46 protein-coding genes, 1 pseudogene and 1 other annotated feature are annotated in these 49,022 nt (G+C 36.4%); of the genes and pseudogenes, 15 read left to right on the plus strand and 32 right to left on the minus strand.

Annotation, left to right across the window (positions count from 1 at the left end; translation table 11 throughout):
* The 7 genes from ACU68Y_RS07880 to ACU68Y_RS07910 all read right to left on the minus strand — a co-directional run.
* On the minus strand, positions 1-3,955 hold a 3,955-nt coding region (locus tag ACU68Y_RS07880), incomplete at its 3' end, for a Rib/alpha-like domain-containing protein (RefSeq protein WP_446755752.1).
* Positions 3,956-4,155: 200 nt separating this feature from the next.
* Positions 4,156-4,365, minus strand: coding sequence for an AbrB/MazE/SpoVT family DNA-binding domain-containing protein (locus tag ACU68Y_RS07885; RefSeq protein WP_002841311.1), 210 nt, complete (start codon positions 4,363-4,365; stop codon positions 4,156-4,158).
* Positions 4,366-4,393: 28 nt separating this feature from the next.
* Positions 4,394-5,233, minus strand: coding sequence for a metal ABC transporter permease (locus ACU68Y_RS07890; protein WP_304141121.1), 840 nt, complete (start codon positions 5,231-5,233; stop codon positions 4,394-4,396).
* Positions 5,227-5,898, minus strand: coding sequence for a metal ABC transporter ATP-binding protein (locus ACU68Y_RS07895; protein WP_002841220.1), 672 nt, complete (start codon positions 5,896-5,898; stop codon positions 5,227-5,229). Before ACU68Y_RS07895 ends, ACU68Y_RS07890 begins: the two co-directional genes overlap by 7 nt.
* Positions 5,899-7,215, minus strand: a complete 1,317-nt coding sequence (locus ACU68Y_RS07900; RefSeq protein WP_002839781.1) for a metal ABC transporter substrate-binding protein — start codon at positions 7,213-7,215, stop codon at positions 5,899-5,901.
* Positions 7,216-7,281: 66 nt separating this feature from the next.
* Positions 7,282-7,953 (minus strand): ZinT/AdcA family metal-binding protein, encoded by a 672-nt coding sequence (locus tag ACU68Y_RS07905; protein ID WP_316450783.1) that lies wholly within the window; start codon positions 7,951-7,953, stop codon positions 7,282-7,284.
* A gap of 362 nt (positions 7,954-8,315) precedes the next feature.
* On the minus strand, positions 8,316-8,441 hold the full coding sequence (locus tag ACU68Y_RS07910) for an LDCC motif putative metal-binding protein (RefSeq protein WP_002841281.1): 126 nt from the start codon (positions 8,439-8,441) through the stop codon (positions 8,316-8,318).
* Positions 8,442-8,623: 182 nt separating this feature from the next.
* On the opposite strand from ACU68Y_RS07910, the gene ACU68Y_RS07915 reads away from it, so the two are divergent.
* The 11 genes from ACU68Y_RS07915 (at position 8,624) to ACU68Y_RS07965 (ending at position 17,355) form a co-directional block, all read left to right on the plus strand.
* Entirely contained in the window at positions 8,624-9,028 is a 405-nt protein-coding gene (locus ACU68Y_RS07915; protein WP_002839810.1) for a helix-turn-helix domain-containing protein, read from the plus strand.
* Between the two features lie 3 nt (positions 9,029-9,031).
* On the plus strand, positions 9,032-9,574 hold the full coding sequence (locus tag ACU68Y_RS07920; RefSeq protein ID WP_012290248.1) for an ImmA/IrrE family metallo-endopeptidase: 543 nt from the start codon (positions 9,032-9,034) through the stop codon (positions 9,572-9,574).
* Between the two features lie 10 nt (positions 9,575-9,584).
* Entirely contained in the window at positions 9,585-11,003 is a 1,419-nt protein-coding gene (locus ACU68Y_RS07925) for a Y-family DNA polymerase (RefSeq protein WP_446755753.1), read from the plus strand.
* Complete coding sequence (locus ACU68Y_RS07930; protein ID WP_002839767.1) at positions 10,993-11,328, plus strand: hypothetical protein; 336 nt, start codon at positions 10,993-10,995, stop codon at positions 11,326-11,328. Before ACU68Y_RS07925 ends, ACU68Y_RS07930 begins: the two co-directional genes overlap by 11 nt.
* A 2-nt stretch (positions 11,329-11,330) precedes the next feature.
* The gene (locus tag ACU68Y_RS07935) at positions 11,331-11,630 is read left to right on the plus strand and encodes a DUF5960 family protein (protein WP_002841241.1); all 300 of its coding nucleotides are present in this window, start codon (positions 11,331-11,333) and stop codon (positions 11,628-11,630) included.
* 95 nt (positions 11,631-11,725) lie between these two features.
* Positions 11,726-11,952 (plus strand) — a binding site (T-box leader).
* 51 nt (positions 11,953-12,003) lie between these two features.
* Positions 12,004-12,540 (plus strand): 2-oxoacid:acceptor oxidoreductase family protein, encoded by a 537-nt coding sequence (locus tag ACU68Y_RS07940; protein WP_446755754.1) that lies wholly within the window; start codon positions 12,004-12,006, stop codon positions 12,538-12,540.
* The gene (locus ACU68Y_RS07945) at positions 12,521-12,814 is read left to right on the plus strand and encodes a 4Fe-4S binding protein (protein WP_035111237.1); all 294 of its coding nucleotides are present in this window, start codon (positions 12,521-12,523) and stop codon (positions 12,812-12,814) included. The genes ACU68Y_RS07940 and ACU68Y_RS07945 overlap by 20 nt, the downstream gene beginning before the upstream one ends.
* Positions 12,811-13,956, plus strand: coding sequence for a pyruvate ferredoxin oxidoreductase (gene porA, locus ACU68Y_RS07950; protein WP_446755755.1), 1,146 nt, complete (start codon positions 12,811-12,813; stop codon positions 13,954-13,956). Before ACU68Y_RS07945 ends, porA begins: the two co-directional genes overlap by 4 nt.
* Entirely contained in the window at positions 13,949-14,842 is an 894-nt protein-coding gene (locus tag ACU68Y_RS07955; RefSeq protein ID WP_446755756.1) for a thiamine pyrophosphate-dependent enzyme, read from the plus strand. The genes porA and ACU68Y_RS07955 overlap by 8 nt, the downstream gene beginning before the upstream one ends.
* Positions 14,835-16,190: a phenylacetate--CoA ligase family protein gene (locus ACU68Y_RS07960; RefSeq protein ID WP_446755757.1), complete on the plus strand. Its 1,356-nt coding sequence runs from the start codon at positions 14,835-14,837 to the stop codon at positions 16,188-16,190. The genes ACU68Y_RS07955 and ACU68Y_RS07960 overlap by 8 nt, the downstream gene beginning before the upstream one ends.
* 1 nt (position 16,191) lies before the next feature.
* Positions 16,192-17,355, plus strand: a complete 1,164-nt coding sequence (locus ACU68Y_RS07965; protein ID WP_446755758.1) for a pyridoxal phosphate-dependent aminotransferase — start codon at positions 16,192-16,194, stop codon at positions 17,353-17,355.
* Positions 17,356-17,789: 434 nt separating this feature from the next.
* On the opposite strand, the gene pepD is transcribed toward ACU68Y_RS07965, so the two are convergent.
* The 15 genes from pepD to ACU68Y_RS08040 form a co-directional block, all read right to left on the minus strand.
* Positions 17,790-19,205: a beta-Ala-His dipeptidase gene (gene pepD / locus ACU68Y_RS07970; RefSeq protein ID WP_446755759.1), complete on the minus strand. Its 1,416-nt coding sequence runs from the start codon at positions 19,203-19,205 to the stop codon at positions 17,790-17,792.
* An 84-nt stretch (positions 19,206-19,289) separates the two neighbouring features.
* Entirely contained in the window at positions 19,290-20,501 is a 1,212-nt protein-coding gene (locus ACU68Y_RS07975) for a DUF819 family protein (RefSeq protein WP_002837491.1), read from the minus strand.
* Positions 20,502-20,732: 231 nt separating this feature from the next.
* A complete protein-coding gene (locus tag ACU68Y_RS07980; RefSeq protein WP_446755760.1) occupies positions 20,733-21,986 on the minus strand; it encodes an L-cysteine desulfidase family protein in 1,254 nt (417 codons plus the stop codon).
* A gap of 96 nt (positions 21,987-22,082) precedes the next feature.
* Positions 22,083-22,583, minus strand: a complete 501-nt coding sequence (locus ACU68Y_RS07985) for a DNA-deoxyinosine glycosylase (RefSeq protein ID WP_446755761.1) — start codon at positions 22,581-22,583, stop codon at positions 22,083-22,085.
* 21 nt (positions 22,584-22,604) lie between these two features.
* A complete protein-coding gene (locus ACU68Y_RS07990) occupies positions 22,605-23,915 on the minus strand; it encodes an MATE family efflux transporter (RefSeq protein ID WP_446755762.1) in 1,311 nt (436 codons plus the stop codon).
* Between the two features lie 1,030 nt (positions 23,916-24,945).
* Positions 24,946-25,518, minus strand: coding sequence for a nitroreductase family protein (locus ACU68Y_RS07995; protein WP_446755763.1), 573 nt, complete (start codon positions 25,516-25,518; stop codon positions 24,946-24,948).
* Between the two features lie 13 nt (positions 25,519-25,531).
* Positions 25,532-26,377, minus strand: a complete 846-nt coding sequence (locus ACU68Y_RS08000) for a pirin family protein (RefSeq protein WP_446755764.1) — start codon at positions 26,375-26,377, stop codon at positions 25,532-25,534.
* The gene (locus ACU68Y_RS08005; RefSeq protein WP_446755765.1) at positions 26,355-26,795 is read right to left on the minus strand and encodes a MarR family winged helix-turn-helix transcriptional regulator; all 441 of its coding nucleotides are present in this window, start codon (positions 26,793-26,795) and stop codon (positions 26,355-26,357) included. The genes ACU68Y_RS08000 and ACU68Y_RS08005 overlap by 23 nt, the downstream gene beginning before the upstream one ends.
* Positions 26,796-27,467: 672 nt before the next feature.
* Positions 27,468-28,106 carry a thiamine phosphate synthase gene (gene thiE / locus ACU68Y_RS08010; protein ID WP_002837471.1) on the minus strand — a complete coding sequence of 213 codons (639 nt, stop codon included), beginning with the start codon at positions 28,104-28,106 and terminating at the stop codon, positions 27,468-27,470.
* Positions 28,099-28,902 carry a bifunctional hydroxymethylpyrimidine kinase/phosphomethylpyrimidine kinase gene (gene thiD / locus ACU68Y_RS08015; protein WP_446755766.1) on the minus strand — a complete coding sequence of 268 codons (804 nt, stop codon included), beginning with the start codon at positions 28,900-28,902 and terminating at the stop codon, positions 28,099-28,101. The genes thiE and thiD overlap by 8 nt, the downstream gene beginning before the upstream one ends.
* 59 nt (positions 28,903-28,961) lie before the next feature.
* The gene (gene malQ, locus ACU68Y_RS08020) at positions 28,962-30,476 is read right to left on the minus strand and encodes a 4-alpha-glucanotransferase (protein ID WP_446755767.1); all 1,515 of its coding nucleotides are present in this window, start codon (positions 30,474-30,476) and stop codon (positions 28,962-28,964) included.
* Complete coding sequence (locus ACU68Y_RS08025; protein ID WP_446755768.1) at positions 30,427-32,163, minus strand: ABC transporter ATP-binding protein; 1,737 nt, start codon at positions 32,161-32,163, stop codon at positions 30,427-30,429. The genes malQ and ACU68Y_RS08025 overlap by 50 nt, the downstream gene beginning before the upstream one ends.
* Positions 32,141-33,889: an ABC transporter ATP-binding protein gene (locus ACU68Y_RS08030; protein WP_446755769.1), complete on the minus strand. Its 1,749-nt coding sequence runs from the start codon at positions 33,887-33,889 to the stop codon at positions 32,141-32,143. The genes ACU68Y_RS08025 and ACU68Y_RS08030 overlap by 23 nt, the downstream gene beginning before the upstream one ends.
* A 59-nt stretch (positions 33,890-33,948) precedes the next feature.
* Positions 33,949-34,443, minus strand: coding sequence for a TDE2712 family protein (locus ACU68Y_RS08035; RefSeq protein WP_002837489.1), 495 nt, complete (start codon positions 34,441-34,443; stop codon positions 33,949-33,951).
* Between the two features lie 106 nt (positions 34,444-34,549).
* Positions 34,550-35,335, minus strand: coding sequence for a patatin-like phospholipase family protein (locus ACU68Y_RS08040; RefSeq protein ID WP_446755770.1), 786 nt, complete (start codon positions 35,333-35,335; stop codon positions 34,550-34,552).
* Between the two features lie 76 nt (positions 35,336-35,411).
* Here ACU68Y_RS08040 and ACU68Y_RS08045 point away from each other — a divergent pair, with 76 nt between their 5' ends.
* From ACU68Y_RS08045 to ACU68Y_RS08055, 3 genes are all read left to right on the plus strand, one after another.
* The gene (locus ACU68Y_RS08045; RefSeq protein ID WP_446755771.1) at positions 35,412-36,338 is read left to right on the plus strand and encodes a YdcF family protein; all 927 of its coding nucleotides are present in this window, start codon (positions 35,412-35,414) and stop codon (positions 36,336-36,338) included.
* 82 nt (positions 36,339-36,420) lie between these two features.
* Entirely contained in the window at positions 36,421-36,999 is a 579-nt protein-coding gene (locus tag ACU68Y_RS08050; protein WP_002840350.1) for a hypothetical protein, read from the plus strand.
* A gap of 162 nt (positions 37,000-37,161) precedes the next feature.
* A complete protein-coding gene (locus ACU68Y_RS08055) occupies positions 37,162-37,404 on the plus strand; it encodes a type II toxin-antitoxin system Phd/YefM family antitoxin (RefSeq protein ID WP_446755772.1) in 243 nt (80 codons plus the stop codon).
* A gap of 859 nt (positions 37,405-38,263) precedes the next feature.
* Here ACU68Y_RS08055 and fic (ACU68Y_RS08060) read toward each other — a convergent pair.
* The 4 genes from fic (ACU68Y_RS08060) to ACU68Y_RS08075 all read right to left on the minus strand — a co-directional run bounded on the left by fic (ACU68Y_RS08060) (position 38,264) and on the right by ACU68Y_RS08075 (position 41,990).
* Entirely contained in the window at positions 38,264-38,839 is a 576-nt protein-coding gene (gene fic / locus ACU68Y_RS08060; RefSeq protein ID WP_446755773.1) for a protein adenylyltransferase Fic, read from the minus strand.
* Between the two features lie 369 nt (positions 38,840-39,208).
* Complete coding sequence (gene fic, locus ACU68Y_RS08065; RefSeq protein WP_446755774.1) at positions 39,209-39,784, minus strand: protein adenylyltransferase Fic; 576 nt, start codon at positions 39,782-39,784, stop codon at positions 39,209-39,211.
* A gap of 968 nt (positions 39,785-40,752) precedes the next feature.
* Positions 40,753-41,487 (minus strand): carbon-nitrogen hydrolase family protein, encoded by a 735-nt coding sequence (locus ACU68Y_RS08070; RefSeq protein WP_446755775.1) that lies wholly within the window; start codon positions 41,485-41,487, stop codon positions 40,753-40,755.
* Positions 41,487-41,990, minus strand: coding sequence for a GNAT family N-acetyltransferase (locus tag ACU68Y_RS08075; RefSeq protein WP_446755776.1), 504 nt, complete (start codon positions 41,988-41,990; stop codon positions 41,487-41,489). The genes ACU68Y_RS08070 and ACU68Y_RS08075 overlap by 1 nt, the downstream gene beginning before the upstream one ends.
* A 153-nt stretch (positions 41,991-42,143) precedes the next feature.
* On the opposite strand from ACU68Y_RS08075, the gene trhA reads away from it, so the two are divergent.
* Positions 42,144-42,785 (plus strand): PAQR family membrane homeostasis protein TrhA, encoded by a 642-nt coding sequence (gene trhA / locus ACU68Y_RS08080; protein WP_035111183.1) that lies wholly within the window; start codon positions 42,144-42,146, stop codon positions 42,783-42,785.
* 60 nt (positions 42,786-42,845) lie between these two features.
* On the opposite strand, the gene ACU68Y_RS08085 is transcribed toward trhA, so the two are convergent.
* The 6 genes and pseudogenes from ACU68Y_RS08085 to ACU68Y_RS08110 all read right to left on the minus strand — a co-directional run.
* Positions 42,846-43,697, minus strand: a complete 852-nt coding sequence (locus ACU68Y_RS08085; protein WP_446755777.1) for a class C sortase — start codon at positions 43,695-43,697, stop codon at positions 42,846-42,848.
* Entirely contained in the window at positions 43,684-44,523 is an 840-nt protein-coding gene (locus ACU68Y_RS08090; RefSeq protein ID WP_094225372.1) for a class C sortase, read from the minus strand. Before ACU68Y_RS08090 ends, ACU68Y_RS08085 begins: the two co-directional genes overlap by 14 nt.
* Positions 44,510-45,376: a class C sortase gene (locus ACU68Y_RS08095; protein WP_446755779.1), complete on the minus strand. Its 867-nt coding sequence runs from the start codon at positions 45,374-45,376 to the stop codon at positions 44,510-44,512. Before ACU68Y_RS08095 ends, ACU68Y_RS08090 begins: the two co-directional genes overlap by 14 nt.
* A gap of 174 nt (positions 45,377-45,550) precedes the next feature.
* The gene (locus ACU68Y_RS08100) at positions 45,551-46,906 is read right to left on the minus strand and encodes an MSCRAMM family protein (RefSeq protein WP_446755780.1); all 1,356 of its coding nucleotides are present in this window, start codon (positions 46,904-46,906) and stop codon (positions 45,551-45,553) included.
* Positions 46,907-47,029: 123 nt separating this feature from the next.
* Positions 47,030-48,532: an isopeptide-forming domain-containing fimbrial protein gene (locus ACU68Y_RS08105; protein WP_446765333.1), complete on the minus strand. Its 1,503-nt coding sequence runs from the start codon at positions 48,530-48,532 to the stop codon at positions 47,030-47,032.
* A pseudogene (locus ACU68Y_RS08110) lies at positions 48,518-48,892 on the minus strand (pilin N-terminal domain-containing protein); the annotation flags it as partial. The gene ACU68Y_RS08105 and the pseudogene ACU68Y_RS08110, both read right to left, overlap by 15 nt.
* Positions 48,893-49,022: the final 130 nt, after the last annotated feature.

A 49,022-nucleotide genomic window follows, 5' to 3' on the forward strand; every position in this document is an offset into this window, starting at 1 on the left:
AATTTTTGATGTTGTCTGTCAAGTCGTATGTTTTGCCGAATTCCACAATTTCATCAATTGCTTCAACTGTTGGTATTGGTGTGATTACCGCTGCTTGTTTTTGTATGATAATTTTTGATTGTACTTCATCAACAGATCGGTCGGAATATTTTACGATTATCGTTGTGTCTATATTTCCAGAAGTTTTTGTGTCTGGTTTTTCTTTGAATTCAAATGTTGTATCAGCAGGCATTGCTTCTGAGTTTTCAACCAAATCTTTTGCTTCAATACTTTCTCCTTCTAGGATTTTTATTTCTTTACCAGTTGGCTCGTTTGTTTCTGCAAGTGATTTATTCACAACGACTTTTACATTGACAATTCTCGCCTCGCCATTTTCGAATGTCACTTTGATTTTTCCGATGTAGTTTCCAGATTTGTTTGTGTTTATCGCATCTTTTTCTGTGATGTCTGTAACTTTCGCTCCAGTTGGCAAGTTTTTGATATTATCTGTCAAGTCATAAGTTTTTCCGAATTCCACAATTTCATCAATTGCTTCTACTGTTGGTATTGGTGTAATTACCGCTGCTTGTTTTTGTACGATAATTTTTAATTGTACTTCATCAATTGAGCCGTCACTGTATTTTACTATTATTGTTGCATCAAACTTTCCGGCAGTTTTTGTGTCTGGTTTTTCTTTGAATTCAAATGTTGTATTGTCTGGCAAATCATCTGAGTTTACAACCAAATCTTTTGCTTCAATACTTTTTCCTTCAAGGATTTTTATTTCTTTACCGGTTGGCTCGTTTGTTTCTGCAAGTGATTTATTCACAACGACTTTTACATTGACAATTCTAGTTGCACCATTTTCAAATGTGACTTTGATTTTTCCGATGTAGTTTCCAGATTTCCTTGTATTTATCGCATCTTTTTCTGTTATGTCTTCTACTTTCGCTCCACTTGGCAAATTTTTGATGTTGTCTGTCAAGTCGTAAGTTTTTCCGAATTCCACAATTTCATCTGCTGCTTCTACTGTTGGTATTGGTGTAATTACCGCTGCTTGTTTTTGTATGATAATTTTTGATTGTACTTTATCAATTGAGCCGTCTGAATATTTTACGATTATTGTTGTGTTCAACTTTTTAGCATTTATTGTGTCTGGTTTTTCTTTGAATTCAAATGTTGTATCAGCAGGCAAATCATCTGAGTTTGCAACCAAATCTTTTGCTTCTATCGTTTCTCCTTCGAGAATTTTTATTTCTTTACCTGTTGGTTCATTGACAGATGCTTGTGTTTTTGTTGCATTTGCGATTATTTCGACAGAATTTTCTATTTTTTCTCCTGGATTGACTGTCCAATTTATCGGATTTTTGTAGTTGTTTTTGTTTTCAGGATTTATTTCCACTTCTGGATAGTAATCTGCAGCCAAGCTCAACCCTTTTTTAATATCGTAGATTGTTTCTTGCTTTAATTGCACCCCTTCTCCTGCTTTCATTGTAACTCTGACATATCCTTCAGGAGTTTGTGCGCTAGGATTTTCTTTGCGATTTATAATTTCAGGAAGTGAATTGATTTTTATAGTTGTGCTTACATTTTCAGTTGTATCATCCATGTAAGTGACCTTAATATTCAAATCAATCGTCTTGTCCGCATCGGATTCTTTCGAGTTGTAAGTTATTTCGCCAGTCTTTTCATCGATGACAATTTCTTCTGTTGCTAAATCTACGAGTTCAAATTTTTTGACAATAGGTTGATCTAAATTTTCCGATTTATTCAAATCATTAATAAATTTTGGCGCATTAATCACAGCCGTATTACCAGGATTTACAACAGCACCCTCATATACAGGGGTGAATTTGACATTATCTTTTGCTTTTTTCACAATAAATGTGGCACTTGCTGGCAGTGTTCTGTTATCTGGCGCAAATTCAATTCTAACCTCATTACCTGCTTTGATTTTGATTTTGTTTTTTACTTCAAATTTCCATCTACCCCAACTATCGGATCTAGTTTCTGTTATATATTCTCCATTTATATGAATCCAAACTTTTCCTTTTCCTTCTGCTGTTCCTTCGATATATTTTGCCGATTCATCAATTTCATCAATTTTATGAATTACAGGTATTTTAGTTGCCCTTGCGGTGAAAAATTTGTTTTGATAAATTACTACTTTTGATAAATCTACATCATCATAGTAGTAACTCTTTTGATCTTTGGTATTGTCGTACCAATGTGGATTTGCATAGTCATTTTTGAATTCTTCTTTTAGTGTTGGTAAAACCAAATCAGGATTTTTAGGTGGATGTTTTTTTAAAATAAAATCCGCTTTAAATTCTCTGAAAACAACATAAGTTCTGTCAAAATAAGACTTACCATCTTCTCTTAATATATCATTTATCTTTTCTTCTTTTCGTAAAGTTACAAGTCCAAATCTAACGAATTTTTCTCTAGATCCTTTTGTAGGCATTTCTGGTGGAGCCGCATTGACGCATAAGTCTGTAACATCTTGACCATTTGTAACAAAAAGAGGAACGAAACAAACTTCATCCGGATCTTTAATTCCATTTAAAGAAGGCGGAATAATGTAATCCCAGTAATCTTCTCTTGTTGAAGGACCAACTTCCCCTCTATACCAATACCAGTATTGATGATTTTTGTCGATAGAATCAGTTTCTACTTTAATATCTTTATAAATTGTAGATTTTGCTTTTTTTCTTTCAACAAATACAGTAATTTCTTTATCTCCAATTGTTGCATCTTCAAGCTTAATTGATCCGTCATCTTTTGTCGCGACATCTTTTCCTATTAATTTTTTTTGTTTTTCTTTCAGATAAACTTTTCCTATTTTTTCATCCTTAATTTTGAACGTCACTTTTTTATAATCTTTTTTCAAATTAAGCTTGTATCCATCTGAATCGTATGCAGGCTTTGAATTGTCAGTTTTTCCGTAATAAACATAGTCATTGGCCTTATACTTTGCGTAAAAATTCAATCCATCTTTCGTGCTTTCTCCAATTACAGATTTGTCTTCAAATTTAGAGGTAAGATCCACAATATTATCCAAACTAGAATTGTCCGACCAACCTAAAAATGGGTGCTTTTCATCTCCACTATTAGCCGTCAAATTTTGATAAACACTTTTACCATCTATATCAGTAAAATTCTTAACGTCCTTCCAAGTGGCAGATTTAAGCACCCAATAAGTCCTTGTTTTTATTCCTTCTATTTCATTGTTGTTTTCAACTTCGTTATTATCTTTATCTAAAATTTTTCCATAATGCAAAGTTCCATCATTTTCCATAAAAGATGCCGCATTAAAATTGAGGCTCAAATAATCAGAAACATCCTCAGGTTTTGTTGCTGTCACGATAGGTTTGTCTTGTGTTTTCGAAATTTCCTTATCGTCAACCTTCCACACAGCATACACTGTTTTGTTTGCAGTTATGTTTTGTAAAATATCTTCTTGTGCTTCAGTTGCATCAGGACTATTAGCCCAACCTACAAATATTTTTCCAGCAAGAGTTGGAGTTTCAGAAAATGTCACATTTTCTCCTGCATTTACAGTCGACGTATTATTTTCTGTGTCGAATTTCCCACCATTAGCATCAAAAACAACCGTAAATTGTTCTTTATGTACAGGATTTTCTTCCATTTCTTTCACATTTTCAGTAGCCATTAATTCCTTTTTATTAACTGATTCTACTTTTTTTGTGTCTATTTTTTCGTCAGAAATATCCTCAGAATTTTTTGGAGTTTTTTCTTTTGTAGAAATTTCTACTTTTTCTATAAATTCTACAAATTGAGCAGAAGAATTCGTATCAGTTTCTGCGAACGAAACGTTTCCTCCAATCAAAAAAGCATATCCTATCAAACAAGATACAACACCAATGCTAAGTTTTCTAAGAGCATACCTAGGTTTTTTGTTGGAACATTTGGCTCTTTTTTCAGCAATAACTTTACCAAAAATCTTGTTATTCATCGTTTTACATCTCCTTTTGAATATTTTTTGATAGCAAAATTTAAACGATAAGTAGCGTTTAGTTAGTTTGATATATTTATATTGTTTATAACACGCACTACTATTTATATAGTAGCATATTTAACTTCAAATTCAATAGATTTTATTAATTTTTTGCATGAAAAAAGAACTATCGTAAATTTTACAATAGTTCTTGTGGTTTATTTGTCCTCGTGCAAAGCATCGATTGTATCGTCAGTCAATCCCTTCAATTTTTCGACGTAGTTTGCATCGTGATTTTTCTTCGGAATCAAAATTATCCTGTCGTTTTCAAGTTCCAATTCAAATACATCCTTTTCTCTGAGGTCGTATTTGCGCATCAAAATATCTGGTATTGTAATTTTGTTTCCTTTTTCTATTTCAAAATTCATATTTTCCTGCCTTCTTGTAATCTTATGTTTACTTTATTTTAGCATTATTTTGTGAATTTGAAAAGTTTCTCCTATTTGGTTGTTTGATTTTTGAATATGCTACGAAAACTATCATTCCTATAACTGCATTTACTACAATTGCTCCTCCCGGTTTGATGTCAAATTGATATGACTGAACTATTCCCAACATCATATACAAAACTCCTAAAATTATTGTAATGATGTATGTTTTCTTGTAGCTTTTTGCGATAATAAGAGCTGTTGCTACTGGAAGCACTATCAAAGATGTCACCATCAACGCGCCAACTATTTTCACTGCAAGTGCAATAGTAATCGCAGATAACAAAGTAAATATTGCATTAATTCGATTTACTTTTACACCTGCAAGACGAGCGATGTTTTTGTCGATTGAAATCGCCAATAATCCTGCGTATTGCGATATGGATACCGCTAAGATTAATACGAAAATCACCGAAATATTAATCACATCCATATTTGTCACAGAAGATATACTTCCGAAAAGATAAGATTCAAATGAATTTCCGCCTGGAGCAAAATCGGATAATATCGCTGCAATTCCAAGTCCTGTACTCATTATAACAGCCGTTGCCATGTCTCCATATTGTGGGAATTTTTTTCTGATTAATTCTATTAAAAATGCCGCTACAACACAAACTATTGCAGAGCCTAATAATGGATCAAATCCCAAAATAAGTCCAAGCCCAACTCCACTAAGAGCTGTGTGAGAAAGCGCATCTCCTATCATGGATGTTTTACGATTAACCATGATAATTCCAATCATCGGAATCATTATTGCAAGCATCAATCCAGCTATCAATGCTTTTCTCATAAACGCAAATTCTAGCATTTTACAAGCCTCCCTTCAATCATTTCGTATTGAGTTCTTTCAATATCCAAAGCCTCAATTTCTTTTATTTCGTGAGTTACCATTATTACAGTTATGTTGTACTCCTTATTTAATTTCGCAATTGTTTTTATAAATTTTTCTTTGTTTTCCTTGTCAACACCTGCTGTAGGCTCATCGAGTATCAAAAGTTTCGGCTCGTTAATCATTGCCCTGCAAATCATTGCTCTTTGTTGAAGTCCTCCCGACAATTCATTTACAGGACGATTTATATATTCTTTCATTCCCATTTCTTCCATAATTTTTCTAGCTTTGTCGTAATGTTTTTTTCTTGCAATTTTAATTAGCCCAAAATCTTCATACAAATTCAATGTCACAAGCTCCAAACAAGTAATTGGAAACGCAATTTTATTTACAATATTTATTTGCGGAACATACCCTATATCTCGGTAGCTCTTGTAATCTTTAATATTTTTATCCAAAACCTTGATTTCACCGTCATCAGCCTTCAACTCTCCCAACATTAATTTCAATAAAGTTGATTTGCCGCTTCCATTTCCTCCCAAAATTAGAGCCATCTCTCCTTGACTTATCTCTAAATTCAAATCTTTAAGCACCAAATCTTCATTATAACCAAAGTTTAAATTATTTATAGTTACTGCATTCATTTATACACCTGCCTTTTTCATAGATTCGTATAAGTTTTTCAAATTCATCTCAATTAACTCGATATATCCTTGATTATTGTCTTGTTGTTCTTTCGTTATAAATTCCATAGAAGCCAAAGGCTTTATATCTCCTCCCAATTCTTCCGCTAAAGTCTTGGCTTCTTTTGGTGGTTTACCGTATTCATAAAAAACCGTAGTAATGTTTTTTGTTTTTGCAAAATCCACAGCCTTTTTTATTGTTTTAAGACTAGGACTTTCCATACTTGTAAGCCCTTCTAATGGATACTGAGTAAGTCCAAAATCCCTCGCTATATATGCATAAGCGTAATGTGTTACCAAAAAGCTTTTGTTGTCTAATTTACTAAATTTTTCTTTGTATTCTGCATCAATATCTGTCAATTTATCAACGTATTTCAATTTGTTTTTGTGATAAATTTTCTTATTGTCTGGATACTTTTGTATCAATTTATCTTGAATACTATTCAAATATTTCTTTGCATTTACGACAGATAACCATGAATGTGGATCGTAAGTTATCTTGTCAAACCCTGATGAAGAACCTTCCATTACAGGCTTTAATTTGCCCTCATCTTGAAGCAATTTACCGTTAGTATCTTGTAAATAATACGGAAGCAAATCTTCGCTTATTCTGTCCGATACGAAAATCCATTTGCCATCATCTTTTATGTTGTAAAATATTTCTCCCGATTCATGACCCATTTCAAGGCCATATACTTTTCCTTCTTCTACATCAAAAGTATTTTTTTGGTGAACAATCTCACCTTTTTGATTCATAATTTCCTTTGCTTTTTTGACTAATTCTTTCTTGTCTTCTCCATTGTCCTTGAAGAACGCAACTCTCATAATATCTTCATGAGTGTGCCCAAAATCTATTTTGCGTTTTCCTTTTGTTAAATCCAATCTTGCCATATATTGAAAATCGCCTCTAGCAGCAGCTCCTTTGTATGTGATTAACTCTACAGAATCCGACAACTTCAAAATATCCAAATTAGGCAAATTCTCGTGTACCTTGTCTACCCAATGTTCCATATTCGCTCCGTTTACTACCAGCAAATCTGCCTCGGCAAGTTTTTTCATATCCTTGGCAGATGGCTCCCACAAATGAGGCTCCTTATCCACCGGCATGAAAGTTCTCACCTCTACAGTATCTCCCGCAATCATCTTCACCAATTCATGCACCGGAAAAAAAGATGTGTAGATAACAGGCTTTCCTGAAGATTTCTTCATATGATTGGAACATCCTGCAAACAAAATCATGCACAAGACTAATAGAAAACTCAACAGTCTTTTTTTCATTTAATTCTCCTTTTCAAAATAAAAGGACAGGTTGTCCCTGTCCTTTGTCAATTTCATATTCAAACCTTATTCTTCGATTTCTCCGATAATTTGTTTATCAGTTGTGTTTGGTTTTACGAAAGTTGGGAACCATCCTTCTTTTGCAAATAATTCATCCTTGTCATTGCCATATCTCATGTGGAAATGTGTCAATTCTTCTTCGCCGTGAATTGGCATCATTAATAAAACTTTATATTTCGCATTAGAATCCACAGCTTCGAAAACATCCCATTCTAGCATATGTGATCCGTGTTTTACAGCCTTTTTTTCTACAAATTTGTACTCAGTCTCTGCGATTTTTTCTCCATTTTCTGAAGGAATTTTGCTTGTGAAAGTAATTTTATTTCCTTCGATTTTCAATCCATTGAATTCACATTTTCTTTTTTCAAGATAATCTGCTTTTGCTTTTTTCTCATCAATATTTTCTTTTTTTGCTAAAGTTTTGAAAGCACCTTGAACTTCTGGCTTTTCCAAATAGCTTCCCATATTGTTCCATTCTCCAGCCCAATCAGACAAGCTTACTTCTTCTTTTTTGTCCTCAGTTTTTTCAGTAGCGTTGTTGTCTTCTTTTTTGTCTTCTTGTTTTTGTTCAGCTTGTTTTGTGTTTTCTTTCGGTGCATCTTTTTGTGCTCCACAACCATTCAGCAATAACGCCGCTGACATCACTCCAACTATAGCCATCAATTTTAATTTATTCATATCAATACTCCTTATTTATATTTGTTAGTAGAACAATACATACAGTTATTAATATCCCAAAACAAATTCGAATGCATCCTAATTTTATTAATTAATTAACTTATTACAATAAAATCTTATTTTTAGTCTAATCATTCTATTCAATTTTAAATATGTAATAAGTTTTTTGAGAATTAAAAACTTATTTAGTTGCAAATTACGTCTAATCCGCAAAACCTTTTGTAAAAATTTATCATACTAACTTTATTCAAACAAATCATACCATTATTTTTTTGTTCTGTCAATAATGATAATCATTTGAATTTAAAATTTTTTAAAATTAAAAAATCGGACTTGAATTACCAAATCCGATCTGTGATATTCTATTTATCTTGTTTATTCATTGTGCAACAGTCCAATCTTTCTTCTCCGAAAGTATTTTTATTTTCGTTGCCCAATTTTTTTAAAAATTCTTCAAAATTTTTCTTTATTTTATTAAAAATTTTCATTTAATCACTACCTTTTTAGTTTCAATGTCAACTTGTTTACATCTTTATTATACATCTATTGAGTTTTATTTTCAAATTCTACAAAAAATTTGACGTGATTAGAAGTTTAAATTATAATATTAGTAGTTACAGTTCATATATTTTGTATTTGAACTTCTAATTTTATTTATGGAGGAAATCAAATGAGCTTTGGTTCAAAATTAAAACAACTTAGAGAAGACAGAGGTCTCACTCAGACAGAACTTGCGGACAAGCTTGGTGTTACTTTGAAGACTATAAGCAACTACGAAACAAAAGGCACTCGCCCACGTACGCAAGATATGTACAAGAAAATCGCCGAGTTTTTCAATGTTGACATCAATTTTTTGTTGACTGTTGAGGATAATTTCGTGCTAGATTCTGCTAAAAAATTCGGATATTCTGGTAAGAAAGATGCGGAGAATTTGGTGGATAATTTGTCGGGGCTTTTCGCTGGAGGTTCTCTTCCTGAAGAAGACAAGGACAAACTTTTCAACGCGATTGCTGAAGCCTATTACGAAGCCAAGTTGGAGAATAAAAAATACGGAAAAAACAAGAATAAAAGGTAGTTTATGTACAATAGATGGATATATGATAAGGTAAATAATTTGGTTGAAAAATACCACACCAGAAATCCCGATGAGCTTTTGGATTTATTGGGGATTAAGCTTCATTATATCGATAGTCCGTCCAAACTTTTGGGAGTGTATCAGGTAATCCTTCGAAACAGGGTTATTTTGATTGCTAACAACATTGGAAGTTTGAAAAAAATCGTATTGGCTCACGAGATTGGCCACGACCAACTCCACAGGCAATACTGCATTGATGGTCACGCTTTTCACGAGAACAAGGTGTTCAATCCTACTGATGTTTTTGAAAATGAAGCGAATATTTTCGCGGCTCATCTTTTGATTTCGGATGAGGATTTGATCAAGACGATGCGCGAGTACACTGACGACAAGACTATGGCATACAAGCTAGGTGTGGATATTAATTTGTTGAATTTGAAAATATCTGAGATGGTGAAGCTGAACAAGTTTCCCACAGATATTTGCTATATTGAAAATCCAAAATCGACTTTTTTGGAAGATTACAGTCCGTTGGATGACGAGTAAGGAGGTTGTTATGGGACTTATAGATTACTCTTTGGAGCCAAAATCTGATATTGCTTTTGTGGATATCAAAAGTTTTTATGCAAGTGTAGAATGCGTCAAGAGAAATCTGAATCCCTTGACAACTTCTCTTTGCGTTATGAGTAATTCCGACAATGCGAGCGGATTAATTCTCGCAAGCTCTCCCACTTTCAAGAAAGTTTTCGGGAAGAAAAACGTCGGTAGGGCTTTTGATTTGCCTTTTCACGTCCACAATAGGAAGTTTAACTTCCAATCGGCTCTCAGACAGAATTTACCCATCACCGATTCATATGTAAATTATATCGAAACTTGGGCGAAAAACACCGTCATCGTTCCTCCAAGAATGGCTTTGTACATTGAAGAAAATTTGAAAATCCAGAAAATCTTCATGAATTACGCAGCGAAAGACGAGATTCTTCCCTACTCTATCGACGAGGGATTTATCGATTTGACAACCAGCTTGAATTATTTCGTTCCTGATACAAAAATATCTCGCAAGGACAAATTGGATTTGATATCTTCTAGAATTCAAAACGAAATCAGAAACAAAACTGGATTATATTCTACTGTTGGAATGAGTAATTCCAATCCTCTGTTGGCTAAGCTTGCGCTGGACAATGAAGCGAAGAAAACTGTGAATATGAGGGCAAATTGGTCGTATGAAGATGTTGAAGAAAAAGTGTGGAATATTCCAGATTTGACAGATTTTTGGGGAATCGGCGAAAGAACGAAACGAAGGCTGAATAAATTGTGTATTTTTTCGGTGAGAGACCTAGCAAACTCCAACCCCGATATTTTGAAAAGAGAATTTGGAATAATGGGCGTACAGTTGTGGTTTCACGCAAATGGAGTTGATGAATCCAAGGTCACCCAACCTTATAAGGGGAAATCAAAAGGACTTGGCAATTCGCAAGTTCTTCCCAAAGATTACTCCAAGAAAAGTGAAATCGAAATAGTTCTCAAAGAAATCGCAGAACAAGTTGCAATTAGAATTCGACGAATCAAAAAGAAAGCGACTGTGGTGTCGATTTACGTTGGATATTCCTTAAAAGAAAACAAAAAATCCATCTACGCCCAAAAAACCATCTCACCTTCCCAATCAACTGCGCAGCTCACGAAACACGTCATGGAGTTGTTCCACCAAAAATATCAGGGAGGATCTGTAAGAAGACTTGGTGTTAGCTACGAAAATTTGGTGGACGAAGCATGCATATCTTTTTCACTTTTTGAAGATATTGAAAAAATAGAAAAACAGAAGAATTTGGAATCTGCAATCGATGAAATCAGAGACAAATACGGGTTCACTTCCATTCAAAAAGCGACATCTCTCATGGAAGGATCGCGTGTAATCGAACGAAGCAAGCTAATTGGTGGTCACTGCGGCGGAATGGACGGTACTTATGATTATTAGAAATTATCTTCCCTACAAATCAGCAAGGGAATATTGCGACAGAAAAATGGCGAAATGGATGGGATTTTTCCTATCAGAACACACAACAGCACTACATTCGATGACTGAAAATGTAAACGTTCAATCGTTGGGTGCGAGTAGTTTACTTTTACTGATAAGCCAAGCTTATCTGAATGATTTCACAGTTGAAATCTTCGTTCACAGCAACAAATCATACGTCGGGACAATATACGATTTTTTCGAAGACAAGATATATTTTGAAATAGACAATCAAATGATAGAAATAAAATTCGATGAGATTTTGAACATTAATTTGATGGAGTAGTTATGAATACATTACACAAAAACACATTTCAATTCGATTATTTTTCGGACAATTTCATAGCTTTTGAGAAAGATTTTTACAAATACGCAAACATCAATATTCCTCTGGCTTTTTTGACAGACGACATTTTGGAAAACATGATCTCCACTAAAAATAATTATTTCAGGGTAAATGCAAAAAATTGCAAAGACAACCTGGACCACTATTTTATTTTCAGGAAAAATTTCGTAAAAGAAAACAAATCCATAATTCTCTTTCAATATGTCGGCCACAAATCACAAACGGAACTTAAAAATTTATGAGATAATCGTTAAATTTACTTGTAATGTTTTATTTTTTTATAAATTTTTCAAAAAATGCTTGACAATATTTTTTTCGGATTGTATAATGATTAAAAATCAAACCTTCGGAAAAGAAGAGTAGTCATAAATAGATTTTACAGAGAAGCTCTATTTGGTGAGAGGAGCAAATTGATGTTATGGTGAACATGGTCTTTGAGGGGACAGTTCGATATTAGGACTGTACGGCAACTTCCGTTATCATGAGTTAGAGCTTGATGGAGCTTGAAGTGGTGTATTTTTACATACACAAAAAAGGTGGTACCGCGGATATTTCGCCCTTTCTATTAGAAATAATAGAAAGGGCTTTTTTTATTACAAAAATTAGGAGGAGATTATGATTGAAATAACTTTTAGAGGAAGAGGAGGACAAGGAGCATTCACTGCATCTAAAATAATTGGAAATGCATGTGTGAAACAAGACAACTTGTACTCGTTGGCTTTCCCAACGTTTGGTCCAGAAAGAAGAGGCGCTCCTGTTAGTGCTTTTACAAAAATAGATACGAAAAAAATCGAAGACAGAACTCAAGTGCAAAACCCAGATTATTTGGTTATACTAGATGAATCGCTGTTCGATGTAAATGAATTAAAAAATCTTAAAGATTGCACAGTATTCATCAATTCTTCAAAAAAATTTGAAGAAAAAAATGTGATTTCTGTCGATGCAACCAAAATCGCTTTGGATATTTTACATAAGCCGATTACAAATACTGCAATGATCGCAGCACTGTTTTCCAAATTCGATGTCATCGATAAAAAGAGCATTGTAGAAAGTTTCAAAGATAATTTGTCGCCATCAGTCGTGGATAAAAACGTAGAATTATTCGAAGAAGTTTTGAAAGAGGTGAACGAAAATGAAAAGACCAGAGCTTAAACAATTCAACGGTTTTGAAAAAATCGAAGATTATCCTTTGGGAACATATTACGAAGCGGGTTTCCTTACAGTTACCAACGATTCGTACCGAAGTTTTGATTATTTCATTGACAAAGACAAATGTAAAAACTGCTTGGAATGTTACTTGTATTGTCCAGATGGAACGATTGAAAAACAAGACTCATACGTTAGTATAAATCAAGATTTTTGCAAGGGTTGTGGAATTTGCCAGAAGATTTGCAGTTTCGATGCGATAGAAAGGAGGAGCAAATGAGAAGATTTTTATCGGGAAACGAAGCTGTAGCACAAGGCGTTAGATTATCGAAACCAAACGTAATTTCGGCGTATCCTATCACTCCACAAACTACAGTGGTTGAAAAACTATCGGAAATAGTAGAACAAAAACAGCTCGATGCAAGATTTGTTCATGTTGAAAGTGAACACTCTGCTCTATCTTGTGCGATTGGTGCAAGTGCCATCGGAGCAAGAACTTTCACAGCAACAAGTTCACAAGGACTGTTGTACATGGCAGAATGTCTTCCCTACGCAGCTGGCGGCAAATTCCCTATCGTGATGGTGAATGCGAATCGTTCAACTGCACTTCCTTGGAATATTTTCGGAGACCAACGTGATTCGTTGTCGCAACTTGATAGCGGTTGGATTCAAGTGTACGTTGAAGATGCACAAGAAGCTTTGGATACGGTGATTGAAGCTTATTACATAGCTGAGCACAAGAAAGTCTCCACTCCAGTGATGATTAACTTGGACGGATTTGACCTTACACACACTTATGAACCTGTAGATGTTCCAGAAAACTGTGATGTGGATAAGTTCTTACCGAAATTTGAAACTGAAAACAAATTCGATGTCAATCATCCGAGAAATTTGGGGTTTTCAGTGGGGCCAAGTGATAATTTGGAATGGAAAATCAGAGAAAACAAAGCTGTTATAGATTCGTTGGAAATAATCGAAGAATCCAGAGTAAAATTCAAACAGATTTTCAACAGAGATCATGGTGGTGTGATTGATTCCTACAAAGTTGAAGATGCAGATTATGTTTTGATTTCTATAGGATCAATTTCTGGATTAATCAGAAGTGTAGTCGATGAATTAAGAGAACAAGGTGAAAAAGTCGGATACTTGAAGCTAAGATACATCAGACCTTTTCCAACAGAAAAATTGAGAAACGAACTTCAAGGTGCTAAAAGAATCGGTGTTTTGGAAAAAGATATTTCGTTCGGACATTTCGGAACTGTCTACACTAACGTGAAATCAGTCACAGACATCGATTCACAAAACTTCGTAGGAGGACTTGGAGGACGCAACATCACAAGAGATAACATCAAGGAGATTTTCGAAAAACTGAAACAAACAGGCGAAGAACTTAATTTTATAGGAGCGAAGTGCAATGAGTAACATAAATAAACGAACAATTACACAAGACGAATATTTTTACGGACACAAAGCATGTTCTGGTTGTGGAGCAGCACTTGCAGTTAGAATCGCTTTGAAAGTTCTCGGAGAAAGAGCAATCTCGGTTCTTCCAGCAGGTTGCATGTCGGCAGTTGGATTTAATTTCCCACAATTAGCTTTCAAGAACAACTCGATTATTTCGACGTTCGCTGGAACAGGCTCAATGCTTTCTGGAATTTACGAAGGAGCGAAATCTTTGGGGATTGAAGATTTGCAAATTGTTGGATTTGCAGGAGACGGTGCTACGGCAGATATTGGATTTCAAACATTATCTGCTGCAATAGACCGCGGTGACGATGTAATCTACATTTGCTACGACAACGAAGCCTACATGAACACAGGAATTCAAAAATCGTCCTTGACACCATTTGGCTCATCGACAACTACAACACCTGCAGGAAAAAACATCCACGGAAACACTCGAAACAAGAAAAATATTTTCGATATAATCGCAGCCCACGACATATCTTACGCAGCCACTGCATCTATCGGCTACATCCAAGATTACATCGACAAGATTGAAAAAGCATCCAAAATCCGTGGAACGAAATACATTCACGTATTGTCCCCTTGTCCAGTCGGTTGGGGTACAAATACAGACGATACCATTGATTTGGCGAAAGAAATCGTGGACAATTGCATGTTTCCATTAGAAGAATACGAAAATGGAAAATATTCCATCAAAGAAATCAAAAATAGAAAATCAGTTCACGATTACATCAGAAAACAAAGAAGATACAAACATTTGACAGATGAAGAAATAGATTTAATTGAAGAAAACACAATCAAAAATTACGAAAACAAACTTAGGAGGGTTTATCATGATTAGAAACAACATTAAAGAAATTACAAAAGAAAAATTAGAAAGTTTAAGAACATCAAAATACTGGGAAGAAGAATTAGAAACATTGAGCCGTGAAGAAATCGAAAAACTACAATTACACGAATTAAAAAACATATTGGTCCACGCTTACGAAAACTCCGAATACTACAGAAAAAGCTTCGACGAAAATTTGTTAGATCCATACGAATTTTCATCACTTGAAGAACTTGCAAACTATCCATTTATCAACAAGAAAACAGAACGTGACACACAACACAAAGGAAGTTTTCTTGGACAAATGGCATGTACAAGTGAAGACGACGTAGTGTTCATCTCCGCATCTTCAGGATCTACCGGAGTTCCTACTATTTCACCATTCACACAACAAGACCTCGACGAATTCCAAAACGTAGAATCCAGATTTTTCTACCAAATCGGAATGAGAAAAAGTGACAGATACGTTCACGCACTCAACTTCTCGCTATTTGTCGGAGGCCCTGATGTAATCGGAGCACAAAATGTCGGCGCACTTTGTATTTGGGCAGGCACAATTCCATCTGAAAAACTATTGAACATAATTGTAAATTACAAACCAACTATAATTTGGACGACTCCTTCTTATGCGTGGTATTTGGGTGAAACTGCCAAGAAACACGGCTATGATCCAAAAGAATTATCGTTGAAGAAAATAATCGTTGCAGGAGAACCTGGTGGATCAATCAATGCCACAAGAGAAAAAATCGAAGAATTGTGGGACGCTGATTTGTATGATTTCTACGGATTAAGTGACATATTCGGAGCGTGTGCTGCAATGTGTGAACAAAAAGATGGACTTCACATCGCTGAAGATCAAATCTTAGTTGAAGTAATCGATCCTGAAACTGGAAAAGTTCTACCAGAAGGAGAAGTCGGAGAATTAGTCTTCACATCTTTGAGAAAACAAGCAAGACCAATGATTAGATTTAGAACTGGAGACATCGGATATGTAAATAAAGACAGATGCAAATGCGGCAGAACATCTACAAGAATTTACATAATCGGAAGATTAGACGACATGTTCATAGTTTCTGGAGTGAACGTATTTCCTTCAGATGTGGAACACGCAATCAGACAAGTCGAAGGAATCACTGGCGAATACAGAATCAGAATCTTCGACAAGAGCTTAAGCACAGCTTATTCTGTTGAAGTCGAAAAGAACGACAACATCACAGATGTAGAAGCTTTAAGAGAAAATATATGGAAAGAACTGAAAGTTAGACTTGGAGTAAAACCTCACGAAATCATCATACACGAAGACGGATATCTTCCAAGACAAACTCACAAAGCAAACAGAGTTATAGACGAAAGACAATAAAATGAAAAACTTATCAAATAGAGCGACAAGTTTCACCGAATCTGTCATCAGAAAAATGACACTTGTCGCCAACAAATACAATTCAATCAATTTGGCGCAAGGATTCCCAGAATTCGATCCGCCAATTGAAATATTAAACAGATTACAAGAAATTTCTCTGATAGGCCCTCATCAATATTCCATAACTTGTGGGGCGAAAAATTTGAGAGAAGCCATCGCAAAAAAACACGAAAAATTCACGGGAAACACCACTAACCCTGAAGAAAACGTCGTTGTGACATGCGGTGGTACAGAGGCAATGATGGCGAGCATGATGGCAATCACCAACCCCGGTGACAAAGTTATCATATTCTCTCCATTTTATGAAAACTACAAAGCCGATGCGATTTTGTCTGGAGCAGATCCAATATTTGTAAAATTAAACCCTCCAAATTTTGATTTTGACATATACGAATTGGAAAATGCATTCAAACAAAATCCCAAAGCCATCATCCTCTGCAATCCCTCTAACCCATCTGGAAAAGTATTCACCAGAGAAGAATTACAAATAATAGCAGATTTTGCAGAAAAATACGACACATACGTCGTAACAGATGAAGTGTACGAACACATAGTTTACAAACCATACGTGCACACATATTTTGCATCATTACCAAAAATGAAAGACAGAACCATCACCACGACATCTCTCTCCAAAACATACTCAATTACAGGTTGGAGACTTGGATACACCATCGCAAACAAAGAAATCACACAATCAATCAAATCAGTGCACGATTTTCTTACAGTCGGAGCAGCAGCCCCACTACAAGAAGCGGCGATAGTTGGACTTAATTTCGGTGATGAATATTACGAAAAACTACAAGAAAAATACACTCACAAAAGAGATATCTTTCTAGGCGGATTAAAAGAAATCGGACTAGACTTCTACTCTCCACAAGGAACGTATTTCGTAATGGTCGACATATCCAAGTTCAACCGCAAATCAGATTATGATTTCTGCGTAGAATTGTCACAAAAAATCGGCGTAACACCCGTCCCTGGTTCGTCGTTTTTCAAAGACGATAACAACGATTATGTGAGATTTCATTTTGCCAAAAACGACGACACATTAATTGAAGCCATCAATCGACTCCGAAAAATCAACGATTTGTTGGTTGACTAAAATAAATCTAGCTAATTTCAAATAAATACTCCTAAGCAATGACCGCGACATTAGTTGCGGTCTTGCTATGTGGTGAAATAAAAAGTAGTTTCACGACAGGCGAAAGTAGAAAACCAGTTTGCACGAATATCTAGACTACGAAAATTTGTGATTTCTAAATCTCAAAATCCTAAAATTTGAAGCACGCTTCGCTTACGCGGTCAAATTTTGGACGGATTTTTTCGATTTGAAATCAACTAAATTTTCTCCGTATTATATTCTTAGCAAAGCTGGTAATCTACTTCATTTCACATAATTACAAATCGCTGGACACAGAAACATGACAGGGACAAGAAAACAAAAAAACCCTTATGCACAAGACAACAAAATCGTCGATTTCTATGCATAAGGGTTTGTCTATCACAATTTTTCTCTGTGATTTATTTTGTCAAAAACTAAAGTCTTTCTAGAAGTGATTTCACAAACTCGTAAGTTCTTTGTGTTGATTCTATTGAAAGTCTTTCCTTAGGACTGTGAACGTCTTTCATAGTAGGTCCTATGGAGATCATTTCCATGTCTGGGAATGTGTCGATAAACACTGCTGGTTCCAATGCTGCATGGACTACTTCCACTTTCATTTCTTTTCCAAACAAATCTTTGTAAGTTTCAAGCGCTAAGTTTCTCAAGTCAGAATCTTTTGCAAATGCCCATGGTTTATAATAATCTTCATTCTTAACTTCAAATCCGTATTTTTCATAAACTTTTGACACATCTTCAGTGTGTGCATCGAAAGTTTCTGGGTTTGAACTTCTAAGAGAAATAGTTACCTTCAACACATCATCTTTTATTTCGAAAATAGCCAAATTGTTGGAGCATTCAACGATATCTGGGTATTCCTTCATCATGCTGTAAACTCCGTGAGGAACTTCTTCGATGAAAGATAGTAAATCTTTTTTGTCATTTTCATCCAATACTTTGTCTGCGTTTTCGCATTTTTCGATTTTAACTCTCATATCTTTATCCAATGGATATTTTGCAATTAAATTAGAAAAATCAACATCGTAATCGTCTTCGTTAGAACTGAACACAACCTTCGCATCTCTTGGAATAGCGTTGTGTTTTGTTCCACCTTCTATACTAACAAGTGCTACAGGAGATTTTTCTTCGATTAACTTCAAAGCTTCACGTGCAAATTTTATGGAGTTTCCTCTTTGTTGGTGAATTTCCATTCCTGAGTGACCACCAAGCATATTATTGATATTCATTACAAAAGTGTTTTTCATTTTATTATCCACATAATTTAACTTTTTAGTTCCTATTATGTTGTGTCCACCTGAACAACCCGACAACAAAATTCCTTCTACTTCAGCGTCAATATTCAAAAGTTTTCTTCCTTTGATGTTTTCTCTCTTCAATGCCCTTGCTCCGACCATTGTAGTTTCTTCATTAGTTGTAACCAACAATTCAAGTGCAGGGTGCTTAGCGTTTTTGTCTTCCATGATTGCAAGTCCAATAGCACTTGCAATACCATCATCTGCACCCAAAGTAGTGCCTTCTGTTTTAACCCAGTCACCATCTACAACAAGAGGAATAGGATCTGTCAAAAAGTCGTGTTCAACGCCGTCAGCTTTTTCTGCGACCATATCCATGTGACCTTGAATTACAACAGCAGGATGATCCACATAATCAGGATGAGCTGGTTTTCTGATGATTATATTGTTGCTTTCGTCTTGAATTGTTTCAAGTCCCAAATCTTTTCCAGTCTTGTACAAAAAGTCACTGACTGCTTGTTCATTTCCAGATTCTCTTGGAATTTTAGTCAATTCTTCAAAATAATGAAACACTCTTTCTGGTTTTAAATTTTCTAACATATTTTCTCCTTTTTTAGTTCAAATTACTGTTCAAACAAACACATTCTTTGAGATTAACCCAAAGAATGTGTTCAAATTTCTAAATTAATGTAACAATATTCCCGAAAGAATACCGTAGTAGTTACCAATTACATAACCTAACGTACCTACCAGAAGTGCAGGAACGATAAGTTCTGTCCAACCTTTAGATACAGCCATTGCTGCAGCGGTAGTTGGGCCACCGACATTCGCATTTGATGCGATGATGATTTCTTCGATATTGAATTTGAAAAGTTTTCCAAATATCAATGAAACTACTAAGTTGATTAGTACAACGATTAATGCAAATACTAATAACAATGGAGATTCTCTTAAAATTAATCCAATTGATGCTGGAGCTCCAATAACTGCGAAGAACAAATAAATCAAGAAAGTACCAATTTCTTGGCTACCTCTGATAGATGAAATTTGTTTAGGAAATGCTGATGCAATAATCATAGTAATTGTTGTCATTAACAAGTATTTGTTTCCCAATAATCCGCCTAAGATAGCACTTACAGCACCTTCACCTTTGAATAAATCTCCAAAAAGTGTAGCTAATTTGTCTGATACAGCTACAATAACAAATGATAATGCAACTGTGAATGCAATATCTTTAAGGGAAATTTCTTTTGCTCCCCAATATTTTGCAGCCATAGTTTTATTAGCTTCCATGTCAGATTCTGATTGTTGTTCCAAAGCATTAACAAGTGGCATCTTGTAATGTTTTTTGATAACAGCCATTGTTGGAAGTGCCATCAATGAAAAGAAATATAAAGCCATAAGTAAGTTATCTGCAACTAATGCAGCTGATACAGTTGCTCCAGGAACCTTGTATTGTTGACTCATTGCAACGAAGTTTACTGAACCACCAGTATAAGTACCCACAAACATAGGAACGATATCATTCAAAGCAGGAATTGCATTTTTCAAAGCAAAGTATGCAACAAATCCACCCAAAATTGTTCCAATACCACTTAATAAATAAATAATTAAAACTCTTCCTGAATCTCTACCAATTTTTTTGATATCAGCGTTAAATAACAACATTGGTACAGCCAAAGGAACTACATAACTCCATACAGCATCGTAAACCGGTGCTTCTGTAGGAATAATTTTAAGGTTTGACAAAATTAAAGTAAAAGTCAAAGCCAAAATACATCCTGTAACCTTGCTTGCCCAGGAATACTTTTGTTCCAAGAATATTGCAAGAGCAGCACATGAAGCCAACACAGCCCAAAGTATCCAAGTACTTTCGGCACTAATAAATGATCCCATAAGAATCCTCCTTCAAAATATTTTATTTAATTAAATTATAATACTACGAAATAAATTATGCAAGTATTTTCCTGATTTAAATCGTCTCGTTTCTATTAATTTAGTACACATTTAATCTGTATTTTACGTGTTTATATTATAATTTACGCCATAAATAAGACTTTATCGTGAAAATGTTTCTATTTTACAAATAAAAAAAAGAGCATCAGCTTAGCCAATACTCCTCATAATTTATTTTTGAATCATTGTGTTAAGCACAATAATATCTGTTTCTTTCATGCCTTCCTTGGCAACATAACCGATGCTTCTGATGGTTTCTTCGATATTGTCTTTTAACAAGCCATCTCCAGCTTCGAAGTTTCGATTGTTCTTTGCCAAATAATATCCCGAAATTCCCGCATCGACAGCTGTTGCGATTTTTGCTGCACAAGATGCTTTTGCACCATCACAAATCATACCAGATGCAATCATCAAGGCATTGCCGATTGTTTTTTCAATCAAATCCAAATCCTTAGTTTCCATGTAACAAATTCCAGCTCCTGCAGCAACTCCTGCGGATGTAACTCCACAAAAAGCTGAAAGTCTACCGATAAATCTCTTGATATGAAGTGCAACTAAGTTTGTAATCAAAAGTCCACGGTACAAAGTTTCGCGGTCGTAATTTTTTTCGTTTGCAAATACTACAAGGGGCATTGTGCAAGTTATACCTTGGTTTCCACTTCCTGCATTAATCACAACTGGAAGGGAGCATCCACTCATACGAGCATCTGATCCTGCTGCAGCTCTTGCCTTGGCTTTTGATCTGATAGAATCATCTTCATCCATCAAAATCTTGCCCATTGCAACTCCCCATTTCCCAGTTAAACCTTCGTCTGAAATTTTTGAATTCAAAGTAATTTGTTTTTCCAACAAATCCTTAACCTCATCCAAATCTACGTTATTCGCGTATTCGAAAATATCTTTTACAGAAAGTTCGTCGTAATTTTCGTATTCTGGAGTGTGAGTGTAGCAATTATCAATATGTATTATCTCGTCGTTTTTTGTAACCTTGACAATATTTGTGTGTTTGTTTTTGATTTCAACATCAACAGTGTTTTCTTTGTCGTCTTCAGCTACAATTTCTATGTCTAAGTTTTCCACGCCTTCTTTTAAGCTAACAGTTATTATGTTTTTTTCCATTAAATCCTTCGCAGCCTTGATGTCATCTTCAGTAACCTTTGACAAAACCTCAAGACCAAGACAAGAATCTCCCGCAACAGTTCCAATAGCAGTCGCAGCTTCAACGCCCTTCATACCATTAGTATTTGGAACAGTAACACCCTTTACGTTTTTAATAATATTTCCTGAACACATAACCTCGATTTTAGTTGGAATATCCCCCAAAACTTCCCTAGCCTTAGCCGCAGCCAACGCAATAGAAATCGGTTCAGTACATCCCAATGCCATAATCAATTCAGATTTTAATAAATCAGTGTAGTTTTTCATTAGTACCCCTTGATAAAAAATAAATTTATAACAATTTTTCCCATACATTAATCATTATAACACTTGAAATATTTCGTTGCAAATGATTTCCAGAACTTATAAATACTCCAAAATAACCTTCCACTCATCCACCAAATCGTCCAACCTGTACCTCGCATTTGCAGGCGATGTCGAAGGAAGCTTCGTGCAATCCACCCCCAAATTCTTTGCGTGATATTTCTCGTAACATTTAAAAGAAGCAGTACCATTGCAAAAAACATGTTTAATATTTGCACAATCCACAATTTCTTTCAAATTGGAAGGCACCACATTTTTGATGCTAGAATCTGATGAGCCAATAATATCGCACTGATAAATCGAATCGTAAACGGCAATATTATGCTCCAACAAAAACTTTTTTCTCTCCTCTATACTAACGTCCAAATCCACATCGAAAAGTTTCTCCATCAACTTCCAAAACCTATTTTGTGGATGGCCGTAGAAAAACCCATACTCCCTCGTCTTCACCGATGGAAAAGACCCCAAAATCAAAATCTTGGAATTCTCATCGTAAAGAGGTTTCAACGGATGAACAATCGTCTCGTAATTTCCTTTCATAAATCCTCCAATCTCTCTTGATTATATCACAGACTTTTCTCTGAAAAATAAAACAATAGCCATCACGCAAACAATAAATTCACTCACAGGATACGCTGCCCACACGCCAGTCATTGCAAAAATCCTCGATAAAATCAAAGCCGTAGGAATAATAATCACAAATCCCCTAGCAAATGAAATCACCTGTGATTTAATTGATCTTTCAGTTGACGTAAAATAAGTCGAAACCACAATATTAAAACCAATGAAAAAGCACGCGACAAAATAAATCTTCATGCCACTCACAGCGTAATCTTGAAGCAAAACATCATTCGCCTTGTTGTAAAATGCAGCTAAAATATCCGCGTTCAAATAAATCACACTGTAAATTAAAATCGACAACATAATTTGCACAACAACAGCATACTTCAAAATTTTCCTCACATTTTCAGCATCGTTCTTTCCGTAATAATGGCTAATCAGAGGTTGAATGCCTTGCGACAAACCAGTATAAATAGCCGTAACCACCAAAGAAATCACAGTAATAATGCTGAAAGCCGCCACCCCGACATTTCCAGAAATCTCTAGAATAATCATATTGAAAGTAAACATCACACTCGCAGAAGTCGCCTCCGTCAACAAAGCAAACATACCCTTCGACACAATCTCTCTAATACTATGGAAATCAAAAATATTCTTGTTCAAATGAAATCCGTTGTTTCTAGAAATAATATACAGCGCAATCACCATCATACTTATAATTGGAGCAAGACCCGTCGCAAAAATTGCTCCGAAAATCCCCATATTCATCGGAAAAATAAACACATAATCCAAAATCACATTCGAAATACTACCAATAACCATCGCAGCCATCGATAACCTTGGATTCCTGTCATTTCTGACAAAACACTGCAAAATATTATTCATAAAAAAAGCCGGCGCAAATAACATCATCACTCTCAAATAAGTATTAGTCATCTCGAAAATACTATCGTCCGCTCCCAAAAACCTCACCAGTTTATCAGAGAAAAACATCCCCGAAATCACAAACAAACAAGCAATGCTAACACCCAAAACCACCGCATTCGTGAAAATAGTATTCGCATCATCATCCATATCCTTACTCTTAAAAATCGAATACTTGATACCACCACCAATACCAATCATCAAACCCATCCCGTTAATAATGCAAAACATCGGAAATGCAATATTAAGAGCCGACAAACCATCCGCTTTTAACCTCCACGACACAAAATAAGTATCCATCAAAGTATAGCAAGAAAAAGCAATCTGCGCGAAAATATTCAGAAAAACATACTTTCCAAACTCGCTCAAAGTCTTGTGATTTCCCATAAAAAACTCCTTAAATAAAAATAAAACGCCCACACACAATAGCCTTTGTGTATGGACGCGTTTCAAACCATGAAATAATTATACCATATCTCGCCCCGTTTGTCGGAAGTGGAGTTAGGAGGGTATGGCGTGGAGCGGGCGTGGAGTAAGTTGTGGATGTGGGTGTGGTGCGTGTGGAGTGTGGATGTTGGTGTGAGTGCGGCGTAGAGCTGAGCGTGGCTTGTAGGGTTGTTAAATAAAGTAGATTAACGAGGTTGCTAATTATGCATTGAAACAAAAGTAAATTACCAGTTTTGCTAAGAATATCATACGGAGAAAATAAGAATAAATTCAAGCGAAGTGAATCGTTAAAAAATCGCACTGTTTGAGCCGAAGGCGAGTTTGCGATTTTAGATTCACAAGCTTAGAATTTATTTATTTGCGTAGTCTAGATATTCGTGCAAACTGGTTTTCTACTTTCGTCTGTCCTTGTACAATGTAGACATCCTGCGATTTTGTTGTTCTGTGAAATAAAAGTAGATTACTAGTTTTGTTAATTGTGCATTGAAACAAACAAAAAAGATCGTAGCTAAATGAGTCATCTGGAAAAAATTGTGTAAAATTCAATCGAAAAAATCCGTCCAAAATTTGACCGCGTAAGCGAAGCGTGCTTCAAATTTTAGGATTTTGAGATTAGAATTTTCTAATTTTTGTAAGCCAGACGAATGTGCTACGACTTTTCTTGTTTTGCATGTCTCTGTAAAATGTAGACATCTTGCGATTATGTGTATTTGTGAAATAAACCAAAAACATCGTAAACAAGCGAATCATTCGAAAAAAATTGCTCTAAATTCAAGCGAAATGAAACGTAAAAAATTGCACTGTCTGAGCGTCAGCGAGTTTGCAATTTTAGTTTCATAAGCGATGAATTTATCAATTTTTGTAGACAGATGAGCGGTTTACGAGTTTTTGTGTTTCGTGTATTCTGAAACTACCTTCGCAATTTCACCGCATCAAAAAAGAGGTGAATCATCACCCCTTTATATCCAAATTATTTTATAATAACTCTTTTGTTGATGTCTTCCTTTTCCTTTGGATCTGGGTCGGCAGTTTTGTTACCGAATACCATTTGTGCGTCAAGTTTCCAAGATTTTGGAATATCGAACATTTCCTTAACCGCATCATCGATAACTGGATTGTAGTGTTGGATATTCGCACCCAATCCCAATTCTTCAAGCGCAGTCCAAATGTTTAGCTCCAACATACCGATAGATTGTGCTGACCAATGCTCAAACTTTTCAATATCAGCGCCTGTGTCTTCTGAAGCCTTCTTCAAAGTTTCTTCGTCAGAAAAATACAACACAGTTCCGTAGCCACTCTTGAACATGTTTATCTTTTCCTCGGCAACTTTTCCGTTGAAAACCTCTCCAATCTTGTCCCATAACTTATCGTGGCCATCCTTGAAAACAACCACAACTCTTTGACTTCTGATACCGTAAGCATCAGGTGTCAACTCAGTAATATTCTTGATAGTTTTTGTGATTTCCTCTTCGTTTGATTTTATATTCTTGTCCAAACTGTAAATAGTTCTTCTATTTTGTAGTGATTTTTCAATATTTGTCATAATTCTCTCCTTTTTATTGATCCTCTTCAGGTTTTTCCTTGATAAAAGTTCCGTTTCTCAAATCCAAGCTCGCTTGTCTCAAATCCTCGTTAGTGTTCATAACAATTGGACCTGCCCAAGCAATCGGCTCATTCGTAGGAATAGATTGTAAAAATAGAACAATTACATCCTCATCCTTCGCTTTAATTGTCAATTTGTCGCCATCAGTAGTCGTCACAGCTGTTTTTTCAGAAACAACATCACCCTCTACCTCGATATCGCCAATCAACGTAAACAAAATAACTTGCTGATCATCTTTCGTGTCAATCGTAAATTCCTCGTTCTTCTTAATCTCGATCTCGTAAAAATCTAGAGGCAAATATTTCGGCGCATATCCTTTTGTACCCTTATATTCTCCAGAAATAACCTTAATCTTTGCGCAATCTTCCTCAACAATTTTCAAATCATCTCCACGAAGCGATTGATAATGAGGCCTAACCATCTTGTCCTTTGAAAGTAAATTCAACCACAATTGAACACCGAGCATCCTCTTTGATGGTTTCGGCATCTCCTCGTGCATAATACCACTTCCAGCAGTCATCCATTGCACCTCGTTGTCAGTAATCGTGTCCTCATTTCCCATCGAATCCTTGTGAGTCATCGTACCCTCGCGCAAATAAGTTATCGTCTCAATCCCACGATGTGGATGCATCGGAAATCCCTTAATATAATCATCAGGATCAACGCTGTCAAAAGAATCCAACATCAAAATCGGATCGTATTCCTTCGTAGTATTGCGACTCAAAACCCTCACAAGACTAACACCAGCGCCATCCTTCGTCCTAAAACCCTGCGTCCTATTCAAAATTTTCCTCTTCATATTTCCTCCTGAATTTATTCATCAATATTATCAATTCTTTCTTGTCCTCATCATCCCACAGAGAAATCAATTCATCCATGAATTTCAAATTCTCAGGAACAATCTCATCCATCAAATCTTTTCCCTTATCAGTCAAATCAAGAATAAATCTTCTCTTGTCAGCCTCATCCTGCTTTCTCGTAATAAAACCATCCTTCTCCAAGTTCTTCACGATAACAGGAATATTTCCACTCGTAGACAAAATCTTCTCCATAACCTCTCCAGTTGAAAGCCTTCCCTTAGAATATAAAGCCTCCATAACTGCAAACTGTCCCAAAGTAAGACCGTGTTTCAAAATTAATTTGTTGTTCTCGCGGCGAAGAGTATTAATAACCCTACTCATAGAAATATACACCGCCATTGATTTTTTAGTATTCATATTATCCCTCTGATCTAATATTATCACTAATTAGAGATAATTACAACCCACCTCTCCCTTTTCCGTTTAAAAAAGATGCGATGATATTTTGCTCTTCTTGTTCCCCCCTATAGAAAAAACGGAGATGTCCAGCAGCAATGTATTTCTGTGAAACAAAAGCAATTGCCAAATTTTACCAAGTATGCATTGAAATAAACAAAAAAGATCGTAGCTGAATGAGTCATCTGGAAAAAATTGTGCAAAATTCAATCGAAAAAATCCGTCCAAAATTTGACCGCGTAAGCGAAGCGTGCTTCAAATTTTAGGATTTTGAGATTAGAATTTTTCAATTTTTGTAAGCTAGACGAATGTGCTACGACTTTTTTGTTCCTTCTTCCCTCTAAAACGTAGATGTCCAGCGAATTATTAAGTGTGCATTGAAACAAAAGTAGATTACCAGTTTTGCTAAGAATATCATACGAAGAAAATAAGAATAAATTCAAGCGAAGTGAATCGTTAAGAAATCGCACTGTTTGAGGGTAAGCGAGTTTGCGATTTTAGATTCACAAGCTTAGAATTTATTTATTTTCGTAGTCTAGATATTCGTGCAAACTGGTTTTCTACTTTTTTCTTGCTCTGAACCTACCTTAGCAATTTCACCGCATCAAAAAAGAGGTGCCCTCGCACCTCTCATTATTTTTTCAAAATCATATCGAATTTTTGTTTCAACTCCTGTGTTGATGCTGCGACATCTCCAGTTGAAAAAACCGCTGATGTCAACGACACCGAATCCACATTACTGTCGAAAATCATCCTAATATTGTTCTTGTTAATACCTCCAATCGCAGTGATTGGAACGTGAATCTTCTCGGAAATCTCCTTTAACGTGTCGATTGTAACCCTCACGAAATCATCTCCCGTGAACGTCGGAAAAATCGCCCCCACACCAATGTAATCAGCACCAGCCTCTTGTGCCTCTAACGCTTGTTCCAAAGTGTGACAACTAATCCCAATAATCTTGTCGTCGCCAAGCATCTCCCTCGCGTATTTTATCGGCATATCCTTTTGTCCCAAATGCACCCCGTCGACATCGCACGCCTTCGCAATATCAACCCTGTCATTCACAATCAAAAGCTTGCCCATGCGTTGAGTAATCTCCTTTATCTTGAAAGCCTCTTGCATAATGCTTCTAGTGTCCATGTTTTTTTCTCTAAGTCTCACAGAATCCGCGCCATTTTTCAGTGCAATCTCAATAGTCTCCGTCAAATCCCTTCCCTTGAGAGTTTGTTTGTTCGTGACCAAGTTCAACCCTAAGTTAAATTGTTTATTCATTTTTCAACTCTCCTTCAAAAAATTTGTAGAAATGATTTGTCGGCCCATTTCCCTTGCCAATATGCAAATCATGCTTGATAGCATTAGTAATGTATTCCTTGCTGAGTTTTACAGCGTCATATATCGATTTTCCAAGCGCCAAATTACTAGCAATCGCACTTGAAAGCGTACAACCAGTCCCATGAGTGTTCTTCGTGTCAATCTTCTCATTCACAAATTCGTGGAAATTCTCGCCATCATACAAAATATCAATAGCATCTCCCACATGATGACCGCCCTTCACAAGAACGTATTTCGCTCCCATGTTACGAATAATCACCGCTGCCTTTTTCATATCATCTACACCGTTGATTTTCATTCCACTAATTCTCTCTGCCTCTGGAATATTCGGAGTTATACAAGTGCATAAGCCAATTAAATCCTCAATCAACAAATCAATCGCATCTTCTTGCATCAAACAAGCACCGTGCTTAGCGTACATCACAGGATCCAACACCACATTTTCTGGTTTGTACTCCAATAATTTATCCCTAACACAACTCATAATTCTCTTGTTCGATAACATTCCAATCTTCACACCGTCAGTGCCCATATCATTATAAATACAATCAATCTGATCCTTTATAATCGCATCGGGCAAATCCTCAATCGACACCACCTCAAAAGTATTCTCAGCAACCACCGAAACAATAACGCTCATCGCATACACCCCGTGTGCCGACATAGTCTTGATATCCGCTTGAATTCCCGCGCCGCCCGAACAATCAGAACCTGCAATCGTAAGAACTTTCTTCATAACTCCTCCAAATAATTTGCTGTAAATTAAATTATATACCTATAATCATTTTACTTCAACTAATCCCTGTTGTAGAGCTTCGTAATCTCAGATATTTTTTCTGCAAGCTCATCTGTAAGCCAATCTTTTTTCATTCTCCACGTCCAATTACCCAAAGTATTCGGAGTATTCGTCCTGTAATCATCATCAAGTCCCAAGAAATCCTGCATCTGACACATACACAAACAAGAATTCGTCATGTACGCAGCTTTTATCATCGATAATTCCACATTCGTAGCGTTCACATAATCTTTAATGTATTCAAGCTCATCAGAACTTCTGCTATTAACAAATCCTCTAAGCGTTTGATTGTCGTGAGTTCCAGTGTAGTAAACACAATTTTTTCCCACATTGTGCGGCAAATAATCCGATTCCTCATTCAAATCAAACGCAAACTGCATCACCTTCATGCCCTTGAAACCAAATCTGTCACGAAGATTGATAACATCATCAGTAATCAAGCCCAAATCCTCGGCGACAATCCTGTCAATCAAGTTATCCTTCTTCAAAATCTCGAAAAACTCATCGCCTTTTGCCTTAATCCAGTGGCCATTTTCAGCAGTGCTTTCCGATGCGACAATTGCCCAAAAAGCTTCAAATCCTCTAAAATGATCCAGACGAATCACATCGTACATTTTCAAATTATGCTTCAACCTTTTCAACCACCAATCAAATCCAGTTTTCTCACAATAATCCCAATCGTACACAGGATTTCCCCAATACTGCCCAGTTTCAGAAAATCTGTCCGGAGGAACTCCTGCGACAAGTTTCGGCGACAAATCCTCGTTCACCACAAACATATCTGGATTTTGCCACATATCGCTGCTTTCCTTCGATACATAAATCGGCAAATCGCCAAATATTTTTATCCCCAAATCATTCGCGTAATTTTTCAATTCGAAATACTGCTTGTAAAACAAACATTGTACGAACACATTGTATTCAATCTCATCTTTTAACAAATTTTCGTAATAATCGACGCTTTTCTCCTTGCGGTATTTTATACCATACGGAAAATCCAACCAAGATTTGCCATTAAAATGCTTTTTCAAAGATTGAAACAAGCAAAATCCACGAACAAGTTCACGCTCACTAAAATTTTCCGTGTCGATTATCTTCAAATCCTTGTTACGTTCAAACGCCTTGCGTAAAATCTCTTCCTTTGTTTTTGCCACATAATCGTAATCTACAAAATCGTCTTCGAATTTGTAGCCACGAACATCGCTCTCACACAACAAACCATCGTCAATCAACTTGTCGATGTCGATGTACATGTAGTTTCCAGCAAAAGTTGACGGCGACAAATACGGGCTGTTGCCATCAGAACTAATCGGAACAAGAGGCAATATCTGCCAGTAAGTTTGGTTGGATTTCTTCAAAAATCTCACAAACTCATACGCACTCTCTCCGAAACTTCCTATTCCATATTTAGAACTCAAACTAAACACAGGACACAAAATCCCTGCTTTTCTATTGTCACTCATATTAGCCCTTCTTGTTTTGTTCACGATACATTCTCGTGTAAATCTTGCCATTTGCCAATAATTGCTCGTGCGTTCCTTTTTCCACGACAACGCCCTTGTCCAACACGTAAATGCAATCCACATTTTTAATCGTAGACAATCTATGCGCGATTATAAAAGTAGTCCTGTTTTGTTTCAATTTGTCGATCGCATACTGAATCACAGCTTCCGTTTGCGTGTCGATGTTTGCCGTCGCCTCGTCCAAAATTAAAATCTTCGGATTGGTGATGTAACTTCTCGCAAATGCAATAAGCTGCTTTTCACCAGCAGAGAAACTTGCGCCATTGTCCTTGACTTCTTCATCAAGTCCATTTCTAAAATCTATCAACCTATCAGCGCCGATATCCCTCAACGCCTTCTCGACTTCTTCATCTGTAAAGTCCTTGTCGAGCCTGATGTTACTTTTCACATCTCCCATGAAAAGCACCGGATCTTGTGGCACCAAGGAAATATTCTCTCTTATAGAATCCACGCTGTAGTCGTTGAAGTTCTTGCCGTCAATTGTGATCGTACCTTTTTGTGGCTTGTAAAATCCTAAAAGCAAATTAATTATCGTAGTCTTTCCACTTCCAGTAAACCCTACGAATGCAATACTTTCTCCGCTTTTTATATCAAGCGACAAATCTTTTAGCACAGGTTCGTTTTCAATATACGAAAAATCCACATTTTCAAACTTAACATCGCCCTTGATATCGCCAATTTCTCGTTCTGGAAATTCCTCGACCTCAGTGTCCAGCAATTCAAACACATGCTCTGCTGCACTGAATGATTGCTCCAACGAGCCCATTCTTTGTACGCAGTTGCTGATGTACGAGAAAGTCCTAGTCGTGTATTCCATCGTCAAATACATGCTCCCCAACTTTACATCAGTATTTCCAGTCAAAACATTGTACGCGTAAAGTCCAAGTATCGTAATGTTGGCAAAGTTTCGAAGAAGTTCCGACACATTATAGCTCATCGTACCGTAAGCCTTCGTCACCATGTAGCCGTAATCGTACACGTTTTTCGCAGAAGTTTCATAATCCTTGCTGAAATCATCTTCCAAATTAAACGCCTTGATTATCTCAATATTATTGATAGTCTCGTTGATTTTCGCATTCTCTTCGCTGATGTATTTTCTCATATTTGTAAATGCAAAACGTGATTTTTGCAAAAATTTCTTAAAAATATAGAACATAATCGGGAAAAACAAGCACACAATAATCCCGATTTTCGTGTCAGTTATCAGCACCATCGCAATCATGAATATACTCACGATAATACTTACCATAAGTTGTGCCAACACCATTTGGTAGAAACTCTTCACAGTTTTCGTGTCGTTTGTAATTCTGCTGACAACTTTTCCAGCCGGCAAATTATCGTAAAAAGATATCGGCATTTTTTGAATGTGATCGTACACATCCATTTGCATCCTGCGTGCTATTTTGTTCGCAGTTTTCTCCAAATACACCGTAGAATTGTACTTCCACAACGAATCCACGAAGAAAACTACAGCATACAAGCACAACACAAGCGCTAATTTTCTGATATTATAAACAAGTTTTTCTCCTGTAAGTAAATTGTTGATGATATACGCCAGTATTATCGGCCCGACAATCTCGAATATCGTCATCAACACCGTAAACACCATCCCTGTCGCCAAGTTTTTCTTCTCGTTTAGGGAGTATTTTATTATTCTATTCGTCACACTCTTTCTCATATGCACTCTCCACTGTCTGTCTCAAATATTGCTCCTTGTACCAACCATCTTGTTTCATCAAAGAGTCGTGATTACCTCTTTCAACTATTTTGCCGTTTTCAAGAACGATAATCTCATCTGCATCCTTCACTTGACTAATCCTGTGAGTTGCGATGATATTCGTCTTACCAGATCGAATCTTTCTGAAATTATCCAGGATATTTTTCTCCGTCGTTCCATCCACAGCACTCATACAATCGTCCATAATCAAAATATCTGGATTCTTTATCAACGCCCTCGACAACGCAATCCTTTGTTTCTGACCGCCCGACAAACTAATTCCCTTTTCTCCACACAACGTGTCCGCTCCATTCACAAGCTTATCCAAATCCTTCTCAAAATCGCTCATTCGTATAGCTTCCATCAATTCTTCATCCGTTGCATCCTTGTTAGTAAGCTTGATATTTTCGCCAATAGTCTTCGAGAAAATCATGTGGTTTTGTGGAACATATCCCATTCTTTCTCTGACTGATTCGACAGTATAATCGGTCAAGTTTTTGTCATTCAGAAGTATCTCGCCATCTTCCACATCGTAAAATCTAAGAAACTGCTTCAACAAAGTAGTCTTTCCACATCCAGTTTTCCCCAAAACACCCAACGTCTTGCCAGGCTCAATTGTAAAACTAATTTTCTCCAACACATTTTCCTTCGAAGTTGGATATTTGAACGACAAATTCCTAAACTCAATCGTAGGATTTTCCTTCAAATCAACAGCATCAGGTTTGTTCACAATGTCTTCCTTGTAATCCCACACCTCTTGAATTCTATCCATACTCGCATCGGCTTGCTTCTTCACGCTGATGAAATCGCCCATGCCAATCATCGGCCAAATCAACAAATTCAAATAAAACATAAAACTCATCAATCTTCCCACAGTAATGCTTCCTGTTCGTATCAAATAAGTTCCATAAGAAATCGCCAACACATACGTCATAACCTCAATCGGCTTTTGGATTGGACCATACCATGCAATTAGTTTTGCAGTCGCCATGTTCTTTTCGTACAAATCATCCGCTCTGTCTTGGAACTTCTTCCTTTGAAAATCCTTCAAATTATTTGCACGAACCACGCGCACACCACTTACAGTCTCCAAAGTCTGATCGTTCATCTTGTCGAACGATTTTTGCGACTCTTCAAAAGTCGTATTCAATTTGTTGCCGATTTTATTACTCACAACAACCAGTATTGGAAGTGGAAGCACACTCAACAAAGTCAACCTAAAATCTGTCGTTACAATCATAACAATTACAATTAAAATAGGATAAAAAGTCGAATCGAACAAACTCATCAGACCATATCCCGCAAAATCTCCCAATGCGTACGGATCATTTGTAGCCTTCCCCATCAAAGACCCCGTGGAATTCTTCTCGAAAAACTCCGGCGATTGCTTCAAATATTTGTCGTACAGCTTTGTCGTCACCAAATACCTAATCGTATCATCGCCCCTAAACACATTCAAATTCCACACAACGCTAACCACATAACACAACACACTTGCAACCAGACAAATCCCCAAATTAATCTTCAAGTTCTCCGCAGTCACATTCTTGTTGAAAATATTGTCCGCCACATTACCAATCATGTACGGCAAAATCAACTTAAAAGCATAATCAAAAATAAGTGCGATAATTGCTATTATGTAACTTTTCTTGTAGTAATCAATAAACCACTTATACCTTTTTAACATATTTACTCCTTTACTTTTGCAATAAAAAATAGGGCTCATAAAGAGCCCATTAGCAAATTCTATTTTTGCAATAATTTAATGATGTGTTCTCTGAAATCTTCTCCATCCATAGTAACAGCACCTGTGCCACCAAAAATATCCACAGATACCTTGAAGAAGTTCACAACTAATTTGTCTCCCAAATCATAATATTCATCAACATGACCTGGAACGAAAATCAATTCCTTCTTGTCTGTTTCAACATCATCAAGGTTTAGATGTTTGATAGGTTGTACCATTTGATCAACCACACCCATATCTTCCATCATCCACATGTTGTTGTTCCAGAATCTTTTTTCTTCAGGACTTCCACCATTCAAAAGCTCTTTGTTTGTAATAGATGACAAAACTCTTCTTACAGCTTCCTCATCAAATTTGTCATTGTATATTAATTTCATTTCATCTCTATTAGCTACATCAATGATAAAAGATTCAGCAACCTTTTGACCTTCTGACGCTGATTGCCAGAAATATAGCATCATTTCAACTACTTCATTATTAATTTTAATGCTCATTATTCAGACCTCCTTCTTTCAAAAATTCTCTATATTAAACATTATACAACTAACTAAAATTTTTTCCAACAAAATTTTCAAAATTTTAAAACATTTTCCAATAATTCTACAAATTTTCTTTTTTCAAATCCGCATACACCTTCAACGTATCCTCGTATCCAAGCTTCAAACCGTATCGCATCTTTTCCTTCTCAAACTCCAAAATTTTCGGAAAACCCCTGTCCCACGTTTTAATAATGGTGTATTTTGGATTTTTCTTCAATTTATTCGTCAACATATAAGGCTTCAACGATACAATCACAATCTCATCGCAGATATCATCAATCATCTTGTACGGATTATTCTCCAAATATCCACCGTCTATCAGCTTCTTCCCGTCGAGTTTTTCTTGCTTAAAAACAAGCAAATTGGAACTTGCACGCAAATAATCACACAAATGACCTTGTGGAATATCCTCAATAAACAAATTCAAAACCTTCCTGTTTTCCACATCAACAGTATTAAGCCCGAACTTCATCTTAGATTCACGAACTCTTTTCTCATCAATATATTCGCTCAACAAATCGTTCAACGGATCCACACCGAAACCCTTGTTATCGATAAAATCCTTAGCCAAACTTATCTTGTCTTTCGCATTTTCCAACGTCAAGCTCTCTTCAAAAATAGAATTGATATCATTGTCCTTTAGGCTAATCACATCTTCATAAGAAATATTCTCCCACAATTTGTATGCAATCTCCCAATCGCCCTGACAAATCATAGCCGCATTGATAGCGCCAATCGAAGTTCCCACAACATAATCAAACGTAATGCCCATTTCCACCAACGCCTTGTACGCTCCGATTTGGTAACAACCCTTAGCGCCTCCGCCTTCCAACACTAAACCTCTCATAAAATCTCCCTCCTTTAACTAAATTATATCATCAAAAATTTAATATGTGATATAATTTTTTGTGAAAGGACACGAAATGTACACACTTTTACTCATATCTGCGATACTTCTAATAATCGCAGCAACAGACAACTTCATAAGCATGTTCACAGCAACAAGCATCATCTTGTTCGTAGTCAGTGCCATTAGCCTGATATTTGTACCACATTCAAATGTAATCTTGAACATAATAGTTACAATCAACGTAATCACAGATATATTTGTCCTTGCGATAATATCCTACAGACTCTACCAAAAAGCAAAAGTCAAAGCCAACATCGCACTTCACTTATCGGCGAGTTTACTCTACATCGCAATGATAATAGTCAACCTGTTCAAAATATTTGACCTATACAAATACATAATAGGAATGAATTTGTATCTTAGCTTGATTGTACTGTCGCATTTACTTGGAAACCTCATAATCAAATACCAAAAAAACGGCAAAGATTTTGACTATATCGTAGTCCTCGGTGGATCCATGAAAGGAATCGAACTGTCTGAACTCATCAAACAAAGAATGCTCACATCATTTGCATATTACACAACCAATAAAAGCATTATGATATTTTCCGGCGGCAAATCCAACGGAGACATCGAAGAATCAGTCGCCATGAAAAACTTCGCAATAGAAAACCACATCCAAGACACAGACATCTTATTGGAAAAACTCGCCATGAACACCATGCAAAACATCCAATACGTAAAAAAACTGATCCAACAACAAGATACAGATTTTGAGGATAAAAAAATTTGCGTCATCACCAACAACTTTCATGCATTCAGAACCAAACTCATCTGCAACAAAATGAAAGTCAACTGGATAGTAATACCAACACAATCTAATTTCAACTCCAAAATCTCAACATACCTCATAGAATTATTAGCCGCAATCTATCTCGACATCTACCTACACATAATAATGCTTATCCTCATCACAATAATAATAGGATTAGTCGTATAATTGTAGCTATATTGTAGACATTGTCCTGATTGGAAAATAGAAATAGTGGTATAATATATATAAGAAATCGGAGGAGGATATTATGAAAAACATTAAAAAATTCGCATTATTACTTGCACTAATAGCTTCAGTATCATTATCAAGCTGCAGCAGCGAACAATCATTAAATAAACCTGATACAACAACATCAACAGCTGAAGAAAACAAAAAAGATAAGGCTGCTGAAACACAAGAAAAAGAAAACACAGACAAAAAAGAAGATAAAAAAGATGACGCCGACAAAAAAGATGACAAAAAAGACGACCAAGAACTTACAGACGACGAAAAAGCAACACTTGACGAATTCGTAGAAAGATTAGAAAAATACGAAAACGGAACAGCAGGCGCATCACTTAAAATGGATAGACTATTCACAGAAATGGTCAACAGATGTACATCACTTGAAACAAAACCAGAAAAATCTCAAGAATACCTAATGAAAAAAGTAGCCGAAGTAAAAGACAAAGAAAACTTCAAACAGTCAGTAAAAGGATTAAAAGACACAATCGACTACTACAAATCCAACAAACAACAATACATCCAAGAACTAAAAGATAGTGGCGCAACATGGGACCCACAAATCAAACTAGAATCATTGGAAAATGTATTAAATAAATTTTAATAAAAATGATCAAAGAAGCTGAAAACAGCTTCTTTTTTTGTGAGAATAAAAACCTCTTCAAAATATGCAAAGCAGAAAACCACAATTGCCCGAATATCTAGCTTGCGAAAATAGGTTTAATTTATCCTAAATAGTGGTATAATTTTATTAGGAGGGATAATCATGAAAATTAATACAAAAAATCTTGTATCAATCACAGAAGCAAACCAAAACTTCTCCAAAGTCGCTCGACTAGTGGATGAACAAGGATCTGCTGTGATATTAAAAAACAACAAACCAAAATATGTACTCATTGAATATTCCGCATTTGAATCAGAACAAAATTCTGATGATGAAACCATCACAGAAATCTCAAAAAGAATCTTAAAACAAAATAAAAAAGCTTACAAGGAACTCTCAAAATAAAATATTGCCAACATATCATAAATTCGTACAAAGCAGAAAACTACAATTGCCCGAATATCTAGCTTACGAAAATAAATAAATCCTAAGCTCATAAACCTAAAATCTCAAGTGCGAGCTTCGCTCTGGCACCAGTGAGATTTCTTAACGGTTCATTTCGCTTGGATTTATACTTATTTTCTCCAGATGATATTCTACAGCAATTGTAGTAATCTGCTTTTTTTCTCGTTAAAAGATATGTAAATCATTATTAAAATTTCAAATTCGTATCCACGATTTTCACAACATGTACCGTAAAAACCCTTAAGTTTATAAGTAAATTCCTTTAGAATAAAAGGCTTTAACTAAGCGAGTCATCTGGAAAAAAATTGTGAAAACTCAATCGCAGAAATCCGGCTAAAATTTGACCGCTTGAGTGCGAAGCACGAGCTTCAAATTTTAGGATTTCGAGATTAGATGTTTTCCAATTTTTGGAAGCCAGACGATGCGTGTTAAACCTTTTATTCTGGTTTGAAACAACGTAATTCTTGAAACCAAAACCCTGTCCCTGTCTACCTCAACACGAATACTTTGCACCCCATCCAGCAGATTCATCATTTTATTCGTAAGTTCCTTTAGAATAAAAGGCTTTAACTAAGCGAGTCATCTGGAAAAAATTGTGAAAACTCAATCGAAGAAATCCGGCCAAAATTTGACCGCTTGAGTGCGAAGCACGAGCTTCAAATTTTAGGATTTCGAGATTTGTTGTTTTCCAATTTTTGAAAGCTAGACGAAGCGTGTTAAACCTTTTATTCTGGTATGAAACAAAGTAATTCTAGCAATAAAAACTCGTCCCTGTCTACCTACACACGAATTCTCTCCCTTACTCCTCTATATCCTCAATATCATACCTATCCAAATTCTCATACACATACGACTGTTGAATACCACGCAAATAAACACTCCTGTCATCAACCTTGTCCGTCAAAGCATTCTTCAACAAGTGTTTAATCTCCAAAGAATTCACCGGCGACCTCTCCATAGCACTCAAATAATCAGCCCTGTCCACCATCGCCCAGTCAACGCATGCATTCAAATTCTTCTTCAACATCAAATCCAGCCAAATCCTAGTCGCACGACCATTCCCTTCCCTGAAAGGATGCGCCACATTCATCTCCACATACTTCTCAATAATCTCATCAAAAGACCCCTCAGGCATCCTCTCAATAATCGCCAAATTGCTTTCTAAATACAACAAATTTGCAAACCTGAAATTTCCCTTTGACAAATTCACATCACGAGTCTTCCCAGCAAAATCAAAAATATCCTGAAACAAAAATGCGTGAATCTCCTGCAAACCCTTGTAAGTACCAACCTCAAAATTATTAATCAAACCCTTGTCCCAAAGCTCAATAGCCCTTCTTTTAGACAAAAGCTCCTCATCAATCAACCTGCCCATCAAACACCATCCATTCGTATCATTATTTTATGTATAAACCCAAATTAAAATTTTATCTTACTCTAGAACTGCTGTGCCTTATAAATTATCTGTATGAATCCCTAAAATTTCCCAATTAGACCCCTTTAGAATAAAAGGCTTTAACTAAGCGAGTCATCTGGAAAAAATTGTGAAAACTCAATCGAAGAAATCCGGCCAAAATTTGACCGCTTGAGTGCGGAGCACGAGCTTCAAATTTTAGGATTTCGAGATTTGTTGTTTTCCAATTTTTGGAAGCCAGACGAGTGAAGTTAAACCTTTTATTCTGGTTTGAAACAACGTAATTCCAGCAACAAAAACTCGTCCCTGTCTATCTACATACGAATTCTTTTACTCCTCTATATCCTCAATATCATATCTATCCAAATCCTCATACACATACGACTGTTGAATACCACGCAAATAAACACCCCTGTCATCAACCTTGTCCGTCAAAGCATTCTTCAACAAGTGTTTAATCTCCAAAGAATTCACCGGCGACCTCTCCATAGCACTCAAATAATCAGCCCTGTCCACCATCGCCCAGTCAACGCACACATTCAAATTCTTCTTCAATATCAAATCCAGCCAAATCCTAGTCGCACGGCCATTCCCTTCCCTGAAAGGATGCGCCACATTCATCTCCACATACTTCTCAATAATCTCATCAAAAGACCCCTCAGGCATCCTCTCAATAATCGCCAAATTGCTTTCTAAATACAACAAATTTGCAAACCTGAAATTTCCCTTTGACAAATTCACATCACGAGTCTTCCCAGCAAAATCAAAAATATCCTGAAACAAAAATGCGTGAATCTCCTGCAAACCCTTGTAAGTACCAACCTCAAAATTATTAATCAAACCCTTGTCCCAAAGCTCAATAGCTCTTCTTTTAGACAAAAGCTCCTCATCAATAAAACGACCCATCAAACACCATCCCTTCTTATCATTATTTTATGTAAATTTCTGCTTAATTTCTAAACGTGTCGAATTTCATACGGTTATAATTTTTATTTTCTTTTATAAAAGCGAAGCGTGCTTCAAATTTTAGGATTTCGAGATTAGATGTTTTCAACTTTAAGAGTTTTTTAGTAGGAAGCGGGTTTTGACGAAGAATATCATTCGGAAGAAATTTTGCTGATTTCAAATCGAAGGGCTCCGGCTAAAATTTGACCGCTTGAGTGCGGAGCACGAGCTTCAAATTTTAGGAGACCAAGATTTAGAAATCACAAATTTCTGTAGACCAGATATTCGAGCAAAACCGCTCCTACGTCCCGTTGACGAGCGAAGTTAAACCTTTTATTCTGGTATGAAACAACGTAAATCCTGCAATCATAACCTGTCCCTGTCTACCTACACACGAATTTTCAACCTAATTCCTGAAACAACTCTCATCCTTACCTACCTATGCACCAGCCCCATACAAACGAAAATTCATTCGAAAAAATCCGTCAAAATCAGGAAACGAAGCGCAAGCAAGCGGACTGATTTAGGATTTTGAGAGTTGAATTATCAACTTTCTCCCCCAAATCTCCCATGAGGTATGATCCTTTAGAATAAAAGGCTTTAACTAAGCGAGTCATCTGGAAAAAATTGAGAAAACTCAATCGAAGAAATCCGGCCAAAATTTGACCGCTTGAGTGCGAAGCACGAGCTTCAAATTTTAGGATTTCGAGATTAGATGTTTTCCAATTTTTGGAAGCTAGACGAGTGAAGTTAAACCTTTTATTCTGGTATGAAATAACGTAAATCTAGCAACAAAAGCCTGTCCCTGTCTATCTACACACGAATTCTCAACCTAATTCCTGCAACAAAAACTCGTCCCTGTCTACCTAATCACGAACACTCTAACTCCATCTCAAAACCTATCTCCACACGAACTCCCTCATACCTCACTACTTCCTATACTCATACCTCAACACGCCCTCTTCCCCTGGCTCCAATTCCTCAACAACCTTACCTTGGTAAAACACATAAGCGCCACCCTTCGCCCTGTCGTCCTCATCCACGAACGAATTCACAAACAACACCGGCATCGGCACAAGCTGCGATTGTTTCTTGTAGTCCTCAAACTCATTCTTATACCAGTCAATTACCGAAAAATCCACAAACACTGGCCACAACAAAATATCCGAGTCAATCATAGAAATATAAGTGTACAAATTCTCATCCCAGAAATCACCGCAAATCAACGTCGAAAAACTCACTCCATCCATCTTGTACAAATACAACTTGCTGCCTTCCCTGTAATCGCTGCAAGCAGAAGGCTCCTTCCAACCAGGACTCATTCTCCTGTAATTGTTAATAATCTCGCCACGTTTCGTCACAGTCATCTGCGAAGAATAAAATGCACCATGATCATTCTCAATATATCCGAACGAAATCGCAACCTCATTCTCCCTCGCAATCCTACGAATCTCCGCAATCTCATTCGAATTTTGCGTCACAGGAACACCAACATCATCCTTGTACACGAAACTCAAACACTCAAATCCTTGCAAGAAACTCTCCCCAAACACACACATGTCAGCGCCGTTTTCAGCTTCCTGTCTCGCATACTTCTCAATCTGTTTCAAATTAAATACCTTATCATTCAATCGTTGCTCCACAGCACACAAACTAATCTTCATTACTCAAAAAACTCCTTTGCATAACTCAACTCACCACGAGTCTTGAAACCCTCTTCGCATCTCGCCATGAAATAATCATCCTCCACATAAAAAGGACACAAAATCCCGTAGTCCCTCGCCCTCGTGAAACCAAACCTCGTGAACACATCAGGCTCTCCCATCACACAGACAAATTTCACACCACGACCCATAACATCATCGACAGCATTTCCCACAAGCAAATCCACATTATCATCACTCAAATGCTCATCGTCAATGTAGAAAATCGACAACAACAACCCATCGAACTTTCTCACACGACATCTCGTGAACATAACAATCCCACAAATCACATCTTCATCTTCCAATACAAACGTACAATCCTCACAGAAACTCTCCGAAGCTACAATATCCGTGAATAATTTCATATCGCTCTTCTCCGAAAAACTGTACTTCATATTAGAATCTCTCAACAAATCACAACATCTGTCGTAATCATCCGCATTATATAATCTATACTTCATAAATCCCTCTTTTTCATCATTCGTTACATCAATTATATCCTAATTCATACACTTTTGCCATTTGTATCAATCGCATCACAAACATTTTCACAAACTCATAAAATAACCACAATTAAAGAATAAAATTTCATTAACATAAAAAAGGAGGAATCAATGCAACAAACTAATAAAAGATACACAATAGGCGAAGAAATCTTCAACTCCGTCACACATGGAGTAGGAGTACTAATAGCAATAGCGTTCATGGTACTATTAATCATAAAATCAAAAGGCAACACCCCACTTATAATCGCAAACATAATTTACGGAGTCAGCCTAATGCTGATGTTCTTGTTCTCCACACTATATCACGCCATCACCAACACCAAAGCCAAACAAGTCCTCAGATATTTCGACCACTCCGCAATATTCATCTGCATAGCAGGAACATTCACGCCAATAATAGTCAGAGTATTACAAGGCGCACAAAGAGTAGGATTTCTTGTAGCCATTTGGCTTATAGCACTAATAGGAATAATCCTCAAAATCACAATATTCAGGAAAAATCTCCAAGAAAAATACAAAAAGCAATCACTTATAATATATGTTGTGATGGGATGGATGTCAGTTCTACTTATGAAAAAAGTCATCCAAATCTCTGGAATGCTTTCATTCATACTCATATTGTCGGGAGGAGTTCTATATTCCATTGGAGTCTACTTCTACGCCAAAAAACGCAAATACTTCCATTCAATATGGCACATATTCATAATACTAGCATCAGTAGCACAGTTTTTCGGAATATATTTCGGATAAAATTTTCATTTCAAACAAAAAGGGTAGCACAATAGAAAATCTATTGCACTACCCTTTATTTTATTTCCTGTCTTTTCTAATATCCAACACAAATTTTCTGATATTCACAATAAGCACAATCCACGCTAATATTGTAAACGCCAACAAAACATAATCAACAGTCTTTGATGACGAATCGCTCTTCGTGTTCAATTGTGCCGCATTCTCATTATTCGTAGCATCAGCCGTAGTTTTCGAAGAATTCTCATCAACCCTCACGCAATTAATCAAAATCCTTCTCGTGAACGGAGGATACATCGGATCGCACGACAATATAGTCAGCATATCCTTGCCCTCAACAGGCTTCAACATATCCCAATCCGACGGACTGATGTACTGTCTTCCGACAACCTTGTACGTCAACGTCTTCCCATGATGATGCACATACACCACATCATTCGAATACAATTGACCCACCTTCAACAACATAATATCGCCGTACCAACCCCTGTGGCCTGCAAGCACACTACGTCTGCCCTTACCACCCACAGGAATCGAAGTACCGTCAAGTTGACCGACACCCTTCGCCAAATGATTGTAGCTCGCTCCCAAATAGATAGGCTTCTTAAAATTAATCTTCGGAATCTCCAAATACCCGAAAATCCCATTCTCATCAATCACCTTACTACTCTCAAGCTCAATATCTTCCGAATTAAAAGGATCCACGAGACCCGTTTCATCCACATTCACATTCGAATTGTATTTTTCGATTCTTTCGGAAAGCTCAGTCGACATCTCACCTTGTGTCCTCAAAAAATCATCCATCTTTTTATCTTGTGAGAAAATCTTATACGACAAATTGCTCAAACAAAAAGTCAATATCCCAATCCCCACAAACAAAATCACATAACCAATCTTCCTACTTGATCTCATTATTCTTCTTCCTTCTTCTTTGTCTAATGTAATACCACAACAAAATCGCGATAATAATCAGTGAAATAATCAAATAAAACTTGTACTTACCAGTCACTTGACTCACCAAATCCTTCTCCACAGCAGCAGGATTGTATTCAGTACGCTCAGCACGCACCAACAACCTGTGCGAATTAATCATATACGGAGTGCAAGTCAACAACGTACAATAATCCTTGCCCTCCACAACCAAAACCTTGTCGAAATCGCTCGGCTCCACAACAAAAATGTCGATAACCTTATACGCCAACACCTCTTTGATATTGTGAATGTAGAACACATCGCCCTTCTTCATCTTATTCAAATCAGTAAACAACTTCGCCGTAGGAAGCCCCCTGTGAGCAGTCAACACAGTGTGTGTACTCTTGCCACCAACAGGAAGAGACGTCCCCTCCAAGTGACCAACACCCTTTTGCAAAACCTCCTCACTCGTACCAGCGTAAATCGGCAAATCCTGATTAATCTTTGGAATCTCAACGTGACCAATCTTCTCTTTCACCTCGAGCATTCTCGCATACTCACTAATCGCATTCTTCTTTTCCTTCTCAGAATAAGGATCCGCAAGCTTACTAGGATCCAAAGTCTTGTTGTAAATCTGAGCGAGCCTAATCCTCCTGTCGATCTCCTTCTTGTCAATCTTCTTGGCAGTAGTATCGAAATCATGCACCTCACTGTTAGCCTCAATCCTGTAGTACAATCTCGAAATCAAAGGATACATCGTAACAGCAAACCCCACCAAGAAAATCAACACATATTTCAAATTTTCCTTTAACTTAGACTTCTTCATGCTTATCCTCTACATCAAGTTCTCTCAATCTCTTCTTCGCCTTACGTTGACGATAAATCAAATACAACAAAATAGCGATAATAACCAATGAAACATAGAACAAATACCTATAAATATAACTTGCCTTATTATCAGCAATCAACGCCTCGTCAACAGCAGGAACGTAAGGAACCCTATGACCTCTAACCAAAAGCCTGTGCGAATTAATCATAATAGGAGTACAAGTAAGTAACGTACAATAATCATGACCCTTCACAATCAACAAATCGTTAAAATTCGAAGGCTCCACAATCTTTATCTGATCTACCTGATAAGCCAACGTCCCGAAAATATTGTGAACGTAAAACTTATCGCCAATCTTCATCATCTTCAAATCCGTAAACAACTTCGCCGTAGGAAGCCCACTATGAGCAGTCAACACCGCATGAGTATTGTTCCCACCAATAGGAAGGGACGTCCCCTCCAAGTGGCCGACCCCAATCTGCAACACATCCTCGCTAGTCCCTGCATATATCGGCAAATCCTGATTAATCTTCGGAATCTCAACGTGACCAATCTTCTCCTTCACCTCAAGCATTCTCGCATAAGCCTTCCTGCCCTCTTCTTGGTTCTTCTTATCATAAGGATCCTTCGTCACCACATTATTCAACGAATCATTGTAGCCCTTCGCAAGCGCCAACCTCTTCGCCAATTCTTCCTTCGACAAACCCTTCACAGCCTTGTCGAACTCCTTTACTTGATTTGCCGAATCCACCCTATAATACAACCTAGAAATCACAGGATACATCATCACGCCAAATCCCAATAAAAATATTAAAATAAACACAAAATTATGCTTAATCTTCTTCCACATTACAATAACCTTTCTCAAACACCGATTTCCAAGTCAATTATACCTCAAAAAATAAAATCGAAAAACATTTGACTCATCAGCATAAACATCGGCCCCCACACCATAACCCAACTCACAACAGTAGATCATTAGCATGAGGGCCCGCTACATTTATACTTCAAATAATTCTTCGATTTACCTAATATTTTTTCCTATTAACTTATCGTCCTTCGCAATTATCCACTTACCAATAAAGAACATAATCAAACCACCAATCATACTCATGAAAAATCTTATATCCCCAGTCTTTGGAATTCTACGACGAGTAATATCTCCACCTGGAGTAGTTCTTCTTCTAGTAATTGTATCACTCTTGTTAGTAATGAAAGCAATGGAAATAGTCTTATCATCGGCTTGTTTTTTGATTTCAAATTCCACAGGCTCACTCAACAAAATGAAACCTTCCGGAGCCTTTATCTCAACCAAGTAATACTTACCATAATCCATGTCCTCAACAGAAAACTTACCATTATCGGCACTTGTTACAATATAATCCTTGCCGTCCTTTTTCACTGGCTCGAACTTTCCGTCCGCATTCTTCGTCATAACCTTGAACATCGCACCACCCAAAGGCTTCTTCGCTTCATCATTCTTCATGAAATCGTGTCTGCCCTTGTCTTTTTCAAAAGTCTTACTGTTCACAACCCTAAGTTCTACCGACTTGTCAGTAATAGTAAACCTAGTGTCAATATTTTTAATCAAATAACCTGCAGGTGCTTCAACCTCTCTGAAAATATAATCTCCTCTTTTAATATCGTTGATTATAATCTCACCAGATTCATTTGAAATATACAAGCCTTCATCACTTGACTTGTCTTCTTTGTTCTTATCATCCTTTTTTTCAGAATTCTTCGAATCATCCGAGAAAATATCTAAGCTTTTATCTTCAGATTGCACCTTGGATCTGTCGTCATCTTTTGGAGATAGTTCAAGCTTGTCATCTTTTTTCATAGTATCCTTGTTTTTTAACTCAACATACTCGCTGCCACGTCTCACAAGAAGCTTGAATTTCGCCCCCTTCAAAGGATTACCGCTCTCGTCAACCTTCACAAGTCTCACATTCGTAGAAGACTCCTTCGCATGAATAGTCACATTCTTGCTGTCATTCTCCACATCATCTGGAAGGTTCACCAAAATTGAAGCAATCTCCTTGTTACGTTTGATGCCCGAAGTGTCACGCACATAATACGCACCCTTATCCAAATTCCTAAACACTGCCTCATTTTTGGAAAACTCCACATCGGACTTGTTCTTGTATGTAGAATTCAGATTTTCTACGGACAACTTATTCAAATCCGCAAGTACAGTAGACTTTTCTGACCCTGGAATTTGTTCATCGGAAACCTTCCACAAGCTCATCTTGCCAGTAACATCTCCGTATTTCTTGTCAACCGTCACAGTTATCGAATAATCTCCCGCAGCAAAGGAACTGCTAGTCGCAACCATCGCCACCATTATCATAACCATTAAAATTTTTCTTAAAATCTTCATAATTTTACCTTCCATTTATGTTTAACATTAATTGCTTACTCTTCTAAAAGTGCAAATACATCACATATTTGCACTTTTAGAAGAAGGAAAATTGCTTTTCCTTCATTCTGGATCTTCTAGTTATTATCTAGCTTCAGTTGCTTGTCTTTTTTTGATAGCGATAACAGCTGATGCCATTATTGCAAGACCAATAGCAGTGAAGATAATAGTACCAATACCACCTGTTTGTGGGATTGTTACTATTCTGTTGTTTACTCTTTGAGCGTCTGCGCCTTGAGCTTTATCAACAACATTTTCTGTTCCTTCGTATACTACTCCGTTTGCATCTGCAGAATAAGTTCCTTTGCCAACTTTGAATTCAAATTCTCCATCTCTTACTGCGTATCCTTTTGGAGCTTTAATTTCTTCCAAGTAATAGGTTCCAGCTTGTAGGTCTTTTATTTCGAATTGACCTTTTTCATTTGAAGTTAATTTTACAATATTTGCTAAATCTTTTGCAGAATTTTTATCTAATTCTTTTTGACCTGCTTCAGCTTCTGCCCATTTGTATTTGTTATTTAATGCTTCTGCAGTTGTTTTAACTTTTTCAAATAAAGCATTTAAGTCATCTTGTGTTTTTTCTGGGTTTTTATATACTGCATCATATGCTGCTATGGCATCGTCGTAATCTTTTTTATCTTTTGCTAATTCTTCATCAGTTTTCTTTACAAGATATTTACCTTTTTCGCCTCTAACTACAAATTCAGCGCCTTGTAGTCTCTTTCCCTCTTTTTCATCAGCTTTTACGAATTTCTTACCATATCTTACAACTTTTGGTTCTTCTGGATTCTTTGGAGTTGGGTTATCATTTTCGTTGTTCTTGATTGTTATTTCACCAGCTTGTCCAAGACCGTAAACTACTTCGTATCCTGTAGAAACTTCGACTACTTTGTATTGGTATTTATTGTCTAGTCCTGTCCATTCTTTTGTCCAGTTAGTTGTAGCTAAATCTACCTCATCGCCAACTTTTGCCCCTGTATTAGCATTGTAAAGTTGTACTAATAGTTTTGATGGTTTCTTATTATTAAGTTTTTCTTCAAATGTTTTTGTAACTTTGATTTTTCCATTATCTGGAGTTTGTGGTTTTGGTGTGTTACCTTCTGATGGGTTGTTACCATAGTGGAAAGTAACATCGTTTGATTCTGGAATATCAACTTTAGATTGTTCGTTTAATTTAGCTGAGTATTCAAGTCTAACTGTTACGTTCTTATCTTTACCATTTACTAAAGTCATGTCATTAAGAACTACTTTATATCCATTGCCGTCTAATTTTTTATCAAATGAAGCTGTTTTGTCTACTCCATTTACGTAAATCTTCATTGCATCAAGATCTGCTTGTTTAAAATCTAAACCTTTTGTCATTTGGTCATTCCAGTAAGCGTGTTCAAAGTTTGTACCTGGTTTAAATACTGTTTCTACAGTATATGGTACTGGTTGACCTACACCACTTACTCTGTAGTTTTTTTCATCTTTTTTTGCGTCTTGTGCGTTTGTATCATTTGCATTTGTAATTTTTATTTTATCAGCAAAGTCTTTTTCTGTATCTGGAGAATCTACAGTTGTGTTCTTTGGATATAAGTGTAAAATACCAGTTTTATTTTCATCTGGTAGAATAAATGGAAGTGTTATTCTAACTGGAATTGCCTTACCTTGTTTAGATACTGTTTGTCCTGTAGTTGGGTCTTGGTAAGTTGTTCTGTTAGCATTTTCCACTATTACGTATGATCCGTCAGCAAGTGTTAATTCATCAGTACCTTTAGAATAATCTTTTCCAGTTTGATCTTTAGTAATTAGAGTTTGATTTACAATTGAGTAATACTTGTCAGTTTTAAACTCATTAGTATTAAACTTAGTGTTTAACTCTGGACCATTTGCTGCTTTTTCTTGAGTTGCATCTTCTTCTTTGTAGATATCATATGCTACTCCAGTTATTTCTTCTGCTTTTTTACCAGACGAATTGTCAAATCAAATGCAACACTTATGGTAAGAAACCAAAAAGTTCTTCTTTAGGTGTTTTATATTGTATACATTTTCTAGGTCTATTATTCATTAAACTTAAGTTATCATTTAAATCATT

This window comes from Finegoldia sp. P1-F-LS, from assembly GCF_052932205.1.

What these genes read in the sequence shown, in the direction of transcription:
- ACU68Y_RS07885 (WP_002841311.1), bottom strand. Translation starts at nt 4,365, where the DNA reads ATGAATTTTGAAATAGAAAAAGGAAACAAAATTACAATACCAGATATT.
- ACU68Y_RS07890 (WP_304141121.1), bottom strand. Translation starts at nt 5,233, where the DNA reads ATGCTAGAATTTGCGTTTATGAGAAAAGCATTGATAGCTGGATTGATG.
- ACU68Y_RS07895 (WP_002841220.1), bottom strand. Translation starts at nt 5,898, where the DNA reads ATGAATGCAGTAACTATAAATAATTTAAACTTTGGTTATAATGAAGAT.
- ACU68Y_RS07900 (WP_002839781.1), bottom strand. Translation starts at nt 7,215, where the DNA reads ATGAAAAAAAGACTGTTGAGTTTTCTATTAGTCTTGTGCATGATTTTG.
- ACU68Y_RS07905 (WP_316450783.1), bottom strand. Translation starts at nt 7,953, where the DNA reads ATGAATAAATTAAAATTGATGGCTATAGTTGGAGTGATGTCAGCGGCG.
- ACU68Y_RS07910 (WP_002841281.1), bottom strand. Translation starts at nt 8,441, where the DNA reads ATGAAAATTTTTAATAAAATAAAGAAAAATTTTGAAGAATTTTTAAAA.
- ACU68Y_RS07915 (WP_002839810.1), top strand. Translation starts at nt 8,624, where the DNA reads ATGAGCTTTGGTTCAAAATTAAAACAACTTAGAGAAGACAGAGGTCTC.
- ACU68Y_RS07920 (WP_012290248.1), top strand. Translation starts at nt 9,032, where the DNA reads ATGTACAATAGATGGATATATGATAAGGTAAATAATTTGGTTGAAAAA.
- ACU68Y_RS07925 (WP_446755753.1), top strand. Translation starts at nt 9,585, where the DNA reads ATGGGACTTATAGATTACTCTTTGGAGCCAAAATCTGATATTGCTTTT.
- ACU68Y_RS07930 (WP_002839767.1), top strand. Translation starts at nt 10,993, where the DNA reads ATGATTATTAGAAATTATCTTCCCTACAAATCAGCAAGGGAATATTGC.
- ACU68Y_RS07935 (WP_002841241.1), top strand. Translation starts at nt 11,331, where the DNA reads ATGAATACATTACACAAAAACACATTTCAATTCGATTATTTTTCGGAC.
- ACU68Y_RS07940 (WP_446755754.1), top strand. Translation starts at nt 12,004, where the DNA reads ATGATTGAAATAACTTTTAGAGGAAGAGGAGGACAAGGAGCATTCACT.
- ACU68Y_RS07945 (WP_035111237.1), top strand. Translation starts at nt 12,521, where the DNA reads ATGAAAAGACCAGAGCTTAAACAATTCAACGGTTTTGAAAAAATCGAA.
- porA (WP_446755755.1), top strand. Translation starts at nt 12,811, where the DNA reads ATGAGAAGATTTTTATCGGGAAACGAAGCTGTAGCACAAGGCGTTAGA.
- ACU68Y_RS07955 (WP_446755756.1), top strand. Translation starts at nt 13,949, where the DNA reads ATGAGTAACATAAATAAACGAACAATTACACAAGACGAATATTTTTAC.
- ACU68Y_RS07960 (WP_446755757.1), top strand. Translation starts at nt 14,835, where the DNA reads ATGATTAGAAACAACATTAAAGAAATTACAAAAGAAAAATTAGAAAGT.
- ACU68Y_RS07965 (WP_446755758.1), top strand. Translation starts at nt 16,192, where the DNA reads ATGAAAAACTTATCAAATAGAGCGACAAGTTTCACCGAATCTGTCATC.
- pepD (WP_446755759.1), bottom strand. Translation starts at nt 19,205, where the DNA reads ATGTTAGAAAATTTAAAACCAGAAAGAGTGTTTCATTATTTTGAAGAA.
- ACU68Y_RS07975 (WP_002837491.1), bottom strand. Translation starts at nt 20,501, where the DNA reads ATGGGATCATTTATTAGTGCCGAAAGTACTTGGATACTTTGGGCTGTG.
- ACU68Y_RS07980 (WP_446755760.1), bottom strand. Translation starts at nt 21,986, where the DNA reads ATGAAAAACTACACTGATTTATTAAAATCTGAATTGATTATGGCATTG.
- ACU68Y_RS07985 (WP_446755761.1), bottom strand. Translation starts at nt 22,583, where the DNA reads ATGAAAGGAAATTACGAGACGATTGTTCATCCGTTGAAACCTCTTTAC.
- ACU68Y_RS07990 (WP_446755762.1), bottom strand. Translation starts at nt 23,915, where the DNA reads ATGGGAAATCACAAGACTTTGAGCGAGTTTGGAAAGTATGTTTTTCTG.
- ACU68Y_RS07995 (WP_446755763.1), bottom strand. Translation starts at nt 25,518, where the DNA reads ATGACAAATATTGAAAAATCACTACAAAATAGAAGAACTATTTACAGT.
- ACU68Y_RS08000 (WP_446755764.1), bottom strand. Translation starts at nt 26,377, where the DNA reads ATGAAGAGGAAAATTTTGAATAGGACGCAGGGTTTTAGGACGAAGGAT.
- ACU68Y_RS08005 (WP_446755765.1), bottom strand. Translation starts at nt 26,795, where the DNA reads ATGAATACTAAAAAATCAATGGCGGTGTATATTTCTATGAGTAGGGTT.
- thiE (WP_002837471.1), bottom strand. Translation starts at nt 28,106, where the DNA reads ATGAATAAACAATTTAACTTAGGGTTGAACTTGGTCACGAACAAACAA.
- thiD (WP_446755766.1), bottom strand. Translation starts at nt 28,902, where the DNA reads ATGAAGAAAGTTCTTACGATTGCAGGTTCTGATTGTTCGGGCGGCGCG.
- malQ (WP_446755767.1), bottom strand. Translation starts at nt 30,476, where the DNA reads ATGGCAAGATTTACACGAGAATGTATCGTGAACAAAACAAGAAGGGCT.
- ACU68Y_RS08025 (WP_446755768.1), bottom strand. Translation starts at nt 32,163, where the DNA reads ATGAGAAAGAGTGTGACGAATAGAATAATAAAATACTCCCTAAACGAG.
- ACU68Y_RS08030 (WP_446755769.1), bottom strand. Translation starts at nt 33,889, where the DNA reads ATGTTAAAAAGGTATAAGTGGTTTATTGATTACTACAAGAAAAGTTAC.
- ACU68Y_RS08035 (WP_002837489.1), bottom strand. Translation starts at nt 34,443, where the DNA reads ATGAGCATTAAAATTAATAATGAAGTAGTTGAAATGATGCTATATTTC.
- ACU68Y_RS08040 (WP_446755770.1), bottom strand. Translation starts at nt 35,335, where the DNA reads ATGAGAGGTTTAGTGTTGGAAGGCGGAGGCGCTAAGGGTTGTTACCAA.
- ACU68Y_RS08045 (WP_446755771.1), top strand. Translation starts at nt 35,412, where the DNA reads ATGTACACACTTTTACTCATATCTGCGATACTTCTAATAATCGCAGCA.
- ACU68Y_RS08050 (WP_002840350.1), top strand. Translation starts at nt 36,421, where the DNA reads ATGAAAAACATTAAAAAATTCGCATTATTACTTGCACTAATAGCTTCA.
- ACU68Y_RS08055 (WP_446755772.1), top strand. Translation starts at nt 37,162, where the DNA reads ATGAAAATTAATACAAAAAATCTTGTATCAATCACAGAAGCAAACCAA.
- fic (WP_446755773.1), bottom strand. Translation starts at nt 38,839, where the DNA reads ATGGGCAGGTTGATTGATGAGGAGCTTTTGTCTAAAAGAAGGGCTATT.
- fic (WP_446755774.1), bottom strand. Translation starts at nt 39,784, where the DNA reads ATGGGTCGTTTTATTGATGAGGAGCTTTTGTCTAAAAGAAGAGCTATT.
- ACU68Y_RS08070 (WP_446755775.1), bottom strand. Translation starts at nt 41,487, where the DNA reads ATGAAGATTAGTTTGTGTGCTGTGGAGCAACGATTGAATGATAAGGTA.
- ACU68Y_RS08075 (WP_446755776.1), bottom strand. Translation starts at nt 41,990, where the DNA reads ATGAAGTATAGATTATATAATGCGGATGATTACGACAGATGTTGTGAT.
- trhA (WP_035111183.1), top strand. Translation starts at nt 42,144, where the DNA reads ATGCAACAAACTAATAAAAGATACACAATAGGCGAAGAAATCTTCAAC.
- ACU68Y_RS08085 (WP_446755777.1), bottom strand. Translation starts at nt 43,697, where the DNA reads ATGAGATCAAGTAGGAAGATTGGTTATGTGATTTTGTTTGTGGGGATT.
- ACU68Y_RS08090 (WP_094225372.1), bottom strand. Translation starts at nt 44,523, where the DNA reads ATGAAGAAGTCTAAGTTAAAGGAAAATTTGAAATATGTGTTGATTTTC.
- ACU68Y_RS08095 (WP_446755779.1), bottom strand. Translation starts at nt 45,376, where the DNA reads ATGTGGAAGAAGATTAAGCATAATTTTGTGTTTATTTTAATATTTTTA.
- ACU68Y_RS08100 (WP_446755780.1), bottom strand. Translation starts at nt 46,906, where the DNA reads ATGAAGATTTTAAGAAAAATTTTAATGGTTATGATAATGGTGGCGATG.